General features: G+C 65.5%; 59 protein-coding genes (1 of these 59 cut by a window edge). 31 read left to right on the forward strand and 28 right to left on the reverse strand.

The window, feature by feature from the left end; all coding sequences use genetic code 11:
* Nucleotides 1-154 (reverse strand): FAD-dependent oxidoreductase (locus tag GL284_RS13105; RefSeq protein ID WP_155045088.1); only part of this gene is annotated, 154 nt, incomplete at its 3' end.
* 151 nt (nt 155-305) lie between these two features.
* Nucleotides 306-1,109, reverse strand: a complete 804-nt coding sequence (locus GL284_RS13110; protein ID WP_155045089.1) for a response regulator — start codon at nt 1,107-1,109, stop codon at nt 306-308.
* A gap of 92 nt (nt 1,110-1,201) precedes the next feature.
* On the opposite strand from GL284_RS13110, the gene GL284_RS13115 reads away from it, so the two are divergent.
* From GL284_RS13115 to GL284_RS13125, 3 genes are read left to right on the forward strand one after another with little or no spacing between them, the layout of a single operon-like run.
* Nucleotides 1,202-1,348 (forward strand): NepR family anti-sigma factor, encoded by a 147-nt coding sequence (locus GL284_RS13115; protein WP_155045090.1) that lies wholly within the window; start codon nt 1,202-1,204, stop codon nt 1,346-1,348.
* 5 nt (nt 1,349-1,353) lie between these two features.
* Nucleotides 1,354-1,944: an RNA polymerase sigma factor gene (locus GL284_RS13120; RefSeq protein WP_155045091.1), complete on the forward strand. Its 591-nt coding sequence runs from the start codon at nt 1,354-1,356 to the stop codon at nt 1,942-1,944.
* Between the two features lie 12 nt (nt 1,945-1,956).
* Nucleotides 1,957-3,741: a sensor histidine kinase gene (locus GL284_RS13125; protein ID WP_341870377.1), complete on the forward strand. Its 1,785-nt coding sequence runs from the start codon at nt 1,957-1,959 to the stop codon at nt 3,739-3,741.
* A gap of 17 nt (nt 3,742-3,758) precedes the next feature.
* On the opposite strand, the gene GL284_RS13130 is transcribed toward GL284_RS13125, so the two are convergent.
* The 7 genes from GL284_RS13130 to GL284_RS13160 form a co-directional block, all read right to left on the reverse strand.
* Nucleotides 3,759-4,679 carry an MBL fold metallo-hydrolase gene (locus GL284_RS13130; protein ID WP_155045092.1) on the reverse strand — a complete coding sequence of 307 codons (921 nt, stop codon included), beginning with the start codon at nt 4,677-4,679 and terminating at the stop codon, nt 3,759-3,761.
* Between the two features lie 73 nt (nt 4,680-4,752).
* The gene (locus GL284_RS13135; protein ID WP_155045093.1) at nt 4,753-5,400 is read right to left on the reverse strand and encodes an RluA family pseudouridine synthase; all 648 of its coding nucleotides are present in this window, start codon (nt 5,398-5,400) and stop codon (nt 4,753-4,755) included.
* A gap of 35 nt (nt 5,401-5,435) precedes the next feature.
* Nucleotides 5,436-5,831 carry a GFA family protein gene (locus GL284_RS13140; RefSeq protein WP_155045094.1) on the reverse strand — a complete coding sequence of 132 codons (396 nt, stop codon included), beginning with the start codon at nt 5,829-5,831 and terminating at the stop codon, nt 5,436-5,438.
* Complete coding sequence (locus GL284_RS13145) at nt 5,809-6,264, reverse strand: GAF domain-containing protein (protein WP_230383075.1); 456 nt, start codon at nt 6,262-6,264, stop codon at nt 5,809-5,811. Before GL284_RS13145 ends, GL284_RS13140 begins: the two co-directional genes overlap by 23 nt.
* 80 nt (nt 6,265-6,344) lie before the next feature.
* Nucleotides 6,345-7,172 (reverse strand): NAD-dependent epimerase/dehydratase family protein, encoded by an 828-nt coding sequence (locus tag GL284_RS13150; protein WP_155045096.1) that lies wholly within the window; start codon nt 7,170-7,172, stop codon nt 6,345-6,347.
* A complete protein-coding gene (locus GL284_RS13155) occupies nt 7,169-8,005 on the reverse strand; it encodes a glycosyltransferase (RefSeq protein ID WP_341870376.1) in 837 nt (278 codons plus the stop codon). Before GL284_RS13155 ends, GL284_RS13150 begins: the two co-directional genes overlap by 4 nt.
* The gene (locus GL284_RS13160; RefSeq protein WP_155045098.1) at nt 8,002-9,219 is read right to left on the reverse strand and encodes an NAD-dependent epimerase/dehydratase family protein; all 1,218 of its coding nucleotides are present in this window, start codon (nt 9,217-9,219) and stop codon (nt 8,002-8,004) included. Before GL284_RS13160 ends, GL284_RS13155 begins: the two co-directional genes overlap by 4 nt.
* A 149-nt stretch (nt 9,220-9,368) precedes the next feature.
* Here GL284_RS13160 and GL284_RS13165 point away from each other — a divergent pair, with 149 nt between their 5' ends.
* The 6 genes from GL284_RS13165 (at nt 9,369) to GL284_RS13190 (ending at nt 13,495) form a co-directional block, all read left to right on the forward strand.
* A complete protein-coding gene (locus tag GL284_RS13165; protein ID WP_155045099.1) occupies nt 9,369-9,815 on the forward strand; it encodes an RrF2 family transcriptional regulator in 447 nt (148 codons plus the stop codon).
* Between the two features lie 140 nt (nt 9,816-9,955).
* Nucleotides 9,956-10,807, forward strand: a complete 852-nt coding sequence (locus GL284_RS13170) for a shikimate dehydrogenase (protein WP_155045100.1) — start codon at nt 9,956-9,958, stop codon at nt 10,805-10,807.
* Nucleotides 10,804-11,400, forward strand: coding sequence for a dephospho-CoA kinase (coaE, locus tag GL284_RS13175; RefSeq protein ID WP_155045101.1), 597 nt, complete (start codon nt 10,804-10,806; stop codon nt 11,398-11,400). The genes GL284_RS13170 and coaE overlap by 4 nt, the downstream gene beginning before the upstream one ends.
* Nucleotides 11,393-12,109 (forward strand): DNA polymerase III subunit epsilon, encoded by a 717-nt coding sequence (gene dnaQ / locus GL284_RS13180; protein WP_155045102.1) that lies wholly within the window; start codon nt 11,393-11,395, stop codon nt 12,107-12,109. Before coaE ends, dnaQ begins: the two co-directional genes overlap by 8 nt.
* Nucleotides 12,110-12,210: 101 nt before the next feature.
* Nucleotides 12,211-13,059, forward strand: coding sequence for a YihY/virulence factor BrkB family protein (locus tag GL284_RS13185; protein ID WP_230383070.1), 849 nt, complete (start codon nt 12,211-12,213; stop codon nt 13,057-13,059).
* Between the two features lie 79 nt (nt 13,060-13,138).
* Nucleotides 13,139-13,495 (forward strand): VOC family protein, encoded by a 357-nt coding sequence (locus tag GL284_RS13190; RefSeq protein ID WP_155045103.1) that lies wholly within the window; start codon nt 13,139-13,141, stop codon nt 13,493-13,495.
* Nucleotides 13,496-13,508: 13 nt separating this feature from the next.
* Here GL284_RS13190 and truB read toward each other — a convergent pair whose 3' ends face one another.
* From truB to rbfA, 3 genes are read right to left on the reverse strand one after another with little or no spacing between them, the layout of a single operon-like run.
* Nucleotides 13,509-14,417: a tRNA pseudouridine(55) synthase TruB gene (truB, locus tag GL284_RS13195; protein ID WP_155045104.1), complete on the reverse strand. Its 909-nt coding sequence runs from the start codon at nt 14,415-14,417 to the stop codon at nt 13,509-13,511.
* A 4-nt stretch (nt 14,418-14,421) separates the two neighbouring features.
* Complete coding sequence (locus GL284_RS13200; protein WP_155045105.1) at nt 14,422-15,171, reverse strand: phosphodiester glycosidase family protein; 750 nt, start codon at nt 15,169-15,171, stop codon at nt 14,422-14,424.
* Complete coding sequence (gene rbfA, locus GL284_RS13205) at nt 15,161-15,589, reverse strand: 30S ribosome-binding factor RbfA (RefSeq protein WP_155045106.1); 429 nt, start codon at nt 15,587-15,589, stop codon at nt 15,161-15,163. The genes GL284_RS13200 and rbfA overlap by 11 nt, the downstream gene beginning before the upstream one ends.
* A gap of 69 nt (nt 15,590-15,658) precedes the next feature.
* Between rbfA and dapB the strand changes: the two genes are divergently transcribed.
* From dapB to trxA, 6 genes are read left to right on the forward strand one after another with little or no spacing between them, the layout of a single operon-like run.
* Complete coding sequence (dapB, locus tag GL284_RS13210; RefSeq protein WP_155045107.1) at nt 15,659-16,465, forward strand: 4-hydroxy-tetrahydrodipicolinate reductase; 807 nt, start codon at nt 15,659-15,661, stop codon at nt 16,463-16,465.
* Nucleotides 16,466-16,489: 24 nt separating this feature from the next.
* Nucleotides 16,490-17,908: a tRNA (adenosine(37)-N6)-threonylcarbamoyltransferase complex ATPase subunit type 1 TsaE gene (tsaE, locus tag GL284_RS13215; RefSeq protein WP_155045108.1), complete on the forward strand. Its 1,419-nt coding sequence runs from the start codon at nt 16,490-16,492 to the stop codon at nt 17,906-17,908.
* Complete coding sequence (locus GL284_RS13220; protein WP_155045109.1) at nt 17,905-18,582, forward strand: nucleotidyltransferase family protein; 678 nt, start codon at nt 17,905-17,907, stop codon at nt 18,580-18,582. Before tsaE ends, GL284_RS13220 begins: the two co-directional genes overlap by 4 nt.
* Complete coding sequence (gene addB, locus GL284_RS13225; RefSeq protein WP_155045110.1) at nt 18,575-21,517, forward strand: double-strand break repair protein AddB; 2,943 nt, start codon at nt 18,575-18,577, stop codon at nt 21,515-21,517. Before GL284_RS13220 ends, addB begins: the two co-directional genes overlap by 8 nt.
* Complete coding sequence (gene addA / locus GL284_RS13230; RefSeq protein WP_155045111.1) at nt 21,510-24,872, forward strand: double-strand break repair helicase AddA; 3,363 nt, start codon at nt 21,510-21,512, stop codon at nt 24,870-24,872. The genes addB and addA overlap by 8 nt, the downstream gene beginning before the upstream one ends.
* Before the next feature lie 59 nt (nt 24,873-24,931).
* Nucleotides 24,932-25,252, forward strand: a complete 321-nt coding sequence (gene trxA, locus GL284_RS13235) for a thioredoxin (protein WP_155045112.1) — start codon at nt 24,932-24,934, stop codon at nt 25,250-25,252.
* A gap of 18 nt (nt 25,253-25,270) precedes the next feature.
* Here the strand turns inward: trxA and GL284_RS13240 are convergent, their stop codons facing one another.
* Nucleotides 25,271-26,170 (reverse strand): hypothetical protein, encoded by a 900-nt coding sequence (locus tag GL284_RS13240; RefSeq protein WP_155045113.1) that lies wholly within the window; start codon nt 26,168-26,170, stop codon nt 25,271-25,273.
* 84 nt (nt 26,171-26,254) lie between these two features.
* Here GL284_RS13240 and hslV point away from each other — a divergent pair, with 84 nt between their 5' ends.
* From hslV to GL284_RS13255, 3 genes are all read left to right on the forward strand, one after another.
* Complete coding sequence (gene hslV / locus GL284_RS13245; RefSeq protein ID WP_155045114.1) at nt 26,255-26,809, forward strand: ATP-dependent protease subunit HslV; 555 nt, start codon at nt 26,255-26,257, stop codon at nt 26,807-26,809.
* 87 nt (nt 26,810-26,896) lie between these two features.
* Nucleotides 26,897-28,198: an ATP-dependent protease ATPase subunit HslU gene (gene hslU / locus GL284_RS13250; RefSeq protein WP_155045115.1), complete on the forward strand. Its 1,302-nt coding sequence runs from the start codon at nt 26,897-26,899 to the stop codon at nt 28,196-28,198.
* Nucleotides 28,199-28,254: 56 nt separating this feature from the next.
* The gene (locus GL284_RS13255; protein ID WP_155045116.1) at nt 28,255-28,431 is read left to right on the forward strand and encodes a PLD nuclease N-terminal domain-containing protein; all 177 of its coding nucleotides are present in this window, start codon (nt 28,255-28,257) and stop codon (nt 28,429-28,431) included.
* A 33-nt stretch (nt 28,432-28,464) separates the two neighbouring features.
* Here the strand turns inward: GL284_RS13255 and GL284_RS13260 are convergent, their stop codons facing one another.
* Together GL284_RS13260 and GL284_RS13265 are read right to left on the reverse strand one after the other, a co-directional pair.
* Entirely contained in the window at nt 28,465-29,061 is a 597-nt protein-coding gene (locus GL284_RS13260) for a Smr/MutS family protein (RefSeq protein ID WP_155045117.1), read from the reverse strand.
* A 1-nt stretch (nt 29,062) separates the two neighbouring features.
* The gene (locus GL284_RS13265; protein WP_155045118.1) at nt 29,063-29,719 is read right to left on the reverse strand and encodes a Tim44/TimA family putative adaptor protein; all 657 of its coding nucleotides are present in this window, start codon (nt 29,717-29,719) and stop codon (nt 29,063-29,065) included.
* Between the two features lie 106 nt (nt 29,720-29,825).
* On the opposite strand from GL284_RS13265, the gene GL284_RS13270 reads away from it, so the two are divergent.
* The 3 genes from GL284_RS13270 to GL284_RS13280 all read left to right on the forward strand — a co-directional run bounded on the left by GL284_RS13270 (nt 29,826) and on the right by GL284_RS13280 (nt 31,638).
* Complete coding sequence (locus GL284_RS13270) at nt 29,826-30,362, forward strand: FxsA family protein (protein WP_155045119.1); 537 nt, start codon at nt 29,826-29,828, stop codon at nt 30,360-30,362.
* Nucleotides 30,363-30,414: 52 nt separating this feature from the next.
* The gene (gene secB, locus GL284_RS13275; protein ID WP_155045120.1) at nt 30,415-30,930 is read left to right on the forward strand and encodes a protein-export chaperone SecB; all 516 of its coding nucleotides are present in this window, start codon (nt 30,415-30,417) and stop codon (nt 30,928-30,930) included.
* 102 nt (nt 30,931-31,032) lie between these two features.
* Nucleotides 31,033-31,638 carry a YfbR-like 5'-deoxynucleotidase gene (locus GL284_RS13280; protein WP_155045121.1) on the forward strand — a complete coding sequence of 202 codons (606 nt, stop codon included), beginning with the start codon at nt 31,033-31,035 and terminating at the stop codon, nt 31,636-31,638.
* A gap of 36 nt (nt 31,639-31,674) precedes the next feature.
* Here GL284_RS13280 and GL284_RS13285 read toward each other — a convergent pair whose 3' ends face one another.
* Both GL284_RS13285 and GL284_RS13290 read right to left on the reverse strand, forming a co-directional pair.
* On the reverse strand, nt 31,675-31,983 hold the full coding sequence (locus tag GL284_RS13285) for an H-NS histone family protein (protein WP_155045122.1): 309 nt from the start codon (nt 31,981-31,983) through the stop codon (nt 31,675-31,677).
* Between the two features lie 96 nt (nt 31,984-32,079).
* Complete coding sequence (locus GL284_RS13290) at nt 32,080-32,628, reverse strand: ActR/PrrA/RegA family redox response regulator transcription factor (RefSeq protein ID WP_155045123.1); 549 nt, start codon at nt 32,626-32,628, stop codon at nt 32,080-32,082.
* A 184-nt stretch (nt 32,629-32,812) separates the two neighbouring features.
* Here GL284_RS13290 and GL284_RS13295 point away from each other — a divergent pair, with 184 nt between their 5' ends.
* The 3 genes from GL284_RS13295 to GL284_RS13305 all read left to right on the forward strand — a co-directional run bounded on the left by GL284_RS13295 (nt 32,813) and on the right by GL284_RS13305 (nt 36,515).
* Nucleotides 32,813-34,153: an ActS/PrrB/RegB family redox-sensitive histidine kinase gene (locus GL284_RS13295; protein WP_155045124.1), complete on the forward strand. Its 1,341-nt coding sequence runs from the start codon at nt 32,813-32,815 to the stop codon at nt 34,151-34,153.
* A 72-nt stretch (nt 34,154-34,225) separates the two neighbouring features.
* Nucleotides 34,226-35,809, forward strand: a complete 1,584-nt coding sequence (locus GL284_RS13300; protein ID WP_155045125.1) for a PAS-domain containing protein — start codon at nt 34,226-34,228, stop codon at nt 35,807-35,809.
* A gap of 64 nt (nt 35,810-35,873) precedes the next feature.
* The gene (locus tag GL284_RS13305) at nt 35,874-36,515 is read left to right on the forward strand and encodes a 5'-methylthioadenosine/S-adenosylhomocysteine nucleosidase (protein WP_155045126.1); all 642 of its coding nucleotides are present in this window, start codon (nt 35,874-35,876) and stop codon (nt 36,513-36,515) included.
* Nucleotides 36,516-37,148: 633 nt separating this feature from the next.
* On the opposite strand, the gene GL284_RS13310 is transcribed toward GL284_RS13305, so the two are convergent.
* From GL284_RS13310 to GL284_RS13335, 6 genes are all read right to left on the reverse strand, one after another.
* Nucleotides 37,149-38,171 carry an aspartate-semialdehyde dehydrogenase gene (locus GL284_RS13310; RefSeq protein WP_155045127.1) on the reverse strand — a complete coding sequence of 341 codons (1,023 nt, stop codon included), beginning with the start codon at nt 38,169-38,171 and terminating at the stop codon, nt 37,149-37,151.
* Nucleotides 38,172-38,276: 105 nt separating this feature from the next.
* Nucleotides 38,277-38,891, reverse strand: coding sequence for a glycosyltransferase family 29 protein (locus tag GL284_RS13315; RefSeq protein ID WP_341870374.1), 615 nt, complete (start codon nt 38,889-38,891; stop codon nt 38,277-38,279).
* Complete coding sequence (locus tag GL284_RS13320; RefSeq protein WP_155045128.1) at nt 38,888-39,919, reverse strand: glycosyltransferase family 4 protein; 1,032 nt, start codon at nt 39,917-39,919, stop codon at nt 38,888-38,890. The genes GL284_RS13315 and GL284_RS13320 overlap by 4 nt, the downstream gene beginning before the upstream one ends.
* The gene (locus tag GL284_RS13325) at nt 39,912-41,105 is read right to left on the reverse strand and encodes an MFS transporter (RefSeq protein ID WP_155045129.1); all 1,194 of its coding nucleotides are present in this window, start codon (nt 41,103-41,105) and stop codon (nt 39,912-39,914) included. Before GL284_RS13325 ends, GL284_RS13320 begins: the two co-directional genes overlap by 8 nt.
* A gap of 66 nt (nt 41,106-41,171) precedes the next feature.
* Complete coding sequence (locus GL284_RS13330; protein ID WP_155045130.1) at nt 41,172-42,107, reverse strand: glycosyltransferase; 936 nt, start codon at nt 42,105-42,107, stop codon at nt 41,172-41,174.
* A 61-nt stretch (nt 42,108-42,168) separates the two neighbouring features.
* Nucleotides 42,169-43,416, reverse strand: a complete 1,248-nt coding sequence (locus GL284_RS13335) for an MFS transporter (protein WP_155045131.1) — start codon at nt 43,414-43,416, stop codon at nt 42,169-42,171.
* 122 nt (nt 43,417-43,538) lie between these two features.
* Between GL284_RS13335 and GL284_RS13340 the strand changes: the two genes are divergently transcribed.
* Complete coding sequence (locus GL284_RS13340) at nt 43,539-44,126, forward strand: glutathione S-transferase family protein (protein WP_155045132.1); 588 nt, start codon at nt 43,539-43,541, stop codon at nt 44,124-44,126.
* Here the strand turns inward: GL284_RS13340 and GL284_RS13345 are convergent.
* The 5 genes from GL284_RS13345 to GL284_RS13365 form a co-directional block, all read right to left on the reverse strand.
* Complete coding sequence (locus tag GL284_RS13345) at nt 44,102-45,289, reverse strand: TIGR03862 family flavoprotein (RefSeq protein ID WP_341870373.1); 1,188 nt, start codon at nt 45,287-45,289, stop codon at nt 44,102-44,104. The two genes, GL284_RS13340 and GL284_RS13345, sit on opposite strands and share 25 nt — an antisense overlap.
* The gene (gene holA / locus GL284_RS13350; protein ID WP_155045133.1) at nt 45,286-46,314 is read right to left on the reverse strand and encodes a DNA polymerase III subunit delta; all 1,029 of its coding nucleotides are present in this window, start codon (nt 46,312-46,314) and stop codon (nt 45,286-45,288) included. The genes GL284_RS13345 and holA overlap by 4 nt, the downstream gene beginning before the upstream one ends.
* Nucleotides 46,311-46,796 (reverse strand): LPS assembly lipoprotein LptE, encoded by a 486-nt coding sequence (gene lptE, locus GL284_RS13355; protein ID WP_155045134.1) that lies wholly within the window; start codon nt 46,794-46,796, stop codon nt 46,311-46,313. Before lptE ends, holA begins: the two co-directional genes overlap by 4 nt.
* Nucleotides 46,783-49,398 carry a leucine--tRNA ligase gene (gene leuS / locus GL284_RS13360; RefSeq protein WP_155045135.1) on the reverse strand — a complete coding sequence of 872 codons (2,616 nt, stop codon included), beginning with the start codon at nt 49,396-49,398 and terminating at the stop codon, nt 46,783-46,785. Before leuS ends, lptE begins: the two co-directional genes overlap by 14 nt.
* A 63-nt stretch (nt 49,399-49,461) precedes the next feature.
* On the reverse strand, nt 49,462-49,923 hold the full coding sequence (locus GL284_RS13365) for a DUF3576 domain-containing protein (protein ID WP_155045136.1): 462 nt from the start codon (nt 49,921-49,923) through the stop codon (nt 49,462-49,464).
* 445 nt (nt 49,924-50,368) lie between these two features.
* Here GL284_RS13365 and GL284_RS13370 point away from each other — a divergent pair, with 445 nt between their 5' ends.
* The 6 genes from GL284_RS13370 to mqo all read left to right on the forward strand — a co-directional run.
* Complete coding sequence (locus GL284_RS13370) at nt 50,369-51,343, forward strand: porin (protein ID WP_155045137.1); 975 nt, start codon at nt 50,369-50,371, stop codon at nt 51,341-51,343.
* A gap of 67 nt (nt 51,344-51,410) precedes the next feature.
* The gene (locus GL284_RS13375) at nt 51,411-52,064 is read left to right on the forward strand and encodes a YggS family pyridoxal phosphate-dependent enzyme (RefSeq protein ID WP_155045138.1); all 654 of its coding nucleotides are present in this window, start codon (nt 51,411-51,413) and stop codon (nt 52,062-52,064) included.
* On the forward strand, nt 52,064-52,576 hold the full coding sequence (locus GL284_RS13380; RefSeq protein ID WP_155045139.1) for a DUF1643 domain-containing protein: 513 nt from the start codon (nt 52,064-52,066) through the stop codon (nt 52,574-52,576). Before GL284_RS13375 ends, GL284_RS13380 begins: the two co-directional genes overlap by 1 nt.
* A gap of 83 nt (nt 52,577-52,659) precedes the next feature.
* Nucleotides 52,660-53,556, forward strand: a complete 897-nt coding sequence (locus GL284_RS21880) for a calcium-binding protein (RefSeq protein WP_155045140.1) — start codon at nt 52,660-52,662, stop codon at nt 53,554-53,556.
* Between the two features lie 138 nt (nt 53,557-53,694).
* A complete protein-coding gene (rpsO, locus tag GL284_RS13390) occupies nt 53,695-53,964 on the forward strand; it encodes a 30S ribosomal protein S15 (RefSeq protein WP_155045141.1) in 270 nt (89 codons plus the stop codon).
* Nucleotides 53,965-54,182: 218 nt separating this feature from the next.
* A protein-coding gene (gene mqo / locus GL284_RS13395; RefSeq protein WP_230383069.1) for a malate dehydrogenase (quinone) crosses the window boundary here: on the forward strand, nt 54,183-55,078 show its 5' portion. 802 nt of this gene lie beyond the right edge of the window; the window shows 896 of its 1,698 coding nt (coding positions 1-896); its start codon is at nt 54,183-54,185; the stop codon falls past the right edge of the window.

Consider the following 55,078-nt stretch of genomic DNA (forward strand, 5'->3'; position numbering starts at 1 on the left):
TGGTCGAGGCGCTGGAGGTCCCCTGCGCCAGATCGCCCTTCTCGGCCACGGTCACGGACAACCCCCGCCCCACCGCATCCCGCGCAATCCCGCAACCGTTGATCCCACCGCCAAGGATGAAGAGATCGCTGATCCGTTCATTTGCAGCCGCCATGATCCGCACCTTTCCGAGCATCCAGTATTTTCGCTAATGTTCGTTTATACGCAAAACGAATAGAAGTCTTGTGCGAAATCCTGATGACAGCCATGCGAAAAGGGCCGCCGGATCGCTCCGACGGCCCGTTTTATCCGACACGCGACGGCAGTTATGCCGCAGTCAGACCTTCGGTCGAGGCAAAGAACATCGCCTGACTGACGGCCGAGCGCACCTGTTCCTCGGAATAGGGCTTCGAGATCAGGAAGGCCGGTTCCGGCCGGTCGCCGGTCAGCAGACGTTCCGGGAAGGCGGTGATGAAGATCACGGGCACATCGGCCATGTCGGTCATCAATTCGTTCACCGCATCGATCCCGGACGAGCCGTCGGCCAGCTGGATATCGGCAAGGATCAGATCGGGGCGGCGGTCATGCGCCAGTTCCACGGCAGCCTTGTGGGTGCGGGCGATGCCGGTGACTTCGTGGCCCATCGATTGCACGATGCCCTTCAGGTCCATGGCGATGATCGTTTCATCCTCGATCACCATGACCTTGCCGGCCAGCGCCTGCGACATCTCGGCCAGCGCGATCTGGACCAGCTCCTCGGCCTCATCCTGATCGATCTGCATGATCTCGGCGATCTGGTCGTGGCGCAGTTCCTCGATGGTGCGCAGCAGCAGGGCTTCGCGCGAATTCGGGGTCAGGCTTTTCAGATGGGCCTGCGCGCGCGCTTCCTGCGTGCCCTGCCCGTCCTGCTCGACCGGCTGGCCCGAGCTTTGCCAGATGGCGTGGAAGGTGCGGAACAAGCCGATGCGGGTGTCGTCAGCCTGCACCAGACTGCGGTCGCTGAGGATCGCCTCCAGCGTTGCGGCTGCGTAATTGTCGCCTGCGGTTTGGCTGCCGGTCAGCGCACGGGCATAGCGGCGCAGAAAGGGCAGCTCCCGGCGAATGGATTGGGCCAGATCTGCTGCGGTCATCTTATCCTCAAAAATGCTTGTTCACGGGGAACTTGACTGGATAGGTAACTGTTAGGACGGGTGCGCACAAGAATTTCGGGAATAACTAAAAAATGAATACCAGACGCGAGGACCAGAAGCGGACAGCCATCGCGAGGCAAATCGACGAAAATCTGAAACGAGTCTACGAACAGGACACGACCGAGAAGATACCAGACAAGTTTCTGGAACTGCTCGATAAATTGCGCGAGCAGGAGTGATATTCATGACCAGGAACGTCAAACTGGCGACGAACGATTCGGCCCATGGCGACCCCCGGAATGAGCTTGTGGACCACCTGCCCGCGCTGCGCGCATTCGCGCTGTCGCTGACGCGGGAAAGTGCAGGCGCCGACGATCTGGTGCAGGACACCATCGTCAAGGCATGGACGCATATAGACAAATTCCAGCCCGGAACCAATCTGCGCGCATGGCTGTTCACGATTTTGCGCAACACATTCTATTCCGCACGCCGCAAGACCCGGCGCGAGGTCAGCGATACCGATGGCATTCATGCCGCAAGACAGGCCAGCCGTCCCGAACATGATGGCCGCCTTGCGCTGAACGACTTTCGCAACGCCTTCGAGAAGCTGCCCGATGAACAGCGCGAAGCACTGATCCTTGTCGGCGCGTCAGGCTTTTCCTATGAAGAAGCTGCCGAGATGACTCGCGTGGCCGTTGGCACCGTCAAGTCGCGGGCAAACCGGGGTCGGCGCAAGCTGGCCGAGTTGTTGCAGCTGGAAGATGGCGAAGAGCTTGAAATGACCGATCGTGCGACCCTTGCAGTCATGGCCCAGAACCACCCGGTGTCACGCTAGGTCGGCCGCCCCGTGCTGCGCCGCCTGCTTGACCGAGTGGATTTTACCAAGGGGCTGGGTTTCCGCCTTGGCGGGCTGTTGTCGCTTGCGATCCTGCCCATCGGGCTGATCTCGGTCATTCAGACGCTGCATCTGTCGCGGGAATACGAACGCTCATCGGAAATCGCGCTGCTGGGCCGCACCACGACCGCTGCCGCGGGCGAACGCGCCTTGCTGCAAAGCGCGCTTGGCACCGCAGATGCGCTGGGTCCGGCGATCCTTGAGACGATGAACCGGCCCGAGGCCTGTGCCGACATCATGCGCGGTTTCGTGCAGCGCACGGTGAATTTCGTCTATGCCGGTTTCACCGCTCTGGACGGCACCACGTTGTGTTCATCCTTGGCGGTGGGGCAGGACATGCGGCAGGATCCGGCATTCCAGCAGTTCATGGACAGCCCCGGCACGCTTGTCACCTCCAGCGCGGTGGGTGCTGCGGGCGGCGCGCAATCCATTGCCGTCATCCAGCCGCTGTATCGTGGCGCCGAGCTTCTGGGCTATATCTCGGTCGCCATGTCGGCGGACATGCTGCGCTCGACCCATGTGGCGGGGTTGGGGCAGGACAATACCCGCATCATCACCTTCAACAATCAGGGCCAGATCCTGTCGCTGGACCGCGACAGCGAAGGCATGGTCGAAGACCTGTTGCCGCGCGGAAAATCCCTGACCTCGCTGCTGTCGCGCAGCGAGACGACGTTTTCGGATTATGTGAATTCGGGCGAAAAGCGGGTGTTCAGCGTGGTGCCGGTCGTGCCGGGGCTGGTCTATGCGCTGGGGTCGTGGAACCGCTCGGAATCCGGGATCGCGGGGATCGACCTGACGCGGCGCACGGCGTTGCTTTTGCCATTGGTGCTGTGGGCGGTGTCGCTGGCCGTGGCCTATTTCGCCGTCTATCGCCTTGTCCTGCGCCATATCCGGGAATTGCGCGGCCAGATGCGTCGCTTTGCCATCGGCGACCGCACCGCACCGCCGCCGGTTCTGGCAGACGCCCCCGCCGAGATCGCGGATATGAGCCAGACCTTCCACAACATGGCCCGCATCCTGATCCGCGACGAAGAGGCGATGGAGGCCGCGGTCAACGAAAAGACCGTGCTGCTGAAAGAGGTTCACCACCGGGTCAAGAACAACCTGCAATTGATCGCCTCGATCATCAACATGCAGATCCGCATGATCGACCATGACGACGCGCGGCGCGTGTTGCGGTCGGTGCAGGACCGGGTGGCCTCGCTGGCGACGATCTATCGCAATCTGTATCAGGCCGAACATCTGGATTCGGTCGAAGCCGACCGGCTGATCAGCGACATCATCGCGCAAATGTCGAATGCATCGCTTGGGCCGGACATGGGCCTGCGGATCGAAACCCAGCTTGAGCCCCTGGTGCTGATGCCCGATCAGGCCGTGCCGCTGTCGCTGCTGGCCACCGAGGCATTCACCAATGCGCTGAAATATTCCGGGCGGCAGGCCGATGGCAGCCCGCCATGGGTGCGGGTGATCCTGCGCGCGGATGGCGACGATCATGCGGTGCTGGAAATCCAGAACTCGACCGGCGGGGCGACGGGGGCGGAAAGCACCGGCCTTGGCAGCCAGCTGATCGAGGCCTTCGCCATGCAGCTGGAAGGCGAAGCTGAAACAGAGCAGACCGATTGCCGCTTTATCCTGCGGCTGCGCTTTCAGGTCGATCCGCTGCTGAAACGCCCATGGGGCGTGTCGGCGGGCGAGGTGAACCTGACCTCGGCCGCCCGCCCCGGCTCGCGGCACTAAGGGCGGGCGGCGCGGGCTCAGGCGAACTGATAGGTCGCCGGGACGAAGCGGAAGGACGCCTCGCCATTCGGGGCGATGAAGCCAAGCGCCGGAAACGGCATGTGATAGCCGATGAAGGGGATCTTTTCTTCGGCCAGACGCGCCAGCACCTTCTGCCGGGTCGCCGCGCCTGCATCCTTGTCGATGTCAAAGCGCACATGCCATGCCGGGCGCTGCACCGAAAACACATAATGGTTGAAGCTGTCGCCGGTGATCAGCAGCCGCTGGCCGTCGCTTTCGACCAGATATGTCGTATGGCCGGGCGTATGGCCATGGGCAGCCTCGGCGGTGATGCCGGGAACGATCTCATCGCCATCGGCGATCTGGCGGGCATTGCCGATCAGCGGCGCGACATGGGTGGTATAGGCGTCATTGGCATTCGCCGCCCAATAGTCGTTTTCGGCCTTCGGCACGATCAGCTGGGCATTGGGAAAGCTGGGCGCGCCGCCCTGCGTCAGCCCGCTGACGTGATCGCCATGCATATGGGTCAGCACGACATGGGTGACATCTTCGGGCGCGATGCCCGCCAGCGCCATCGAGGCCGCGTTGTTTGCGGGAAACATGCCGGTGTCGAACAGCACCAGCGCGTCGGGCGTGCGCACCAGCGTCGGTGTGAACGACCCGCCGGTGCGGTCGGCGGGGATGAAATTCTCGGCGGCCAGCGCTTCAAACTGGGCGGGGTCTTCGCCAAGGGCAAAGGTCGCGATGGGGTTTTCGCTGACATTGGCGCCGCCAAGGATCGTGGTGATCTCGAAGGCGCCCAGCTTGATGGTATTGGCGCGTCCCATGGGTTTGTCCTGTTCCGGTGCGGATTGCGCGGCCACGGGCAGCGCCGTCAGGACCGGCAGGGCGGCCCCCATCAGCATGGCTGCGCGGCGGCTGAGGTCGAACTTGGTCATCGGGCATCCCTTTCCTTGTTTTTCCAAGCTTACGCAGGATCTGCGCGTCACGGGATGACAGGTTCGTGACGTGTCAGAACGGGATCGGCGCGGAATAGCTTTGCATGATCCCGGTTTCGGGGTGTTTGAAGCGCAGCGTCTCGGCATGCAGCATCAGGCGCGGGAAATCCGCAGCGGCCCCTTCGGCATAAAGCGGATCGCCCAGAATCGGATGGCCCAGCGACGCCATATGCACCCGCAACTGATGGCTGCGGCCCGTCACCGGCGACAGGCGCACGCGGGTTTCCACCGGGTCGCTGCGGATCACCCGCCAGTCGGTGCGGGCAGGTTTGCCGGTCTCGTGATCGACCTTCTGGCGCGGGCGGTTCGGCCAGTCGACGATCAGAGGCAGATCGACCGTGCCGGATTTCTGCGCCATCTGGCCCCAAAGCCGGGCGACATAGGTCTTTTTGGTGCGCCGTTCCTCGAACTGTTTGGACAGATGCCGCTGCGCATGGGGCGTCAGGCCAAAGACCATCACGCCCGAGGTATCCATATCCAGCCGATGCACCAGCAGAATGGTGGGAAACGCCCCGCGCAGCCGGTTGATCAGGCAATCGCTGCGGTCGTCGCCGCGCCCCGGCACCGACAGCAGCCCCGAGGGCTTGGCCACCACCAGCACCTCATGATCGGCATGGATGATCTGCGCCTGCTGGTCGGTGGGTTCATAGACAAAGCTCATGCCCCGCATATCGGGCGCGGGCGGCACGGCGTCAACTAGTCCTGCTGGTCCTGCGGCAGGCCATCGGCGATTTCATAGTAATCGCCCTTGTCGGCGACAAAGATATGGCCCTGCAAATGCAGCCCGGTCGGCGCATCGATCGCGCCCGCCGCCACGTCGATGATGTCCGAGCCATCCCTTTGCCAGAACAGCGAACTGCCGCAGGTCGCGCAGAACCCGCGCCGCGCGATGTCCGAGGCGCGATACCATTTCGGCTGGCCGGTGATATCCAGCGAGCGTGGCAGGATCGCCGCCCAGACATGGCCCGACCAGCGGCGGCACTGGCCGCAATGACAGGCCTTCAGCCCATTCTCGCCGTCATGGGTGCCACGAAAGCGGATCTCTCCGCACAGGCACTGGCCGGTGAATTCAGTCACGTCCGAATGTGTCATCCAGGATCCTTTGCAACTGGTCTGCATCGTCCTGTGTGAAAGCGTCGGGCTGGTTGCTGTCGATGTCAAGCACACCCAGAAGGCGGCCCGCGGGGCCAAAGACCGGGATCACCAGTTCCGACCGCGTGCTGCTGGCGCAGGCGATATGGCCGGGAAAGGCATCGACATCCGGGACAAGCTGGGTCTGGCCGGTGCGCGCCGCAGCGCCGCAGACGCCGCGCGCAAACGGGATGACCAGACAGCCATGCCCGCCCTGATAGGGGCCGATCTTCAGCACCTCGGGTTCGGTGACGCGGTAAAACCCGGTCCAGTCAAAGCGGTCGTCGGCATGGTGGATTTCGCAGGCCAGCGTGGCCATCAGCGCCACCTCGTCGGTTTCGCCATGGGTCAGGCTGCGGATGGCGCTGGCCAGCGCCGGATAATCCACATGCAGCGTGGCAGGCGCGATGACCAGTTCGGTCAGCTCTTCGGCACCCCAAAGCGATTTGCGGGACAGGTCTTCCAGCTTCTGATTCATGCGGCGTCCTTGGCATCCTGAATGATGGCGGGCAGGTCGGCGTGCAGGCGGGACAGCCCGTCCGGGCTCCAGCCAAGCGCCTCCAGCCTTGCACACAGCGCCACCCGCAGCAATCCGGCATCCGAGCGCATCGGCGGCTGCGCGGGGCTGCCCGTCAGCGCCGCCACGCCCGACAGCAGGTCGTGATTGTCCAGAACAAGGTCGCTGACATTATAGCTGCCCTGCATGTCGGGATCCATCAGCACCAGCATGGCGGCCCGGCCCAGATCGGCGCCGTGAACCTCGGTCGCGACGCGGGGCGGAACCGGGCGGCCAGCCAGAAAATCGCGGATCAGCCCGGCCCATTTCTGCGGTTGTCCGGGGCCGAAAACCCCGGTGGGGCGCAGGCTGGCGGTGCGGAAGCCGGGGCCGGCCATGCCGTGCAGCGCGGCCTCGGCATCCGCCTTGACCTTACCGTAAAGGCTGGTGGGCGCGGGTGGCAGATCGTCCGTCAGATCGGTCCCCGGCGCATGCCCGTCATGGACCGCGCGCGAGGACAGAAAGATCACCCGCCCGACGCCCTGCGCCTTGGCCGCGTCAAACAACGCCAGCGAGCCGGTCAGATTGGCGCGGGTGAACGCCGTGGGATCGTCGCCCTCGCCGCCGCGATATTTGCCGGGGATGTGCTGAAAGGCGCAGTGAATCAGCGCGTCGCAACCCGCCAGTTCCGGCAGATCGCCCAAGCGCCAGCCGGGCAGAGGGTCGATGTCATGGCCCGCCTCGACCGCCGCGCGGGCGATCCAGCGCCCGACAAGGCCCGAGGCTCCGGTCAGGGCGATCTTCATGCGGTCTCCGGGTTTTTCAGGTCGCGCAGGTCGGGCACGGGGCCGTCGCTGGCATGGGCTTTCCACAGCTCGATCAGCGGGCGAAGCTGGTCGGCCTTGGCGTGGTCCTGCCACGGCTTTTCATATTGGAAATGCAGGATGCGGATATCGGTCCAGCGCCACATCTGCGGCATGTTCAGCCAGACATATTGCAGCATGTTGTCGAACACCGGCAGCCCGTGCCAGTTCGGGAAATAGGTCTCAAGGAAGGTCTGGTCGGTGCGCCGCCAGAACGCCTCGGGCTGATCAAGACGGGCCAGCATCGCATCGAAGGTCGCCTGCGACGGGCGGGCGGTAAAGACGCCGGAATTCAGCCGGTGAAAATCGGCCAGCGATTCATAGACATTCGGCGCGGCCGAAAATTCCGGGTAATCGAACAGCCGGTCGACGTTTTGCAGCACGATGGCATCGGCGTCGATAAACACCACGCGGTCATAGTCCAGCTGCCACAGCCGCAGCTTGGCGAAATTGTCCAGAGGCGTGTGGAAGGGCGGCTTTTCGCCCTTGGTAAAGGGCGCCGCTCCGTGCAGGCGGTCGCGCGCGTGCAGGGCGTTGAACCCGGCCGAGGTCGGCAGCAGATCGACCTGCACCGCCCGCACGCCCAGATCGGACAGCATCTGCACCAGATCCGGCGGCAGATCGGTGTAAAGCGCCACCAGATCGGCGGTGGTGCCGGTGCGTTTCAGCGACCGAAACAGCGCCGCAGCCCCCATCGCGTAATCGGGGTTGGTCGCCAATGTGACGAAGGCGCGGTCCGACCGCGCCTTGCCTTCAGGATGGATGCCAGATGTCACGAGACCGAACGCAGCCTTTTGCCTTCGGGATCGTGTTCGACACGCTGGGCGATGTCCTTGGTCCATGCCGAAACGGCCGGAACGCGCGAGCGGTCGATGCGGTGGGCGTATTTCTTGGCCACATCCACCACCTCGGACAGCAGGCCCTCGGCCAGCGTGATCGGTTGCAGACCCAGCGCGATGAACTGGTCGTTGTTCACGATCAGGTCGTTTTCCGCCGCCTCTTTGCGCGGGTTGGGCAGGTTGGCGATGTCCGAGCCGGTCAGTTTGGCGATCATCTCGGCCAGATCGCGGACGCGGTGGGTTTCGGTCATCTGGTTGAAGATGCGCACCCGCTCGCCCGCTTGCGGCGCGTCTTTCAGCGCCAGCTCGATGCAGCGGACCGAGTCCTGAATGTGGATGAACGCCCGCGTCTGGCCGCCGGTGCCATGCACGGTCAGCGGATAACCGATGGCGGCCTGGATCAGGAAGCGGTTCAGCACCGTGCCATAATCGCCGTCATAATCGAAGCGGTTGATCAGCTGTTCATGGCGGCGGGTCTGGTCGGTATGCGTGCCCCAGACGATGCCCTGATGCAGATCGGTGATGCGCAGCCCGTCATTCTGGGCATAGAACTGGAACAGGATCTGATCCAGCGATTTGGTCATGTGATAGACCGAGCCGGGGCGCGTCGGATACAGGATCTGCTGGGATTTCTTGCCGGTGGGCGTGTCGATATCCACGTCCAGATAGCCCTCCGGGATCGGCGCGCCGACGCTGGAATAGCCATAGACCCCCATCGTGCCCAGATGGACCAGATGCGCGTCGATTCCAGTTTCCACCAGTGCGGCCAGCAGGTTATGCGTCGCATTGGTGTTGTTGTTGACGGTATAGACCTTGTGGCGGTCGGTTTTCATCGAATAGGGCGCGGCGCGCTGTTCGGCGAAATGGATCACCGCATCGGGGCGCTCTTCGGCCAGCCAGACCTTCAGCCGTTCGTATTCGGTGGCAAGGTTCAGCAGGTGGAAATGGATCCTGCGCCCGGTTTCCTGATGCCAGATGCGGCAACGCTCCTGGATCGAATCCATCGGCGTCAGGGATTGCACCCCCAGTTCCGTGTCGATCCACCGGCGCGACAGGTTGTCCACGATGTGAACATCATGCCCAAGGTTCGACAGGTGCAGGGCGGTGGGCCAGCCGACGAAACCGTCACCACCAAGAACTGCAATACGCATCTTCATCTCCTTTTGCTGGGTCGCAGCAATGCGCCGACAATGTGTCAGAAAGATAACGCTTTGACGATAGTCCTATGTTCCATGACACAGCCGCCCTTTATTTGCCGGACATGATTGCAAGAGCCGGTTGTCGAGATTATTGATTTTCCATGATCTCGCAGAAAACCAAATATGCCATCAAGGCGCTGATGGCGCTGGCCGATGAAGTCGCCGCAGGCGGAAATGCGCTGACGATCGAAGAGATCGCGACGCGGTCCGGCGCGCCGAAGCGTTTTCTGGAACATATCATGCTGGAATTGCGCAATGTGGGCTATGTCGGCTCGCGGCGCGGACGGGCTGGCGGCTATGTCCTGATCAAGATGCCGAAAGAGATCTCGATCTCGGAGCTGCTGCGGCAGGTGGACGGGCCGATTGCGCCGCTGCCCTGCCTGTCGCGCCGGTCCTATCAGCGCTGCGAGGATTGCACGGACGAAGCCTCGTGCCGCCTGCGCAAGATGTTCGGGCAGGTGTTCTGGTCCTATCTGCTGCTGATCGAAAGCCTGACCCTTGCCGATCTGGTCGAAGAGGGCGGTCTGCCCGAAATGGGCGCCGCATAAGGGTGGCCTTTCTGCCAGCCTGCGCCCATGGCGGCGCGCGCGCGACTTGACCCGGCCCGCCACGATCTGCACTGCTGCGTGAAATGTCAGTTTTCCGGTGCGCGTCCTTTGCGTTCCGGCCCTAGAGCGTCAGACCGATCATGCAGGACAGCCAGCCCCCAAGCCCCCGCCACGTTCCGATTGCCGGTGTCCTTGGCTGGCCGATCGCGCATTCGCGCTCGCCCATGCTGCATGGCCACTGGCTGAAGCGTTACGGCATCGCCGGGCATTACATCCCCGTGGCCGTCGCCCCCGAAGATCTGGCCGAGGTGCTGCGCGCCATGCCGCGCATGGGCTTTGTCGGTGCGAATGTCACCATCCCGCACAAGGAAAGCGTGCTGGCTTTGGCCGATGTCGTCACCGACCGCGCGGCGCTGATCGGGGCGGCGAATACGCTGATCTTTCGCCCCGATGGCAAGATCCATGCCGACAACACCGATGGCTATGGCTTCATCGCCAATCTGCGCCAGCACGCGCCGGACTGGGTGCCCGACCGCGGCCCGGCTGCGGTGATCGGCGCGGGCGGCGCGGCGCGGGCCGTCGTCGCCTCGCTGCTGGAATCCGGCGTGACCGAGCTGCGCATCGCCAACCGCACCCGCATCCGCGCCGAACAGATCCGCAGCGAATTCGGCGCCAAGGTCGTGGTCTATGACTGGGCCGAGGCGGGCAATATGCTGGACGGGGCGCTGACCGTGGTGAACGCGACCTCGATGGGGATGGATGGCAAGCCCGCGCTGCGCGTGCCGCTGGACGCGCTGGCTTCGGGGGCTTTGGCCACCGATCTGGTCTATACGCCGCTGATGACGCCCTTCCTTGAAGAAGCGCAGGCGCGCGGCTGCCAGATCGTCGATGGTCTGGGCATGTTGCTGCATCAGGGCGCGCCGGGCTTCGAGCGCTGGTTCGGCCAGCGCCCCGAGGTGGACGACGCCCTGCGCCGGGCCGTTCTGGCATGAGCTTTCGTCTGGGATTGACCGGCGGCATCGGCATGGGAAAATCCACCGCAGCCGGGATATTCCGCGAATTGGGCCATCCGGTCTGGGATGCCGACGCCGCCGTGCATCGGCTGTATGCGGCGGGCGGGGCTGCGGTGCAGCCGGTGGGCGCGGCCTTTCCCGGCACGGTCAAGGGTCATGCCGTGGACCGGGCCGCGCTGAAGGTGGCGCTGGCCAGCGATCCCAACGGCTTTGCCCGGCTCGAGGCGATCGTGCATCCGCTGGTCGCGCGTGACCGCGCCGATTTCATCGCGACGCACCCGCTTGCGCCCATCGTGGTGCTGGATATCCCCCTGCTGTTCGAGGGCGGCCTGCAGGCGCAGCTGGACGGCGTGGCCGTGGTGTCCGTGCCGCCCGATGTGCAGCGCCAGCGCGTCATGGCGCGGCCCGGCATGACCGAGCAGACCTTCCAGATGATCCTGTCGCGCCAGATGCCCGATGCGCAGAAACGCGCGCTGGCCGATTGGGTGATCCCGTCCTTGACGTTGCAGGACGCGCGCGCCGCCATCGTGGACATTTGCGATCAGCTCATGCGACAAGCCCCCCATGCGTGAGCTTGTCCTTGATACCGAAACCACGGGCTTCGACCCCGATACCGGCGACCGCATCGTCGAAATCGGCGCGGTCGAGCTGATGAACCACCTGCCCACGGGGAGGACCTTCCACGTCTATATCAATCCCGAACGCGCCATGCCCCAAGAGGCGTTCGAGGTGCACGGGCTGGGCGACGACTTTCTGCGCGACAAACCGAAATTCGCCGAGGTCGCCGCCGATTTCGTGGCCTTCGCCGGCGAGGACGCCAAGCTGGTGATCCACAATGCCGCCTTTGACATGAAATTCCTGAACTGGGAACTGAAACGCGCGGGCTATCCGGTGATGCCGTGGTCGCGCGCCATCGACACGCTGGAACTGGCGCGGTCGCGCTTTCCCGGTGCGCAGAATTCGCTGGATGCGCTGTGTCGCAGGTTCCGCATCGACAACTCGAACCGGACGCTGCACGGCGCGCTTCTGGACAGCGAATTGCTTGCCGAGGTCTATCTGGCGCTGCGCGGCGGCAGGCAGCCGGGGCTGGTGCTTGAGGCCGCGGGCGGACCCGGCGACGGCACGGGGGACGGGCCCAGCGGCGCCGCGCCGCGCGGGCCAAGGCCGCGCCCGCTTGCGCCCCGCATCTCCGAGGCCGAGGCCGAGGCTCATGCCGCTTTTGTCGCGAAACTGGGCGAACATGCGGTGTGGCTTCGCTACACGTCGCGGCAAAACCATTAGGCGGTTGCGGAACCTTTCTGGCCTGCGGGACAGTTTGACTGCAATCTGACAACAGCGAAACGGGGGCAGACAGCGTGATCAGGGATATGTGGCAGTTCCTCATGGCTCTGTTCGAGCGGATGGACAAGATCCACATGAGCCTGATTGCCGCAGGCGTGTCCTTCTATGCGATGTTCGCGACCTTTCCCGGACTGGCGGCGCTGTTTGCGCTGTGGGGCCTGTGGTATGACCCGCATCTGATCGAGCAATACATCCACACGACCGATGAATTCATCCCTTCGGGTGCGGCAGACATCATCTATGGGCAGGTTAATTCGCTGATCGCGGCGGGGCGCACGCAACTGGGCTGGACCACGGCGATTTCCTTTCTGATCGCCACGATTTCGGCCCGCGCGGGTGTGGATGCGCTGATCCGCGGGCTGAACGCGGCCTATGGGGTGCGGTCGCATTCGACGGTGATGGGGTTCCTGCTGGCCTATGCGCTGACGCTGGTCATCGTGGGCGTGGTCATTCTGGGGCTGGCGGTCATCATCGTCGTGCCCATCGCCTTCAACTTCCTGCCCGATGTGCCGCTGCGCAACTGGCTGCTGAGTTCGGTGCCGTGGCTTGCGATCTTTCTGATCGTGATGATCGTCATCGGCATTCTGTACAAATACGGCCCGAATGTGAAAACGCCCCGCACCTCGGTCTTTACCTGGGGCGCGCTGTTTGCGGCGCTGGCCTGGGCGGGGGCGTCCTATGGCTTTTCGGTCTATCTGAACAATTTCAACAGCTATAACCGGATCTATGGCTCTATCGGCGCGGTGATCGCGCTGTTGATGTGGTTCTACCTGGGCGGGTTTTCCGTCATGCTGGGCGCGCTGATCAACCTTGAGATGTCGCGCCGCCGCCGCGTCCTTGCCGCCCGCAAGCTGCGTCTGGCCGCCAAGGAAAGCGCGCCGAAAAGCTGATCGGCGCCGGGCGGTCCGCGCATTGCGAAACCTGCGGCCCGCCAGATCGTTTCCCCCGGCAACAGTCCGGAGAATTTCGATGAGACTGCAAAAGCTTTATACCGCTCTGTCGGTCGGCGATCTTGCCCGCGCGCAGGACTGGTACACCCGATTGCTGGGCCGCGGCCCCGTCCGCCCCATGCCCAGCCTGATCCAGTGGGAAACCAGCCCCGGAGGCGGTTTGCAACTGACCAGCGACGGATCGCCTGTCGGGCAAGGCGGCATGTCGCTGGTCGTCGATGATGTCAAGGCCGAGCGCGCGCGCCTTGCGGCTGTGGGCATCGCGCTGGGCGACAGCTTTCAGGGCAGCTATTCGACCTTGGCGCAGGTCAGGGATCCCGATGGCAACCTGATCGTGCTGGCGACGCCGCCGGACCCGGCCTATCCGAAGGCCTGACCGGCATCGGCGGTCAGCCTGTGGCCTGCCCCAGATTGAAGACGCGGCTGGGCTGCACCTCGGCCCCCATATAGCGGCCGATGCACAGCGGCTGGCCATTGCGGCTGACCCAGACCTCGGCGCCGAATTCGGCATGGCCCAGCACCTGACCGGGATTGCCGTTCAGGATGCGCACCGCGCCCATCTCGGTCGCCTGCATCTGCGGCAGATCGGCCAGCGCCGATTGCAGCGGCAGCAGCGCGGCCTCGATCTCGGCCTGATTGGCGCGGTCGATGCGGTCGAAGGCGATGCCGTCCGCGGCCTCGTACGGGCCGGACCAGATGCGGCGCAGATGGTCGACATGGCCAAGACAGCCAAGCGCGCGCCCCAGATCGCGGGCGATGGCGCGGACATAGCCGCCCTTGCCGCAGACCATGCGCAGATCGGCACTGTCGCGGCCCGCCGTCAACAACTCCAGCGATTCCACCCAAAGCGGGCGCGCGGCCAGTTCCAGCACCTCGCCGTCGCGGGCAAGGTCATAGGCGCGTTCGCCATCGACCTTCACCGCCGAGACATTCGGCGGAACCTGCATGATGTCGCCCACGAACGCCCCCAGCGCGGCGCGGATCTGATCCGCATCGGGGCGGCTGTCTGCGGTGTCGATCACCTGCCCCGACGCATCGTCGGTCGAGGTCTGCGCCCCCCAGTTCACCCGGAAATCATAGGCTTTCAGCGCATCCGTCAGGATCGGCACGGTCTTTGTGGCTTCGCCCAAGGCAATCGCCAAGACGCCCGTGGCGTCGGGGTCCAGCGTGCCCGCATGTCCGGCCTTTTTCGCGTCCAGCGCCCAGCGGACGCGCCCGACCACATCGGTCGAGCCCACGCCTGCGGGTTTGTCCACGATCAGCCAACCGTGGATCTCGCGCCCTTTTTTCCGTCCCATGGTGTTATTCCGTATATCCGATGATCGGCCCAAGCCGCCGACCGAAATCGGCGCGGTTCAGCGCGGGCGCATAAAGCCTGCTGATCGAGCCGTCAAAATAAAGCGCATCCCGCGCACCCAGCCCGTCGCGGAACAGGCGTCCGAATTCGTGAAACGTCACCGCGCGGTCGCTGATCGCGAACCACGCCGTCTGGCCGTCCGGCGACACGCCGACGCCGTTCCTGACATAGCGGCTGTCGCTGTCTTCCAGAAAACGCGGATGCAGCGCGCCGTCGATGACCAGCATCGGCCCCGATTGCGTGGCGATGCGGCATTGCGGATCGGCGGCCTTGAAGGCGCGGCTTTCGATCACCTGATAGGGGCGCGCGCCCCCGGCGCAGAACACGCCGTTCGGCAGCATCCCGAAATTGCCGCCGCCGCCCGCCGTCACCAGATCATGCGCCTTTTCGCCATCGCTGACATAAAGCCCCACGGGGCTGTAATCGGCGTGATACATGCCCGCATTCATCGCGAAGGCCAGCGTCTGATCGGGCCCAAGCTGGCGCCGCACGCTGGTGAAATCGCCCAGCACGCGCCCGTCCGGGCCGTTCAGCCACAGCTTCAGCCCCGGCTCTTGCTGGGCCGCAAGCGTGCAGACAACATAGCCCTGCCCGTCGAAATCGCGCTTTTCGCAGATCCCGGCCACGGCGGGCAGGGTCATTGCGATCAGCGCGCCCACGGCCAGACCCAGCTTGCGCTTCAGATCAATCCTCATCGTCTTGACCGTCGCTGTCCGGGTCGCCCTCCACATCGCGACGCACGCGTGCGTCGCCCAGCATCCGGCGGGTGTCGTCCATGCGGTCAAAGGTCTCGTCCAGCACGAAGCGCAATTGCGGCGCGTATTTCAGCGTCATGGCCTTGGCGACCAGATGGCGCAGCTCGGCCTGATTGCGGCGCAGGGCGGCCAGCGCCTCATCGGCGCCGTGCCCGCCCAGGGGCAGCACATAGGCCGTCGCGACCTTCAGGTCGGGGGATGTGCGCACCTCGCCCACCGTGATCGAGTGGCGGTTCAGGTCGGGGTCGTGAACGTCGCCGCGCAGCAGGACGTCGGACAAGGTGCGGCGGATCAGTTCCCCCACGCGAAGCTGACGCTGCGAGGGGCCGGTGCCGGAATGAAAGCGGTTCTGTGCCATGGCCGCAGATGTAGGGGGTCGCGGCGCGGGCCGCAACGGTTTAGAACGACCGCAAACGGGGGTTTGAGCATGGAATTACCGGGTATCGTCGTCACGGGTGTGTCGGGACGCATGGGGCAGATGCTGGCGCGGGTCGTCTTGTCCTCGGACAAGGTGCGGCTGGTGGGGGGGACGGTGCGTCCGGGCAACCCATGGGCAGGCCGCGATCTGGGCGAGGCGATGGGCGGTCCGGCCATCGGTCTGGCCGTGTCCGATGACCCGGTGCAGACCATCGCCCGGGCGCAGGCGGTGATCGACTTCACCACGCCCGAAACCAGCGTCGCCATGGCCGAACTGACGGCGCAGGCGCGTGCGGTGCATGTCATCGGCACCACCGGCTTTGCCCCTGCCGATCTGGCCAGGCTGACCGCCGCCGCCCGCCATGCCCCGATCATCCGCGCCGGCAACATGAGCCTTGGGGTCAACCTGCTGATGGGCCTGACCCGCAAGGTCGCCGCCGCGCTGGGGGAGGATTGGGACATCGAGGTGGTCGAGGCGCATCACAACCGCAAGGTCGACGCGCCCTCGGGCACCGCGCTGATGCTGGGACAGGCCGCCGCCGAAGGCCGGGGCCATCCGCTGGAGGATCTGCGCACCCCCGCCCGCGAAGGCATCACCGGCGCGCGCGAACGCGGCACCATCGGCTTTTCGGCCATCCGCGGCGGCGATGTCGTGGGGGAACATGACGTGATCTTTGCCGGGGCGGGTGAACGCGTGGTGCTGCGGCATCTGGCGACCGACCGGGCGATCTTTGCGCGCGGCGCGCTGCAGGCCGCGATCTGGGGGCAGGACAAGGGGCCGGGCGAATACGATATGGCCGATGTGCTTGGCCTTTAGTCTCCGCACCCCTAGGTTCAGCCCATGACCCTGCTTGCCGCCCTTGATCCCGCCGATGCCGATCTGACCGCCTGCCTTGCGCGGGTGATGGCGGCTGTTCTGAAACCCGGCGATGTGGTCGCGCTGGAAGGCCCGGTCGGCGCGGGCAAGACGCATTTCGCCCGCGCCTTCATCCGCGCCCGGCAGGGCGATCTGGCCGAGGACGTGCCCAGCCCGACCTTCACGCTGGTCCAGACCTATGCCGATCCCGCCGGAACCGAGATCTGGCACGCCGACCTGTATCGCCTGACCCACCCCGATGAGATGGCCGAACTGGGGCTGGATCAGGCCATGACCGACAGCATCGTGCTGATCGAATGGCCCGATCACGGCGGGGATCTGCCCGATCCGCTGACCGTCCGCCTTGAGAACGTGCCGGACTTCCCCGACCTGCGCCGCATCACCCTGTCCGGATCCGAGCCGCATTGGGGCCTGATGACCCGCCTGCCCGCCATTGCGCGGCTGATCCACCGCGCCGGCTGGGCCGATGCCCGTGTCGTGCCGCTGGCGGGCGATGCCTCGTCCCGGCGCTATTTCCGGCTTCTGGACGGCCAGCGCAGCGCGGTGCTGATGGATGCGGCGCCGGGCACGACCGGCCCCTATGTCGCGATGACGCAATGGCTGCGCGGCCGCGACCTGCATGCGCCGCAGATTCTGGCCACCGATCAGGTCGAGGGCCTGCTGCTGCTGGAGGATCTGGGTGACGATCTGATCGCCCGCGTGCTTGAGGACCAGCCCGGACTTGCCCCGCGCATCTATGACCGCATGACCGATCTGCTGATCGAACTGCACGGCCACGCCGCACCCGATTTCGTGCTGCGGCTGAACGGGGCGGAACTGGCGCGGCAGGCCGGGCTGTTTGCCGATTACTATCCCGTCGCTGCCGGTGCGCGCGGCAAGGGCGCGGGCGTCGCCGATGCGATCCGTGCGCTGCATCGCGAACTGGCCGAAGACATGCCCCCGGTGCTTGGCCTGCGCGATTTTCACGCCGAGAACCTGATCTGGCGCGGCGACCGGCCCCTGGGCATTCTGGACTTTCAGGACGCGGTTGCGGTGCATCCGGCCTATGATCTGGTCTCGGGGCTGCAAGACGCCCGGCGCGATGTGGACCCAGAGATCGAGGCCGCACAGATTGACCGCTATATCGCCGCGACCGGGGTCGATGCCGACCGCTTCCGTGCCGCCTATGCGCTGCTGGGCGCGCAGCGCAATCTGCGCATCATGGGCATTTTCACCCGTCTGGCCCGGCTTGAGGGCAAACGCCGCTATCTGGCCTTCATGCCGCGCGTCTGGGCCCTGATCCAGCGCGACATCGCGCATCCGGCGCTGGCCCCGCTGGCCGCGGCGCTTGAGGGTGTGCCCGCCCCCACGCCGCAGATCATCGAAAGGATCGCATCCGCATGACCGCCCGCCTGCCCCTGATGATCTTTGCGGCAGGCAAGGGCACGCGCATGGCGCCGCTGACCGACGTGACGCCGAAGCCCTTGATCCGGGTCGGCGGTCAGACGCTGCTGGACCGCGCGCTGGATCTGGGCCGCAGCGCGGGCGTCGGGCGCGTGGTGGTGAACACGCATCACCTTGGCGGACAGATCGTGATGCATCTGGCGGGGTCGGGGGTCGCGATCTCGGATGAAGGCGATGCGCTGCTGGAAACCGGAGGGGGGCTGCGCAAGGCGCTGCCTTTGCTGGGGCCGGGGCCGGTCATCACGATGAACCCGGATGTGGTCTGGACCGGGGCCAATCCCGTCGCGGCGCTGATCTCGGCATGGCGCGACGACATGGACGCGTTGCTGATGCTGGTGCCTTTGGCGCAGACGCATGGGCGGCAGGGCGGCGGGGATTTCAGCCTTGATCCCTCGGGCCGCCTGATCCGCAAGGGCGGTCTGGTCTATGGCGGGGCGCAGATCATCCGGCCCGACCGGCTGGACCGGATTGCCGAGGATGCGTTTTCCCTGAACCGGCTGTGGGATCTGATGATCGCGGATGGCCGCGCCTTCGGCATCCTGCATCCCGGCCAATGGTGCGATGTGGGCCGCCCCGACTGCATCCCCCTGGCCGAAAGGCTGCTGAATGGCTGAGGACTGGCGCAATGGCGTCTTTGCCCTGCCCTGCGGCGCCGATTTCCCCGGCGCCTTTGCCGACGGCCTGATTGCCCGGATGCGCCACCGCCCGCCGCAGGACATGGCGCGGGTGACGGTCTTTGCCAATTCCGGCCAATCCCTGCTGGCGCTGCGCGATGCGCTGATCTGGCGCGGCCCGCTGCTCCTGCCGCAATTGCGGCTGCTGGCCGATCTGGGCGGCGGCGGCGCGACGGCACCCTTGGCGCGGCGGCTGGAACTGGGCCGCCTGATCGACGCCGCGCTGCGCGCGCAGCCGGATCTGGCGCAGGGGCAATCGGTGCCGGAACTGGCGACCTCGCTGGCCGGGCTGATGGCCGAGATGCAGCTTGAAGGGCTGGACGCCGCCGCGCTGGAGCGCATCGACGCGGGCGATCACGCCCAGCATTGGGGCCGCGCGCTGGCATTCCTGAAAATCGCCGCCGGATATTACCTGACCGACCCGCCGCAGGACCGCGAAGCCCGCCAGCGGGCCGAGGCCGAACGGCTGGCCGCCGCATGGGCGCGGGGCGAGGGCTTGCCGCAGGATCCGGTGATCGTTGCGGGCTCGACCGGCTCGCATGGGGCGACGCGCGATTTCATGCAGGCGGTGGCGCGCCTGCCGCTGGGGGCGGTGGTGCTGCCGGGCTATGATCCCGATCTGCCCGCCGCCGTCTGGCAGGGGCTTGAGACGACCGAGGATCACCCGCAGGCCCGCCACGCGCCCTTTGTGCGCGATTTCGGCCCGCTGCCCGAATGGGTGCATGGCACCGCGCCCGATCCGGCAAGGAACCGCCTGATCTCGCTGGCGCTGCGGCCCGCGCCGGTCACCGATCAATGGATCGACGAAGGCCCGCATCTGGGCGATCTGATCCCCGCCACCCAGCACCTGACCCTGCTTGAGGCCGAACAGCCCGGCGAGGAAGCCGAGGCCATCGCCCTTGTCATCCGCGAGGCGGTGCAGCGCAGCCAGCCCGTCACCCTGATCGCCGCCGACCGGATGCTGACGCGGCGGGTGCAATCGGCGCTGGACCGCTGGACCATCATTCCCGACGACTCGGCGGGGCAGCCCCTGCCGCTGACCGCGCCGGGGCTGTTTCTGCGCCATGTCGCGGATCTGTACGGCGCCGAGCTGATGATAGACGGCCTGCTGGTGCTGCTGAAACATCCGGTGACCGCGACCGGACTGGGCGCGGAATACCGCCGCCAGCACAACCGCCACACCCGCGATCTGGAATTGCGGCTGCGCAAGCGCGGCCCGGCCTTCCCGGATGGCGATGCGCTGCGCGACTGGGCCAGCCGTGGCGACGAACACAGCAAGCCATGGGGCCTTTGGCTGGCCGGGCTGCTGGACCGCATCGTGCCCTTGGCGGCGGATAAGGGCCCGCGCCCGCTGGCGGCGCGTCTGGCCGATCTGCGCGCGCTGGCGCAGGATCTGGCGGCGGGTCCGACGGGCGATGCCGAGGCGTCCGAGCTGTGGGCCAAGGCCTCGGGCGATCAGGCCCGCGCCACGCTGGATCATCTGCAAAGCCATGCGTCCTTGGGACATGACCTGCGCGCGGGCGAGTTCCGCGACCTGCTGTATACGCAATTGCAGGGCGGCGCGGTGCGGCAGGATGTGGCCTCGCACGCGCTGGTGCGGTTCCGTGGCCCGCGCGAGGCCCGGACCGAGGCCGTGGGTGCGGCGGCCGGTCTTGTCATCCTTGCCGGTTTGAACGAAGGCGGATGGCCGCAGGCGCTGCCGCCCGATCCATGGCTGTCGCGGCCCATGCGCAGTGCCGCCGGTCTGACTCTGCCCGAACGGCAGGTGGGGCTGGCCGCGCATGACTTTCAGCAGGCGGTGGGGGCCGGGCAGGTGATCCTGTCGCGCGCGCATCGCGATGCCGATGCCGAAACCATCCCCTCGCGCTGGCTGAACCGGCTGGTGAACCTGCTGGGCGGCCTGCCCGATCAGAACGGCAGACAGGCGCTGGCCCAGATGCGGGCGCGCGGGCAGGTCTGGCTGGATCTGGCCGCAGCGCAAGCCAGGCCGCGTCACGCGCTGGCCCCGGCGCGCCGCCCCTCGCCCATTCCGCCCTCGCCCGCGCTGGCGCAGATGTCGGTGACCGAGGTCAGAACGCTGATCCGCGACCCCTATGCCGTCTATGCCCGCCGCGTGCTGGGCCTGAATGCGCTGGACCCGCTGCGGCCCGAACCCGATGCCGCCGACCGGGGCAATGCGCTGCATGACATCATGGACCAGTTCCTGACCACCCTGCCCAACGACCCGGAAACGCCGCAGGCGATGCAGGCGCGGCTGCTGGCGATCACCGACGCGGTGCTGGCGCGCGATGTGCCATGGCCCTCGGCCCGGCTGTTCTGGCGCGCACGCATCGCAGCGGTCGCAGACCGGCTGATGACGGACGAGGCCGCGCGCCTGACCCAAGGCCGTCCCGTGGTGGTCGAGGAACGCGGCAAGCTGCCGGTCCCCGGCTTTCAGTTCGCCCTGACCGCCAAGCCCGACCGGCTGGACCTGCTGGGCGACGGGCGGGTGCAGGTCTATGACTACAAGTCCGGCAAGCCTCCGACCGACAAGCAGATCGCCCATTTCGACAAGCAGTTGCCGCTGGAGGCCGCGATGGTCGAACAGGGTGCGTTCGGCCGCATCGGCCCGGTCCCCGTGGCGGGCATCAGCTATATCCAGCTGGGCGGCGAAGGAAAAACCGAGGCGCGCGATTTCGGCCCCGGTTACGCGCAAGAGACATGGGCAGGCTTCGTCGACCTGATCCGCCGCTATCTGCTGGGCGAGCGCGGCTTTACCGCCCGGCTGGCGATGGAGCGCAGCGATCATGCCAGCGATTACGACCACCTGTCGCGGCATGGCGAATGGGATACGACCGAACCCGCCACCCCCGAAAGGTTCCCCGAAGATGGATGAGGCGACACTGGCACAGGTCCGGGCCGCCGATCCGGTGCGCTCGACATGGCTGACGGCCAATGCGGGCTCGGGCAAGACGCGGGTGCTGACCGATCGCGTGGCGCGGCTGCTTTTGGCCGGAACCGCGCCGGAAAAGATCCTGTGCCTGACCTATACCAAGGCGGCGGCGACCGAGATGCAGAACCGGCTGCTGCAACGGCTGGGCAAATGGGCGATGCTGCCCGAACCCGATCTGCGCGACGAACTGGCGCGTCTGGGCGAAGGCTCCGCGCCCGATCTGCCCGCCGCGCGGCGGCTGTTTGCCCGCGCGATCGAGGCGCCGGGCGGGCTGAAGGTCCAGACCATCCACAGCTTCTGCGCCGGTGTCCTGCGCCGCTTTCCCATCGAGGCGGGCGTGCCGCATGGCTTTACCGAACTGGACGACCGCCGCGCCGCCCTGATCCGCGCGCAGATCATCGAGGATATGGCCAGGGACGATCACCCGGCCCTGCAAGACCTGCTGACGCTGCATTCGGGCGAAAACCTTGACGCGTTCCTTGCCGGTCTGCGGGGGTTCGATGCCCCGGCAGACCGGGACGCCGTTCTGGCGATCTGCGGGCTGCATCCGGGCGAAACACTGCCGGATCTGCTGGCGCGGACCTTTGCCGAAGGTCTGGCGGTGATCCCGGCGATGATCCCGCATCTGCTGAAAAGCGGCACGAACGATCAGAAGGCGGCGGCGAAGCTGGCGACAGGCAACTGGACCGCCCCCGGCGTGGCGGAGCTGGCGATCCTTGAAGGCGTGTTGCTGACCGGCGCGGGGGCGAAAGACCCCTTCACCGCCAAATATGACAGCTTCCCGGCCAAGGCCCTGCGCACCGGCCCCTGCGCCGAGATGCTGGAGGATCTGGCGGCGCTGATGGCCGCCGTGGAAAGCGCCCGCCCGCGCCGCATCGCGCTGGCCCATGCCGACCGCACCCTGGCGCTGCATCGGTTCGGCCATGCGTTCCTTGGCCTTTACCGCGCGCAGAAATCGGCGGGCGGCTTTCTGGATTTCGACGATCTGATCGACCGCACCGCGCGGCTTTTGTCGGAAAACAGCATGGCGCAATGGGTGCTGTTCCGGCTGGATGGCGGCATCGACCATATCCTCGTCGACGAGGCGCAGGATACCAGCCCGGCGCAATGGCAGGTGATCCAGCGGCTGACGGATGAATTCACCTCGGGGGATGGCGCGCGGGGCGGGCGCAGCCTGTTCGTGGTGGGCGATCCGAAACAGTCGATCTATTCCTTTCAGGGCGCCGATATCGCCGTTTTCGAGGAACGCCGCGCGGGCTTTGCCGCCGCCTTCGATGCGGTGCAGAACCCGATGCAGGTGCTGGAACTGCGCCACAGCTTCCGGTCCTCGACCGCGATCCTGTCTCTGGTCGATCAGGTCTTTGCAGGCGACGCGGCACAGGGTCTGGGCGATCCGCCGCAGCACCGCGCCTTTCGCACCACGATGCCGGGGCGCGTCGATCTGTGGCCGGTGGTGCCCAAGCCCGACAAGCCCGAACCCGGCGACTGGACCGATCCGATCGACCAGCCTGCGGAAAATTCGGAAACCACGCAGCTGGCCCGCGCCATTGCGCGCGGCATCCGCGACATGCTGGGCACGCCGATATTCGACGCCAAGCGCGGGGCGGTGCGGCGGGTGCGGGCGGGGGATGTGCTGATCCTCGTGCAGCGCCGCTCGGACCTGTTTGCGGAAATCATCGCGGCGCTGAAGGCGGACAATCTGCCTGTCGCCGGGGCCGACCGTCTGAAGCTGGCGGGCGAACTGGCCGTGCGCGACATCCGCGCCGTCCTGTCGGTGCTGGCCACGCCCGAGGACGATCTGTCGCTGGCCGCAGCCCTGCGCTCGCCGCTGTTCGGGCTGACCGAGGCGCAGCTTTACCGTCTGGCCTCGGGGCGGACCGGAGAATATCTGTGGCGGCGGCTGCGGGAATCCGGCTATCGCCACGCGGTCGAACTGCTGTCCGATCTGATGGGCCAGACCGGCTTCATGCGTCCCTATGACCTGATCCAGCGGCTGCTGATCCGCCATAACGGCCGCGAAAACCTGCTGGCGCGGCTGGGGCCGGAAGCGGTGGATGGCATCGACGAATTGCTGTCGCAGGCGCTCAGCTATGAATCGGGCGAAACCCCCAGCCTGACCGGCTTTCTGGTCTGGCTGGCGGGCGATGATGTCGAGGTGCGCCGCCAGCCCGGCACGGCCACGGATGAGGGCGAGGGGCTGATCCGCGTCATGACGGTGCATGGCTCGAAGGGTCTGGAAAGCCCCATCGTCATCATGCCCGACGCCGCCAAGCGCCGCCCGCCCCGCGAAGGCGCGGTGCTGGCCGGCCCCGACGGCGTGGCGCTGTGGCGCGGGCGCAAGGGCGAACGCCCCGATCTGGTCGAGGATCTGGCCGCCTATCAGACCCAGCGCCAGTTGCAGGAACGCAAGCGGCTGCTTTATGTCGGGCTGACGCGCGCGGAAAGCTGGCTGATCGTGGCCGCGGCGGGCGAAACGGACCCCGACAGCTGGCACGGCATGGTCGAGGCGGGCTTTGGCCGCAGCGATCTGGTCGAAACCCGCCTGCCCGCAAGCGGGGGAGGCGAGATCCGGCGGCTGGATTTCGGCGACTGGCCAGCCGATGCGCCGCAGGCTTTGGTCATGAAACCCAAGGCGGTCGACATGCCCGACTGGATCCACCATCCGCCGCCGCCCGCGCCGGAAAAGCGCCGTCCGGTGGCAGCGACGGGGCTGGGCGGCGCCAAGGTCATGGCCGGTGCGGGCGAGGGCGATGCGCAGGCCGCCATGCTGTTCGGCACTCGGCTGCATCTGCTGATGGAGCATCTGCCGGGCCGCGACCCGGACCAGTGGCCGGATATCGCCCGCGACGTTCTGTCGGGGGCCGAAGGTGGCCTGCCCGAGGCCGCGGCACTGGCGGGCCTGCTGGACGAGGCGCGCCAGATCCTGACCGCTCCGGCGCTGGCCGAGGTCTTTGATCTGCCAGACGGCGCGCAGGTGATGCAGGAAATTGCCCTGACCGCGCCCATTCCCGGTGTGGGGATGCTGTGGGGCAAGATCGACCGGCTGGTCATTCAGGGCGACCGCGTCCTGGCCGTCGATTACAAGTCGAACCGCGACGTGCCCGATGCCCCGCAGGCCACGCCCTTGGGCGTGCTGCGGCAGATGGCCGCCTATCGCGCGGCCCTTGCGCAGATCTTTCCCGGCCACAGGATAGAGGCCGCGATCCTGTGGACCGCAACCCGCAGCCTGATGCCTTTGCCCGCCGCGCTGATGGATGACACGATGGCGGGTCTTGACCCCACCGGGCCTCGTGCCTAGCTGTTTCATGACAATCCTGCCGGTTTTACTTGTCCCGGCGCATCGCAGGAGTTTCCCTTATGGCAACCCAACCCGTTACTGACGCCCAGTTCGACGCCGAAGTCCGCCAGTCCGCCACCCCCGTCGTGGTCGATTTCTGGGCCGAATGGTGCGGTCCCTGCCGCCAGATCGGTCCGGCTTTGGAAGAACTGGCCGCCGAATATGGCGACAAGGTGAAGATCGTCAAAGTCAACGTGGACGAAAATCCCGAAAGCCCGGCCGCCCTTGGCGTGCGCGGCATCCCGGCGCTGTTCCTGTTTAAGGATGGCGAGGTCGTGTCCAACAAGATCGGCGCCGCGCCCAAGGCCGCGCTGAAGGCATGGATCGATTCCGAGATCTGACGTTATTGGGGCGGCCGGTCAGAGCGGCCAGCCGCCCCGGCGCATCGCTGACAGGATGCGCGTGCCCGCATCGGGCAATGTGGCGTTGATCGCCTTTTCCTGCAAAAACCAGAACAGGTAGCGGTCGAAATCCGGGCGATGGGTGTCGGCCATCTGCAAGGCTTTTTCCCCCAGATCGGCGATGTTCAGCGCGATGTGGTGAAAGTCGATCTGCGCAAACAGCACCGCAGGCTTGCCCAGCAGGAAGCCGTCGAAGGCGACGGCGCTGTTTTGGGTGACGACGAAGGCGCAGTCGCGCAGCAGCGCCATGGTGTCGCCGCCGATCCGCAGGTTCGGATAGCGTTCGGCGATGCTCTGCAGTGCGGCCAGATCCTGCGCATCATAAACCTCATTCGGATGCAGCGTCGCGACTGTCGGCCGGCCAAGCGCCGCGACCTGCTCAACCATCTTGACCGGGCTTGCGGTCTGGAAGGACCGGCAGCGGCGGATATGGCCTTGCAGCGGGATCAGGACGGCTTTGTCGTGGCGCGGAGGCGGCCCCGGCAATACGCGGGCGCGCAGCCGTGCGGCGAAGGCGCGGGCGTTTTCTGCGTCGATCTGGTCAGGGTCGAAGCTGCTGCGCGCCACGTCGAAGCGCCAGCGCTGCGGCTGCGTCTGGATCTGCCAGAAGGGATAGTGATAGGCGCGGCGGAAGGTCAGCGCGCGGTCATGGGTCGGGGCCTCGGCATGAAACAGCGCATAGCCGTCCCGCTGCGGGGCGTCTGCGCGGGCGGCGGGGCCGGTCTGGAGCCACTCGACCCGCCAGCCCTGCGCCTGCACGGCGGCTTGCAGCACGGCCATGAAGGGAAAGCTGCCGTCGCGCGCCGTGCGCAGCATACTGCCTTCCAGATAGACGCGCAGGGTGGGAGCATTCGACATGCCAGCAGGCTAGCCGGGCAAGCCGGGTTGCGAAACCCCTGTGCCAGCCATATCTGACCCCTCAAGACAGAAGCGGAGGGCAGCATGTCCGATGAGAAATTTCCCGGCTGGCACGGCACGACCATTCTGGCCGTGCGGCGCGCGGGCAAGGTGGTCGTCGCAGGCGACGGTCAGGTCAGCGTTGGCCAGACGGTGATGAAGGGCACGGCGCGCAAGGTGCGCCGCCTGTCGCCCGGCGGCAGCGATGTGGTGGTGGGCTTTGCCGGATCGACCGCCGATGCCTTTACCCTGCTGGAACGGCTGGAGCGGAAGCTGGAATCGGCGCCGGGCCAATTGGCGCGGGCCTGTGTCGATCTGGCCAAGGACTGGCGCATGGACAAATACCTGCGCAACCTTGAGGCCATGCTGATCGTCACCGACGGCAAGGATATTTTCGTGGTGACCGGCGCGGGCGACGTGCTGGAGCCGGAACATGACGTGGCGGCCATCGGCTCGGGCGGGAATTACGCGCTGGCTGCGGCGCGGGGGTTGATGTCGGCGGATCTGGATGCCGAGGGCGTGGCCCGTCAGGCCATGGCGATCGCTGCCGATATCTGTGTCTATACCAATGGAAACCTGACGGTCGAGGTTCTGGGTTAAGGGGGCTTTGCCCCCGTCCTGCGGACTCCCCCAAGGGTATTTGGGAAACAAGGAAACGGTTTCCCGGCAAGAAGAAAGGTTCTGAGCATGAGTGATTTGACGCCGCGCGAGATCGTGTCCGAGCTGGATCGCTTTATCATCGGCCAGAAGGACGCCAAGCGCGCCGTGGCCGTGGCGCTGCGCAACCGCTGGCGGCGGCGGCAGCTGGGCGATGATCTGCGCGATGAGGTCTATCCCAAGAATATCCTGATGATCGGGCCGACCGGCGTCGGCAAGACCGAGATCAGCCGCCGTCTGGCCAAGCTGGCCCGCGCGCCTTTCCTGAAGGTCGAGGCGACGAAGTTCACCGAAGTCGGTTATGTCGGCCGCGATGTCGAGCAGATCATCCGCGATCTGGCCGATGCTGCGATCATCGAGACGCGCGAGCGGATGCGCGAGGAGGTCAAGGCCCGCGCCCATAAGCAGGCCGAGGATCGCGTCGTGGCCGCCCTTGCCGGCGACAATGCCCGTGAGCAGACCCAGCAGATGTTTCGCGACAAGCTGAAGCGGGGCGAGTTGGACGACACGGTGATCGACTTGGAGGTGCAGGACAATTCCAGCCCCTTTGGCATGATGGAAGTGCCCGGCCAGCCCGGCGCGATGGGCGGCATGGATCTGTCGGGGCTGATGAAGGCCTTTGGCGGGCGGCGCGTCCGGCGCAAGGTGACTGTCGCGGAAAGCTATGAGCTGTTGATCGCCGAAGAGGCCGACAAGCTGCTGGACGACGAGGTGGTGAAGGCGGCGGCCCTGGAAAGCGTACAGGAAAACGGCATCGTCTTCATCGACGAGATCGACAAGGTGGCTGCGCGGACCGATGCGCGGGGTGGCGACATCTCGCGCGAGGGGGTGCAGCGTGATCTGCTGCCGCTGATCGAGGGCACCACGGTGTCGACGAAATATGGCCCGGTGAAGACCGATCACATCCTGTTTATCGCCAGCGGTGCGTTCCATATCGCCAAGCCCAGCGATCTGCTGCCCGAATTGCAGGGTCGTCTGCCGATCCGGGTCGAGCTGCGCGCGCTGACCGAGGAGGATTTCATCCGCATCCTGACCGAGACGGACAATGCCCTGACCCGGCAATACACCGCCTTGATGCAGACCGAGGGCGTCGTCGTCACCTTCACCGAGACCGGCATCCGGGCGCTGGCCCGCATCGCTGCCGAGGTCAATGGCTCGGTCGAGAATATCGGTGCGCGGCGGCTTTACACCGTCATCGAGCGGGTCTTCGAGGAGCTGTCCTTCAGCGCGCCCGACCGTTCGGGTGAGACGGTCACGGTCGATGAGGCGTTTGTGGAAAAATATCTGGGCGATCTGGCAAGATCCACGGATCTGTCGCGTTACGTTCTTTGATGGAACCCTAAGCTGCTGCTATCGTTCATGGGTAGCAGTAGCTTAGGGACTTGTTCATGGGATATATCCTCAGCGCCATCATCTTTGCGCTTGATGTCTGGGCCATCGCCTCGATCATCAATACCAATGTGGCGACTTCGACGAAGATCATCTGGATCCTTCTTGTCGCCATCCTGCCGGTGGTCGGGTTGATCATCTGGTGGTTTGCCGGTCCCAAGGCGAACATGCGCTGAAAGATCAGGGGCGGCCGCAATGGCCGCCCGTTTTCATTTCCGCAGATAGACGTAATAGGCACCCTCGCCGCCATGGCGTCGGTGGGCGGGTCTGACCTGCAGCACCATGCGGTTCAAGGGCGGCATCTGCAGCCAATGCGGCACGTTGTGGCGCAGGGCGCCGGGCCGCACCGGCAGCGGCGCGAATTCATCGCCCGCCTTGCCCTTGCCGGTGATGACCAGCACCAGCCTGTGACCCTGCGCATGGGCGCCTGCGACAAAGCGGATCAGCACCGGCTGCGCGATGTTCAGCGTCATGCCATGCAGGTCCAGCCGCGCGTCGGGGGCCAGCTTGCCCTGGCTCATCCTGCGGTGGGTCTTGTGGTCCATGCGGACCGGCGCATCGCGCAGGGACTGGCCGGGATGCGGCGACAGGTCGATGCGCGAGGTGGTGTTCAGCGCCTTGGCCCCGATGCGGAAATCCGGCAGCGGGGTGGCTGCCGGATCGGGGATGCGGGGCGCGGGCTTGGGCTTTGGGTCAAGTGACGGCGCGGGATCGGGTTTTCGGCCCGGATGCATGGGCACTGCCGTTGCCGCGATGCGGGACCATAGGGCCTTTTCATCGGCCGAAAGGCCCCGGCGCCGTCCCATGTCAGGCGGTGGCGACCAGTTGCCAGTTCGGGTCGTCCGACCCCATCTGACGGGCAAAGGTCCATGTGTCGCGCTGTTTGCGGGCCGATTTCGGGTCGCCATCCACGACATTGCCATCTGCATCGCGGGTGGCCACGATCATTTCACCGACAAAGCGCACCGAGAGTTCCGCCAGCCTGGTCGTGGGGTTGAACTCTGCGACGGCCAGCGCGGTTTCGCGGGTGCCAAGGAACTGCGCCTCGGTCACGAGGCCGCGAGACTTGCGGTCGGCGATGACGCTTTCAAAGGCCTCGGCCACGGGCGGGGCCAGAAAGCCGCGCACTTCGGACAGATCGCCCCGCTCGAACGCCATCAGGATCATCTCATAGGCGGATTTCGCGCCGCCAAGGAAGGGGCCGACGGCAAAGCCGGGCTCGACCTCTTTCATCGCGGTCAGGGCCTTGGCGCTGACGCTGCCCGGTTCGGCATGGTCGTTGATGTCATTGTCCACCTGATCGGCGGTGCCGTCGATCACGTCGAAGCGGCGCTGTGCCTGCGGCTCTTCGGGGGTGCGCGGGGCTTCGAAGCCGTCGCGCGTGCCAAGAACCCCACGCAAGCGCAGGATCAGGAAGATTGCGATCGCGGCAAGAACAAGAAGTTGCAGCATGGGGTTCGACATCAGGACCTTACGAAGCTTACTAACGGGGCATCGCATACCTATGTAGGGTGCAGGGCCGTGCAAGTCCAGTTTCGCGCCCGTAGAATGCAAGGAATGAGAGGTTTCCATGTGGCTGCTGCTGCCATTCGTCCTTCTGCCGATCATCGAGATCGCGCTGTTCATCCAGGTGGGTGGGGTGATCGGTGTGCTGCCGACGATCCTTCTGGTTCTGCTGTCGGCCGTTCTGGGCGTCGCCGTCATGCGCCGGCAGGGCGCGCTGGCCATGCTGGACATGCAGCGGGCAATGCAGGAATTCCGCGACCCCACGCGCCCCATGGCGCATGGTGCGCTGATCATGCTTGCGGGCGGGCTGATGGTGGTGCCGGGCCTGTTCACCAGCGCGCTTGGCCTGTTGCTGCTGATCCCGCCGCTGCGTGATCTGGTGCTGCGCCAGATGGGCAAGCGGGTGCGCGTGGCGGGCGCGGCGTATCGCGGGCGCGAGGGGGATTTCATGTCCGATGTGCCGCCCGGCTATGGCCGCCGCCGCGGTGACGGGGTGATCGACGGCGAATATTCCGTGCAGGACGACACGCCCGCCCCGATCCGCGAAGGGCTGACCGATCAGGCGCAGAAGCCGGGAAATTCCGGCTGGACCCGGCATTGAGGCCTTTGCGCAGGGGTGCTAGAACGCCATGAACCCCCCAAGGGAGAGCTTGATGAGCGACGAGACCACCAACGGCACCCCGGCCCAGCCGAACTCCGCGCAGCCGGCCGTGCGGTTGCAGATCCTGACCCAGTATATCCGCGATCTGTCCTTTGAAAACGCGGTGGCGCAAAAGGGCCTGCCCTCGGGCGATGTGCAGCCGGAAATCGGCGTGCAGGTCAGCCTTGATGCCCGCAAGCGTCAGGTCGACAACCAGTATGAGGTCATCAGCAAGTTCCGCGTGCAGTCCGTCAATTCCAAGGACAAATCGCCGATCTTCCTGTGCGAGCTGGATTACGGCGGCATCTTCCACATCGAGGGCGTGCCCGAGGATCAGCTGCATCCCTTCCTGATGATCGAATGCCCGCGCATGATGTTCCCGTTCGTGCGCCGCATCATCTCGGACATGACGCGGGACGGGGGCTTTCCGCCCTTCAACATGGACCCGGTGGATTTCGTGGCGCTGTATCGTCAGGAAATCTCGCGCCGTGCGCAGGCCGAGCGTCCCAGCGACCAGCCGCTGTCCTGATCCGGACCGATCCTTCCGGCCCGCGCTTCCCGGCGCGGGCTTTTTCATGCGCCGGTCCCGGCTTTTCGTTGCGACCGGCCTTGCATCGGGCATAAGTGACATATGGCAAAAGCAGCACGACGCGCGTGGCAACGGATGCTTTCGGGGCGAAGGCTGGATCTTCTGGACCCCACGCCCATCGATATCGAGATCAGCGACATCGCGCACGGCCTGTCCTTCGTGGCGCGCTGGAATGGCCAGACGCATGGCGACTGGGCCTATTCCGTGGCCGAGCATTCGCTGCTGGTCGAGGAAATTTACCGCCGCACCCAGCCCGATTGCCCGCCGAAATGGCATCTGGCCGCGCTTTTGCACGATGCCCCGGAATATGTCATCGGGGATATGATCTCTCCGGTAAAGGCGGCTTTGGGCAGCGAATACGGGCAAATGGATGCCCGGCTTTCCGCCGCCATTCACCAGCGTTTCGGATTGCCCGCCGAATTGCCAAAACAGATCAAGGCCGCCATCAAACGCGCTGACCGGATTTCGGCTTGGCTGGAAGCGGTTCAGATTGCCGGATTTTCTCAGGCCGAGGCTGACAGGCTGTTTCCCGTGCCCCGGCCTGAATTGTTGCCGGGGCTGGTAATCCTGCTGCGGCCCCCGGTCGAAACCCGGACCGCCTATCTGGCACGGTTCGAGGAATTGCTTTTGCAAATCGACCGGGGCTGAATGCGAAAACTTCGCCCAAGGGCGAAGTTTCAAATCTCAGATCTCAAGCTGTTCCAGCGTCTTTCCGGAATCCAGCGCCTCTTGCACCCAGCGCGGCTTGCGGCCACGGCCAGTCCATGTGGCGTCGGGATCTTCCGGATTGACGTATTTCGCCGCGACCTTGCTGCGGCCCGGTTTGGCGGTGGCCAATTCGGCCAGACTGAAGCCGAATTCACGCGCGGCGCTTTCGACGGCGACCAGTGCCTCGCGCTTGCGGCGGCCTTCATAGGTCGAGATCGCCTTTTCGATCTTATTGCGCAAATCGCGCAGATCGCGCAGCGACATTTTTTCCAGATCGATATCCATGATGTCCTTATTCCCCCGGCTATTATTCTAATTGCCTTGCCGCCGACACTATTTTGATCGGCGGGTCATTTGCAACTGCCAGCACAGAGATTTGTTTCAACGCGGGCTGCGTTTAGCCAATATCCGCTGAAGCGTCCGGCGATGCATATGCAGACGCCGGGCGGTTTCGCTGACATTGCGTTCGCATTGTTCATAGACGCGCTGAATATGTTCCCAGCGCACGCGATCAGCGGACATGGGCGTATCCGGCGGCGGCGGCAGGCTTTCGGCATTTGAAAGCAGGGCGCGCGTGACCTCATCGGCATCGGCGGGTTTCGACAGATAATCCGAGGCCCCCATTTTCACCGCAGCGACGGCGGTGGCGATGGCGCCATATCCGGTCAGCACGATGATGCGGGCATCCTCGCGCGCTTCGCGCAGGGCGTCGACCACATCCAGACCGTTGCCGTCTTCCAGCCGCAGATCGACCACCGCAAAAGCCGGAGGTTTGGCCGCCACGATATCGCGTGCCTCGGCCACGGTCGCCGCGCGCGAGACCTGAAAGCCGCGCTTTTCCATGGCGCGTGCCAGACGGTTCAGAAAGATGTCGTCGTCATCGACCAGCAAAAGGCTGGGATCGGGTCCGATAATCGGGATGTCAGTCATGTCATTCACCCGCAAGATTAGCGCCTGACCTCTAAGCCTATTCCGGGCTTTGGTCAAATTTCTGCGTCGCAAGGGGGCAAAGATGCCCGGATACCGCCCGGCAGGCGACGTGATGCCGCATTGATCCGGGCGGCCTGCGCGCCGTATCAATGCCCTCACCGATCCAGAAAAGCGGAGCACCCGGATGTTCATCGGCTTCGTCTCGCGTCGTTTCGATCTGTTGCCCGGCCAGCCGGGCCCCGAGCCGATCCGGCTGCGCACCCTGATCCTGTTGCGCTGGGTGGCCATTGCCGGGCAATCCGCCGCCGTGGCCGCCGCGCTGATGATCGGCGCGCATCTGCGGCTTGGCCCGATTGTCTTGGTGATCGGCCTGGCCGTGGTGCTGAACGTGGTGCTGATGCTGTCGCCCGCGCGCCGCATCTCGGCCATCGAATCCGCGTGGCAGCTTGGCTTCGATCTGGCGCAGATCGCGGCGCTTCTGTCGCTGACCGGCGGGCTGACCAACCCGTTCGCGCTGCTGCTTCTGGCGCCGGTGACGGTGGCGGCGACCGCCTTGCCGGACCGGCAACTGGCGGCATTGGGGGCTGCGACCTTCATCATGGTCTCGATGGCGGCCTATTTCGCGCGACCACTGACGTTTTCCGCGGGTCCGATCGCCACGCTGAATGAGCCGGTCCTGGTCGGAAGCTGGTTCGCCATCATCATCGGCGCGCTGTTTTTCGCCTTCTATGCCCGCACCGTCGCGGCCGAGATCACGGCGACCTCGGATGCGCTGTTCGCGGCGCGGATGGCGTTGGAGCGGGAACAGAAGCTGCAACATCTGGGCGGCGTCGTCGCGGCGGCGGCGCATGAATTGGGCACGCCATTGGCCACGATCAAGCTGGTCAGCTCGGAACTGGCCTCCGAGGTCGCGACGACGCTGCCCGACCGCAAGGATCTGGCCGAGGATCTGGCGCTGCTGCGCCAATCCGCCGAACGCTGCGGCAATATCCTGAAATCCATGGGCAGCGCGGGCCGCGACGATCTGCTGATCCGCTCGGCCCCGCTGGGTCAGGTGGTCGAGGAAGCGGCGCTGCCGCATCGCAATCGCGGCATCCGCATCCGTGTCGAGATGCCGCCCGGCGCGCCCAGCATCCAGCGCGACGCCGCGCTGATCCACGGCTTTCGCAACCTGATCCAGAACGCCGTCGATTTCGCCGCCGAAGAGGTGCTGATCGAAGCCAGCTTCGACAAGCGCGAAATCCGCCTGCGCGTCGCCGATGACGGCCCGGGCTTTCCTGCGGCGCTGCTGCCCAAGATCGGCGATCCCTTCCTGACCACGCGACCCCGGGCCGAGGATGGCCGCAGCTATGAAGGTCTGGGGCTGGGGCTGTTCATCGCCAAGGCGCTGCTGGAACGGTCGGGCGCGCGGATGAAATTCGGCAATCGCCAGCGCGGTGCGCAGGTCAGCGTGATCTGGCCGCGCCAGATGATCGAGGCGAACGAACGCGGCGCATTGGGCAAAAATCCCGAAATCACCGCTTGAAGGCTTGTGTTAACCAAATGTTATCATTTCTTGTTTTAGGTGAGTTTTTAAGAAAGTTTCAGGCAGGCGATAATGGTGGGACAGTTTCTGACGGCCTTTCTGGCGTCCTTGGTCGCGGTGGTGCTGGCCATCATCGGCCTGCGGCTGGTCGACCGGCGTAGATCGGAAGCCGGCCGCGCCCCCCTGGACCGGACGCTTGAGCCGATCGTTTTCCTGTTCCGTGGCCGCCAGCTTGTCGATGCCACCGGCCCCGCCCGCACCTTGCTGCATGCCCTGCCCGGCGATGGCGACTGGCAGCGGCTGGCGGGCTGGCTGGCGATGCGGCTGCCGGATGCGGGGGCGGCACTTCTGGACATTCAGGCCGGTGCGCGGCTGGAGCTGACCTCGGGCGATGAAAGCGGCGCGCGGCTTCGGCTTTTGGCCGAGGATCTTGGGGATGGTCTTTTGCGCGTGACGCTGGCCGATCCCTCGGCCGAAAACGCGGGCATCGTGGTCGATTCGCTGTCGCTGGGCGCGATGGAGAACGAGCTTGAGATCCTGCGGTCGACCATGGACCATTCGCCGATGCTGGCATGGCGTCAGGATGCGCTGGGGCAGGTGACATGGGCAAACTCGGCCTATCTGCATCTGACGGATGCGGTGTCGGACGGCCAGACGGTCTGGCCCTTGCCGCAACTGATCGACCTTGCCGCCCGTCCCGCACCGGGCAACACGCTGACAGGCTCGCGCCGGGTGCAGATCCAGCATGACGGGCAAAGCCGCTGGTATGATTGCCACACGCATGAGGTGGCCGAACAGATCGTGGCCATCGCGCTGCCCGCCGATGCCGCCGTGCGGGCCGAGCGCAGCCTGCGCGAATTCGTCCAGACCCTGACCAAGACCTTTGCCGATCTGCCGATCGGGCTTGCGATCTTTGACCGCGACCGGAACCTGCAACTGTTCAACCCCGCATTGATCGACCTGACCGGCCTTGCCACCGGCTTTCTGACCGCCCGCCCGACGCTTTACGCCTTTCTGGACCGGCTGCGCGAAGCGCGCATGGTCCCGGAGCCCAAGGATTATCGCAGCTGGCGCAACCAGATGAACTCGCTTGAGGCGGCGGCGTCATCGGGGCATCACGTCGAGATGTGGTCGCTGCCCGGTGGGCAGACCTATCGCGTCACCGGGCGTCCGCATCCCGATGGCGCGGTGGCGTTCCTGTTTGAAGACATCACCTCGGAAATCTCGCTGACCCGCAAATTCCGCGCCGATCTCTCGCTGAGCGCCGAGATGCTGGACGCGCTTGAGGATGCGGTTGCGGTCTTTGCCGCGAATGGCGAACTTCTGGTCTCGAACCGGCAATACGGCTTGCTGTGGGGCAGTTCCAGCCGCGCGACGCTGGATGACCATGTGGCGCGCTGGGTGGATTGTTCGGGCGAAAGCCCGGGGCTGGCCAATCTGCGCGACGCGCTGCATCTGCCCTTGCCCGAGGACGCGCTGCGTGGCGCCATGGCGGGACCGCAGGGGGGCTTGCTGTCATGGCGGCTGCGCGCCCTGTCGGGGGGCCGCGTGTTGCTGAGCTTCCAGTCACCCGTGCCTGCAGGGTCCTCGGATGCCGCGCGGTTGCCCGCTGTCACGCCCAGCGGGGCCACGAACAGCAAGGCGCTGACAGGCTAGCGGCTTGCGCATGGCGCGTGCTTCGGGTTCGCTGCGCGCATTGGACCAAACGCAGGAAGATCACATGCAGGAATTGCCGCAGATTGCGCGGATCGCAGGGCGGGGCGTGCTGTTCGTCATGGCGGTCGATGCCGAATACGGCCCCCAGCTGCGCCAGCGCATCGCCCCCCTGATGACCGGGATCGGCCCGGTCGAGGCGGCCGTCGTGCTGACGGCGGCCCTTGCCGGGCTGCAAGCGGCAGGGCGGCTGCCGGATCTGGTGGTGTCGCTTGGCTCGGCCGGGTCGCGGCTTCTGGAACAGGCGCAGGTCTATCAGGTCAGCACGGTGGAATATCGCGACATGGATGCCTCGGCCCTTGGTTTTCCAAAGGGGCAGACGCCGCTGCTGGATCTGCCGATCAAGTCCCGTCTGACGCAGATCCCCGGCCTTGCCGCCGCCAGTCTGGCGACCGGGGCCAGCATCGTCAGCGGCGCGGGCTATGACGCCATCGACGCCGAGATGGTCGATATGGAGACCTATGCCATCCTGCGCGCCTGCCAGAAATTCGGCCTGCCGCTGGTCGGTTTGCGCGGCATCTCGGACGGCGCTGCCGAACTGGCGCATCTGGATGACTGGACGCAATATCTGCACATCGTCGACGAACGTCTGGCCGAGTCGGTGGACCAGCTGCAGGACGCACTTGCCGACGGACTGGCGACCGGCTGAGCAGATTCTGCATTGGAAAATGCGGATAAGGCGGCAGCAGGCGCGGCCCCCACAGCAGGGTGCACTATCGGGCGGGGATTGCAAGGCTGCGGACCATCCGCAGCCGCGCCGGTCGACGGGCTGATGACCGCCCCGGCAGATGAAAACGACGCCCGCAAGGGCGCCATCATTCTCAGGCTGCAATGGCAGGACCGGCGTTTTTGGACAGGGACTAAGCGGCGGACAATCAGCAGCCGCGCTGATGGGCGGGTTCACGACTGCCCACCCGGCGTATGAAAACGACGCCCGCCGCAAGAGCGCCGTCATTCGCAGGCCACAATGGCGGGATCGGCGTTTTTGAGCATGGATAACGAAACTGCTGACCATACGCACCCTCGCTGATCGACGGGCTGATGAATGCCCACCCGGCAAATGAGAATGCCCCTCGTAGCAAGGGTGTCATCATGCGCGGGCCGAATGGCGGGGCCTGCGTTTTCACGCCGGGATGACACAGCGTCGGATCATCCGCATCCGCGCCCGCAGGCAGCGCAATGAAAAATGCAGCACCCGCAGAGAGCGCAACGAAAAATACAACGCAACGAAAAATGACGCCCGCGAGGGGGCGTCATCATGCGCGCATTGCAGAGGGCGGGATCAGCCCTTTTTCAGGCAGCGATTGCCCAGCAGTTCGGCGATCTGCACCGCGTTCAGGGCTGCGCCCTTGCGCAGGTTGTCCGACACGATCCACATGTTCAGGCCGTTTTCGGTCGTCACGTCCTGACGGATGCGCGACACGAAGGTGGCGAAATCGCCGACGCATTCCACCGGCGTCGAATAGCCACCGGGTTCGCGCTTGTCGATGACAAGGATGCCCGGGGCCTCGCGCAGGATGTCGCGGGCCTCGTCTTCGTCCAGAAAATCCTCGAACTCGACGTTGACGGCTTCGGAATGGCCGACAAAGACCGGCACGCGGACGCAGGTCGCGGTGACCTTGATGGACGGGTCGATGATCTTCTTCGTCTCGGCCGTCATCTTCCATTCTTCCTTGGTGTCGCCACTATCAAGGAACACGTCGATCTGCGGGATGACGTTGAAGGCGATCTGCTTCTGGAATTTCTTGGGCTCGACCTCCTGACCGGGGACATACATGCCCTTGGTCTGGTTCCACAGCTCATCCATGCCGTCCTTGCCGGCGCCCGACACCGACTGATAGGTCGAGACGACGACGCGCTTGATCCGGGCGCGGTCATGCAGCGGCTTCAGCGCCACCACCATCTGCGCGGTCGAGCAGTTGGGGTTGGCGATGATCATCTTGTTGCGGTAATCCTCGACCGCGTCCGGGTTCACCTCGGGGACGACCAGCGGAATCTCCGGGTCATAGCGATAGAGCGAGCTGTTATCGATCACGACGCAGCCCTGCGACGCCGCGATGGGCGCAAAGGTCTTGGTCGCGTCCGAGCCGATGGCGAACAGCGCAATATCATAGCCGGTGAAGTCGAAGCCCTCGATGTCCTTGCACTTCAAAGTCTTGTCGCCAAAGCTGACCTCAGTGCCAATGCTCCGGCGCGAAGCCAGAGCAACAACCTCATCGGCAGGGAACTGGCGCTCGGCCAGAATGTTCAGCATTTCGCGGCCCACGTTCCCCGTGGCGCCGGCGACAACGACCTTGTAGCCCATCTGGGGGTCTCCTCATCATAAAGACGCCCGCGATATAGGGGGTTTCTGCGGGAAAGGGAAAGCAAGATTCCGGCGATTTGTCAGGTGATACGGCGAAATTCCGACTTAATGACGAACAATTCGGCGATCTGACGATTCCATCGCGGCGACCCAGGCGGATTCGCTGCCGAAATCATGCGGCACCTGCTCAGCCGTCCTGCGGCCCGACAGCGACAGCGAGGCGAAGAAGTCAAAGCCGAACAGGTCCAGACGCCGCGCGCGGGATCGCAGGATCAGGTCGATCAGCATGGCTCCGGTTGTCGGCTGCGCGCCAAGCCGGGCTTTCAGCGCCTGATAATCCGCCAGCGGATGCAGATAGAAGCCGGGGCTTGTCGCCGTCTGCCAGTCCAGCCGCTTGCGTTTATGCGACATCCACAGCATCCGGCCCGGCGCGATACGGGCGCGGTCGGCATCGTCAAGCCGGGTCGCCAGCGCCAGCCAGTCGGTGCGCGTGCCATGGCTGCGCGGCGCGGGCATGGGCGCACGGTTGATGCGGATCACCAGATCGGCGGCGTCGATCTGCGCGCCGTGGTCGGTCTGGGCCAGCGCGCGGGCATTGCCGACCAGCGCCACCTGTTTATCCGCAAGATCGTCCAGAAGCGCGGATTGAGCGACCGAAAGCCGCCCCAGCGCAGCTTCATCGCGCAGGGTCCGGGCGATCAGGAACCCCAGCCGCGTCACGCCAGCAGCTTTCGATAGACCCCGACGATGGCGCGGGCCTCGGCCTCGATGGCGTGGTGTGTCGCGACATGGGCGCGGGCGGCCTGACCTGCGGCGGTCCGTGCCGCGTCGTCATCCAGCCAATGCGCCAGCGCCGTGGTCAAGGCATCGACATCCTCGCGCGCGACCAGACTGCCGGTTTCGCCGTCGCGGATCAGCGCCTCATAGGCTCCGACGCGGGCGGCAACGGTCGGCACGCCGCAGGCGGCAGCCTCCAGCGGGGTCAGGCCGAAGCCCTCCCACCGGGCGGGGGCGGCGAACAGGTCCAGCGCCTGATAGTTCTGCACCACCTGTTCCCACGGCACCTCGCCCAGAAAGCGGATGCGGTCCGAAAGCCCTGCGGCGGCGATCCGGGCCTTCAGATCGTCGGTAAAGGCCTGATTATCCGGCGTGACCCGTCCCGAAAAGATCAGCCGCGCGCGGGGGCGGTCCGGAAACAGCCGCAGCGCGGCCTGCACCAGCAGATCGACGCCTTTCTGCGCGCGCACCCGGCCAAAGCAGCCGATGACGATATCCTCGGGCGCGAAGCCCAGCCGGTCGCGCAGGGCCGCACGGTCGGGCGCGGGGTGGAACACGTCCAGATCGACGCCATGCAGAATGACGGTCGCCGGGCGTTCCAGATAGCTGGCCGCCTGCGGCGATGTCGCGATCAGCGCGTCCTGACGGCGCACCAGCCAACGCGTGAAGCCGGTATGCCTGCGCTGCGCGGCCGAGGTGAACAGCAGCCGATACCGCCGCCGCAGCACGTGGCGCAGGATCAGCCCCAGCGCCATTTCCGTATTACGGCGCGCGTGCCAGACGCGCCAACGGTCGCGGGGCAGGCTGGCCGCGCGCGACAGCGGGATATGCGGCAGTTCGGGCGGCAATCCCGGCCCGGTCGCCACGATGCCGATCATGCGCGCCTGCACCGGGATCAGGCGCACCACGGTCGCGGTGACGCCCGACAGGCGGCGCTTCAGGTTCGGGGCAACGACCTCGATCTCAGACATGGCGGTCCTCGGGACTGAACAGATAAAGCACCAGACCGATCAGCAGCGGCACCAGAAACAGCAGGAAGATATAGCTATAGGCCCCCGCCGGGGCATGGCGCGCCGATGCCATCTGATAGACCGGGCGCGAGATGAACTGCATCACCCCCACCCCCGCGATCGAGGTCATGTTCAGCAGCGTAATGCCCCGCCCGACCAGATGCGGCGGCAGGAAGGCGCGGCCATGCGACATCATCAGCGAATAGGAACTGTCCGAAATGCAGATCATCACCAGCAGCACCGCCGACAACCCAAGGCTCAGCCCCGGTGCCAGCCACAGCGTCGCAAGCACCGCGCAAAGCAGCGTGTTATTGGCAATCGAGGTGCGCCGGTCCGACCCGAAGAACCGCACCGCGCGCCCCGCCAGCAGGTTGGCGCTGACCATGGCAAGGCCCATGCCCAGTGTCACCCAGCCGATCAGCTGATCGCTGGCACCAAAGACCTGCGACAGATATGGCCCGGCCCACAGCCCCCGGATACAGGCCGACCCGGCATAGGTGATGGCCAGCAGCGGCAGGATGAACCGCAGCTCGCGCACCTTCCACAGTTCGGCCAGCGAGGGTTTGGGGTGGTTGCCCTCGGGCAGGGCGGGGTTCTTGACCACGGCAAGGATCAGCAGCGCCACCGCCAGCGTCACCAGCGACAGCCCGGTCAGCGTCATGCGCCAGCCAAGCTGTCCCACCACCCAGACCAGGGGCGAGGCGCCAAGGATATTGCCCAGTGACCCAAGGCCGACCACGGTGCCGCCCGCCGCGCTCATCATGCCGGGGGGCAGGGTGCGGGCAAAGATGAAGAAACTGCCGATCATCACCGGCGCGCAGCCGATGCCCAGCAGCGCCATGGCGACATGGATATGCCAAGGCGCCTGCGCCATGGCAAAGATCGCCGCCCCGCCCGCGCCGCCGATGGCCAGCAGCAGCGACACGGTATGGCGCGGCCCGAACCTATCCAGCGCCCAGCCGATCGGCAGCTGCATGGCGGCAAAGGCCACGAACCACAGGCCAGAGCTGATGGCCAGATCGTCCGGTCCCGCGCCCAGTTCCTGATGCAGAACCGGCGTCAGCACGGCCAGAAAGGCGCGATAGAACTGGCTGAGCATATAGGCAAGGATCAGGCTGGCGATCCCGCCCGACATCATAAGGCGCATGGCTGAACTCGGGGCTTCGTTTTGGCAGAGCCTTGTCGATCTTGCCGACCGACGCAAGCCTTGGCCCTAACTGCGTCGCAACAGGACCGCAAGCCAAAGCGCCGCCTGCGACACGCGCCCCTGCCGGTGAAACCCGCCCTGCCGAAAGGCCTGCATCCGCTGAAGAAAGCTGCCCTGCAACCTGCCGAATTCCGCCAGAATGGCGCGGTTTTCCGGCGTCAACCGATGGGCCGAGCCGGTCAGCGCGGCATGGTTCATCCGGCTCCAGCCGCGATAGGTGCCGGCCAGCATTCGCCGCAGCCCGCCAAGGCGTCCGATGATGCCGTGGTTCGCGCCCACGACATTCGCGTCGTGCTGGCGATACAGAACCGAGGGCAGCGGATCATAGATCACCTGCCCGCCCGCGCCCGTCACCAGCTGATAGATCCACCAGTCATGCATCACGACCGGCCCGGCTTCCGGATTGGCCGCCCGCACCAGTTCAAAAGCCGCGCGGTTCATCATCAGCGTGTTGCCCTGCACCATGTTCTGCATCAGCGCATGGCGGAAGCTGGGCTCCAGCCGGGGCAGCGGCGACAGCGACAGGGGCTGCATCGTGGTGTCGCAGGCCACCACGCGGCTGCACCAGATCGCCGGGGTATCGGCGGTCAGCGCGGCAAGGCTGCGGCTGATCTTTTCGGGATCCCACGCGTCGTCCTGATCGCTGAAGGCGACATGGGTGGCGTCCTTCGGGACATGATCCAGCAGCGCGCGGAAATTCGCGGCGGCCCCCGCGCGCGGCCCCGGCACGATGCGCACACGGCCCGGTTGAAGCTCGGCCGCGAAATCCTGCAGGATGCGCAGGCTGCGATCGGTCGAGCCGTCATCGCCGACAATCAGATCCCAGCGTTGGTCATGCTGCTCGATCAGGCTGCGCAACTGCACGGGCAGGTAATCCTGCCCCTGATAGACCGCCATCAGAATGGCGACGCGCTGCGCTGGATTGCCTGCCGACTGGCTCATGTTTCCCCCGGGCCAACCGGCCCCGTTTAGCGCCGCAGGGCCGTGCTGGAAAGCCCGCAGCTTATGCGGCAACCGCGCGGGGTGCGGCGGGGGCCTCGCGCACGGGCAGGTGGATCAGCGCGCTGAACGCGCCCACGCCCACGCCGACCCACCAGACCAGCGTGTAATCCCCGTATGCATCATACATCTTGCCGCCCAGCCAGACCCCCAGAAACGAGCCAAGCTGATGGCTGAGAAACACGAAGCCGTAAAGCGTGCCCATATAGCGCAGCCCATACATATAGGCCACCAGCCCCGAGGTCAGCGGCACCGTCGCCAGCCACAGCGCCCCCATCACCAGCGAAAACACGACGACACTGGCGGGCGTGATCGGCATCAGGATGAACACCGCCCCGGCAATGGTGCGCAGCGTATAGATCCCCGCCAGCAGGTATTTCTTGGTATAGCGCTTGCCCAGCCATCCCGCGAAGATCGCGCCGCCGATATTGGCCAGCCCGATCAGCGAAATCGCCGCCGCCCCCAGCGCCGAGGTCGTGGTGATGCCCAGCCCCGCCAGCATGCCGCCCGGCGCGATGGGGCCGCACATCTCGGTAATCATCGCCGGGAAATGCGCGGTGATGAAGGCCAGCTGATAGCCGCAGGAAAAGAAGCCCGCAAAGATCATCAGATAGGACGGGTCGGTAAAGGCGCGGCGCAGGACGCTGCCAAGGCTTTCCTCGATCTCGGACTTGCTGGCGGGTTTGCCACCGCCCAGCAGCGGCAGAAAGAACAGGCAGGCCAGCACCATGACGCCGAAGATGACAAAGACCGACTGCCACGAATACCAAATCAGCAGCATCTCGGCCAAGGGCGCGCCAAAGACCTGACCCGCCGATCCGGCGGCCGTGGCGATCCCCAGCGCCAGACTGCGGTTCTCGTCGCTGGCGGCGCGGCCGATCACTGCCAGAATGACGCCAAACCCGGTGCCCGCGATACCAAAGCCCACCATCACCTCAAGCAACTGCATGGTGGCCGGGTCGGTGGCATAGGCCGTCAGGATCAGCCCCGCCGAATACAGAAACGCGCCGATGATGATCGACCAGCGATCCCCCCAGCGTTCCCCCAGCGCGCCAAAGATCGGCTGGCCTATGCCCCAGGCAAGGTTCTGGATGGCGATGGCCAGACTGAATTCGGCGCGCGGCCAGCCGAATTCCTGCCCGATCGGGATCTGAAAGACGCCGAAACTGGCGCGCAGCGCGAAATTGATCAGAAGGATCATCGAACCGCCGATCAGAACCGGCGTGAAGATCGAGGCGCGGGTCGCGGTCATGGCGGTTTCTCCGGGCGGAATGCGCAATTCCTGCGCCTTGTATGGCACGGCGTCAATCCCCGCCGCACGCGCATTGCCTGTCCGCTGGCCCGGCGCTAGCCTGCAGGGCAGGAGGATCCCCCATGTATCAGGTCATCGGCCGCGCCCAAAGCCGCGCCTTCCGCGTCATCTGGATGCTCGAAGAGCTTGGACTGCCCTATGAGCATATGCCGCTTGAGCCGCATTCGCAGGGCGTCACCTCGTTCAATCCGGCGGGCAAGGTGCCGGTGCTGATCGCGGATGGCACGCCGATCACCGATTCCACGGCGATCCTGACCTATCTGGCGGACCGGCATGGCGGGCTGACCCACACGCCCGGCACGCTGGACCGCGCCCGGCAGGACAGCCTGACGCAGTTCATACTGGACGAATTCGACGCCGCGCTGTGGCTGGCCGCGCGCCACAGCTTCGTTCTGCCCGAGGAGATGCGTCTTTCCGCCATCAAGAACACCCTGCGCTGGGAATTTGAACGCAGCCAGCGCACGCTGGTCCATCGCATGTCCGACGGGCATTTCCTGATGGGTGACCAGCCGACGGTCCCCGACCTGATCCTGGCGCATTGCCTGACATGGGCGCTCAGCGCGCGCTTCCCGATCACCGAACACCGGCTGACGCAGTTTCTGGACCTGATGCGTGCCCGCCCGGCCTATCTGCGCGCCGCCGCCAGATAAGCCGCAGCGGCAAGCCCCGCCGCACGTCCCTGCGCCAGACAGCCGGTCAGCAGATAGCCCCCGGTCAGCGCCTCCCAGTCCAGCATCTCGCCCGCGACGAAAGTGCCGGGCAGGGCGCGCAGTTGCAGATCCGCCGTGACGCTGTCGGCCATGATGCCCCCGGCGGATGAAATCGCCCGCTCCAGTCCCATTGGGCCCTGATGGATCAGCCGCAGCGCCTTGGCGCGCAGGGCCAGCCGCTCGGGTTCGGCGGGCAGGGGTTGGCCCCATTCCATCAGCAGCGCCGCGCGCAAGGGATCGCCCAGAACGCGCCGCAGCCGGTTGCCGACCGACAGCTTGGCCGACACAGCGGAAAACCGCCGCGCCAGTTCGGCCGCGCTCAGATCCGGGGCCAGATCCACCATTGCCTCGGCCCCGTCGCGCAGGGCCGAGGCGATCTCGTAGACGCCGCCGCCCTCGATGCCTTGCGCGCCGATGACCCATTCGCCGCGGCTGACCAGATCGCCCGCGCTCAGGCAGACGCCCTTGACCGCCTGCCCGAAATGCCGCGCCATCTGTGCCGACCACGCTATGCGAAAGCCCATATTCGCCGGGCGAAACGGCGCAATCCCCACGCCTTGCCCCGCCAGCCAGGGCACCCATTGCGCATCCGATCCCAGCCGCGGCCAGCTTGCCCCGCCAAGCGCCAGAACCACGGCCTCGGGCCGCAGGATCTGCGTCCCCTCGGGCGTCGAAAACCGCCAGCCTTCGCCCTGAAACCCGGTCCAGCGCCAGCGGGTGCGCAGCTCGACCCCCTGCCCGGCCAGCCGCGCCAGCCAGGCCCGCAACAAGGGCGAGCCCTTCATGCCGACAGGAAACACCCGCCCGGTCGAACCGGTAAACAGATCGATCCCCAACCCGCGCGCCCAGTCCATGACCGCGCCGGGACCCATTTCTCTGTTCCCGAAATACTCCGGGGTCCGGGGCAGAGCCCCGGAAAACCGCGCCGAAAACACCGCCTCGGGTTCGTCCTTGGTCAGGTTCAGCCCGGACTTTCCGGCCATCAGAAACTTGCGCGCGGGCGTGGGCATCGCCTCGGCCACGATGACGCGCGCGCCCTGCCCGGCCAGGGTCTCGGCGGCCATCAGCCCGGCGGGACCGGCGCCGATGACCAGCACCGTCACCGCCCGCCCCTTGGCATCATGCACAGCCGCAAAAGCATCCGCTCCATCACCGCCATGGCGGGTGCTTTCGACGATGACCGCAGGGTCAGGTCGGTGTCGATCAACTGATGAATGGCATCCTCCAGCGCCACCATGCCCCAGCCCTGCGCCTGCCGCATCATGCGGTCGCGGCGCGGGCCAAAGATAGGCGGGCGCAGCTTGCCAAGCCCCGCGCCCGGCCCGCCCGGATCCGAGGACGCCGCGTGCAGCGCCCGGAAATGGCGCAGCGCCGCGATGCAGATGGTGGTCGGCGTGATGCCCTGCCCTTCGATCCGCCGCATCAGCGCACCGAACTGCCGCGCCTGCCCGTCGGCCACGCAATCGATCAGATCGTCCACCTCGGCCTCGATCGTCGCGGGGGCCAGCGCGGCGATTTCGCCGGGCGTCAGGGGCGCTGGATCGCCATGCTTGTAAAGCCCGATCTTTTCGACCGTCTGGCGAAAATCGCCGGGGTCCAGCGCGCGGGACAGCGACATCAGATCGCGCATCGCATCGCGGGGAATTTCGCGCAGCCCGGCATCGTGCAGCCAGCGCCCGATTTCTTCCTCGCCCGGCGGATCGTCATAGATGGGCGCGGTCACGGCGGTCGGATGCGGCTCGAACAGCTTGCGCAGCGCCGAGGATTTCGGCAGCCCGCCCGCCGCAACGACGATCACCGCATCGCCCGAACGCCAGTCCGCAATGGCCGAGGCGATGGCCGGGGCCGCCGCATCCGGCGCATCATCGACCAGCACCACGCGCTGTCCGGGAAAGAAGCCGACCGCTTTCACGCCGTCCAGCAGCGCCGCCGGATCCTTGCGCAGATCTGCGCCGGCCATGCGGCTCAGGCGCATTTCCTCTTCGGCGCCGTCACCGACCAGCGCCTTGACCGCTTCGGCCCGCTTCAGCGCCACGCGCATCGCATCCTGACCATAGATCAGCAGCGCGGGCCGCGTCGGATCGGGGCGCGCCAGATAGCGGGCGATTTCCGCGCCCTTCAGGATCATGGGATCGCGGCGGGGTCGATGGCCAGCAGCCGCGTCACCACCTGATCGGCCAGCAGCCGCGCCAGCCGCTCATGCGCGTCCTGTTCGGCGGCCATGGTCGCGATGGTCGTGCCGGTCGTGGAATACGAGGTAAAGCTGCTGACCTGCCCGCGCGCCACCGCCCGCTGCGTCGCCATCTCGGTCAGGATGTAATCGGCGCTGCCGTTCAGGGCATATCGCGTGGTGATCTCATCGGGCGTGATGGCCTGGGGCACCACGGCAATGCGCAATTGCCATGTCAGCTCATAGATGGCGGCGCTGTCGGGACCAAGCTGTTCGTCGATCCGTCCGGCAAAGGCGAAATCGTCGGGGGTCTTGGGATCGGCGGTCCGCACCTTGCCCTGCAACCGCGTGCCCGTACCCCCCGGCCCATAGACCGGGGAAAAGCCGCAGGCGGCGACGGCGGCGACGGCCAGCAGGAAGGCGCGTCTAGACCACGACATTGACGATCCGTCCCGGCACCACGATCAGCTTTTTCACCGCAGCGCCCTCCATGAAGCGCAGGACCGTTTCATCGGCCAGAACCATCGCCTCGATCTGTTCCTTGGGCATGTCCTTGGGCACCTCAATCTCGGCGCGGCGCTTGCCGTTGATCTGGATGGGCAGGATCACACTGTCCGAGACCAGCAGCGCCGGGTCCGCCTTGGGCCATGCCGCATCCACGACCATGCCCTGCCCGCCCGCATTCTGCCAGACCTCTTCGGCCAGATGCGGCACCATCGGTGCCAGAAGCTGCGCCAGAATCCGCAGCACCTCGCGGCGCTGCTGACCGCCTGCTTTGGATTTGCCGATGGCATTGGCCAGTTCGTAAAGCTTGGCCACGGCCTTGTTGAAGGCAAAGCCCTCGATCGCCTTGGTCACATCGGCAATGGCGCGATGGGCGGCGCGCAGCAACTCGGCATCCTCGCCCGTCTCGGGGATCTCATCGGCCAGACGCCAGACGCGGCCAAGGAACTTGCTGGCGGCCTCGGCCCCGGCGGCGGTCCATTCCACGTCGCGTTCGGGCGGGCTGTCGGACAGCATGAACCAGCGCGCGGTATCGGCCCCGAAGCTTTCGACGATATTCACCGGATCCACGACGTTCTTCTTGGACTTGGACATCTTGGCCGAGGGGATGATCTCCACGACATCCTCATGATCCTGTGCATAGGCGAGGAATTCTTCGTCGGACATCTCATCGAAGTTCTCGGGCTTTAGGATTGCAACGTCCTTCCCGAACAGATGCATCGAATGAACGGATTCAGGCAGGTGATAGACCGCGCGGCCACGGTCGTCGGTGGTCTTGTAGATCTCATGCGTGACCATGCCCTGCGTGAACAGCGCATCGAAGGGCTCGCGCGATTTTTCCGGCAGATGCCCGGTCTTGACCATCGCGCGGGCAAAAAACCGCGAATACAGCAGATGCAGGATCGCGTGTTCGATGCCGCCGATATACTGGTCGACATTCATCCAGTAATCCGCCTCCTCGGGCACGGTCGGCGTGGCCGCGTGGGGCGAGGTGAAGCGCGAATAATACCACGAGGAATCGACGAACGTGTCCATCGTGTCGGTTTCGCGCCGCGCAGCCTTGCCGCAGACCGGGCAGGCGACATTGCGCCATGTCGGGTGGCGGTCCAGCGGGTTGCCCGGCACGTCGAAGGTCACGTCCTGCGGCAGGATCACCGGCAGGTTCTCTTTGCGCTCGGGGACGGTGCCGCAGCTGTCGCAATGCACGACCGGGATCGGGCAACCCCAATAGCGTTGGCGCGAAATGCCCCAGTCGCGCAGCCGGAACTTGGTCACGCCCTGACCATAGCCCGCGGCCTCGGCATGGGCGATGGCGGCGGCGACGGCGTCCTCGCCGGTCTGGTCGGCTTTACCGGCAAAGCCGCGCACATAGGTCACGGTTTCCGATTTCAGCGGCACGAAGGGCGCATCGGCCACCAGCGCATCGGCCTGCGCCTGATCCATGCCTTTTTCGCCGAAGGTCGCGCGGATCGGCAGGCCGTATTTGATGGCAAATTCATGGTCGCGCTCATCATGCGCGGGGCTGCCGAAAATCGCGCCGGTGCCGTAATCCATCAGCACGAAATTCGCGATCCAGATCGGTAATTCCCAAGTCGGATCAAGCGGGTGGCGCACCTTCAGGCCGGTGTCGAAGCCCAGCTTCTCGGCGGTTTCGATGGCTTCCTCGGTCGTGCCGATGCGGCGGCATTCCTCGCAGAAGGCGGCGATTTCGGGGCGGGTCTGGGCCAGCGTCTTGATCAGCGGATGATCGGGCGACAGCGCGGCAAAGGACGCGCCCATCAGCGTGTCGGGGCGCGTGGTATAGACCTCGATGGCGTCAAAGCCCGCGGGCGCGTCCACGGTGGCAAAGCTGAATTGCAGCCCGCGCGATTTGCCGATCCAGTTGGCCTGCATCAGCCGCACCTTTTCGGGCCAGCCCGACAGGCCGTCCAGCGCCGTCAGCAATTCGTCCGAGTAATCCGAGATGCGGAAGAACCATTGCGTCAGTTCGCGCCGTTCCACCAGCGCGCCCGACCGCCAGCCGCGCCCGTCCTCGACCTGTTCATTGGCGAGCACCGTCATGTCGACGGGATCCCAGTTCACCATCGCCGATTTGCGATAGATCAGCCCGGCCTCCAGCATGTCCAGAAACATCGACTGCTGCTGATGCACATAGTTGTCGTCGCAGGTGGCGAATTCGCGGCTCCAGTCGATGGACAGGCCCAGCGGTTTCAGCTGCTCGCGCATGGTGGCGATATTGGCATAGGTCCAGTCGCGGGGATGGCCGCCCTGCTCCATCGCGGCGTTTTCGGCGGGCATGCCAAAGGCGTCCCAGCCCATCGGATGCAGCACGCTGAAGCCCTGCGCGCGTTTGAACCGCGCCACCACATCGCCCATCGTGTAGTTGCGCACATGGCCCATATGGATGCGCCCCGAAGGATAGGGGAACATCTCGAGCACATAATATTTGGGGCGTTCGTCCCGCACCGCCTTGAAGGTATCGGCAGCGTCCCACGCGGTTTGCCAGCGCGTTTCACTGTGTGCGGGATCATAGGGCATGGAAACCTCCGGGCGTCAGATTGCCCGCAGGGTATTATCCGCTGCGCGTGCGCAGGTCCAGCGTCACAGATTGCGGTCTTGCGCGCGCAGCTGCCGGGCGCGGGTCAGGATCGCATCTTCCACGGCGCGCACCGTGTCGGGCGCGACCGAGGCGCCGCCCGCACCTTGCAGCGACACTTTCAGCCCGCGCGCGTCCAGCGCCGGATCGGTGATCTGCACCGTCGCGCGATAGGACCGGCCACCGCCCGGAGGCGTGCCGTATCCGGTGACGATCACGCCGGTGAACGGGTCGATGGTCTGCACCGGCAGAAAGTTCAGGATCTCAAGGCTGGCGTTCCACAGATACTTGTTCACCGCCACCGTGTCGTTCGAGTTGCGGCGATTCGAGAACAGATCCCAGAAGGTGGACTGCTGCTGCGGCTGGGCCGAGGCCTGCTGCTGGTTGCCCGATCCGCTGCCGGAACATGCGGCAAGGCCGGTTGCAAGAAGCAAAGCGGTGGTCAGCCGTGCGGCGCGTCTGGTCATGTCATATCCCCCGGATCGTCCTTGGCACTGCCATAGCGCAATTCATGCCCAAGCGACAAGAGAGCCGCTGCCCGCAGCCGTCGCCCGCCATCCCCGGGCGATTCCCTGTCCCGCCGGGATCGGGCGGCGGCCTGCGAAATCCGACCGGCAGGCCACCCCGCGGGCTGTCGCGACGCCGCTTTGACACGCGTGCACACGCATGCGCGAATCCACTCCATGCGGGAAAATGGCAAGTATTTTTCAATCCGAAGAATGGGTTGGCCGGGCGCGCGCGGCCTTTCACAACCCAGCACGCTATGGTGTGGCCCTTGTGCATCACAGCAGTTGCGAAACGGGAAGGGCGGGTCTGAATTCGTTGCAATGGTCCGGCGAAAGCGCGACACAACGTGACATACCCCAAGCCGGTTTCCGGGTGGGGCATACGAGAGAGACAAGAGGGAAAACCATGAAAAAGGTTCTTTTCGCCACCAGCGCGCTGGTGATGTCGGCTGGCTTCGCCTCCGCTGAAGTCGCCGTTTCGGGCGACGGCCGTATGGGCGTGATCTACGACGGCAATGACGCTCAATTCTCGAGCCGCGCCCGCGTGAAATTCACCCTGACCGGTGAATCGGACGCTGGCCTGTCGTTCGGTGGTGCGTTCCGCGTCGACCAAGAAGACTACAACAGCGACTACCGTTCGGCTGCCAAAGGCACCCGCGGCGTCGTCTGGATTTCGGGCACCTATGGCAAGCTGTCGATGGGCGACCCCGTTGGCGCTGCTGAAGCCGCGATCGGCGACCTGTACGAAGTCGGCTACACCGAAGGTGAATTCGGTGGCGACATCGAAGAAATCGGCTTCCTCGTCGGCGACGGTAACAACCGCGACCAGGGCCCGACCGCTCTGTATGAATACACCATCAACAACATCTCGCTGTACGCGTCGATGACTGATGGCGTGAACACCTTCGGCAACGCCATCTTCGGCTCGGGCACGACCGTCATTGATCCGGAAACCGGCCTGGAAGTTGTGACCAACACCGACAGCGCCGATCTGGCCTACTCGGTTGCAGCGAAATACGAAGGCTCGAACTTCTGGGCATCGCTGTCGTACTCGAAAAACGGCGACGCGAAAGAAATCGGTCTGGGTGCTGAAGCTACGTTCAACAACTTCGCCTTCAAAGGCGTGTACATGGACTACGAAGACATCGCTCTGCAGTACACCGCTGGCCTGGCTGCCTCGTACCAGATGGATGCCATCCTGGTGAAAGGCTTCTGGCGTCAAGACAAGTGGGAAGAAGTCACTGGCGACGAGAAGTATGACTCGTTCGGCATCGGCGCTGACTACGACCTGGGCGGCGGCGCTGTCCTGGCCGGCGGCATCATCGACACCGACTACCTGGACGACACCGTCGTCGACTTCGGTGTGAAGTTCTCGTTCTGATCTGTCAGAACCGGACGATGAAAGAGCGGGCCTTGTGCCCGCTCTTTTCTTTTGGGAATTTGCGGTCATGGAACTTGAAAGCATCACCCGCCGCATTACCGCAGCAGAAACCGCAGCCGGGCGTCCGCACGGATCGGTGCGCCTGATCGCCGTCAGCAAGGTGCAACCCGCCGCGCGGGTCGAAGCCGTGCTGCAAGCCGGTCAGCGCGTTTTCGGTGAGAATTATGTGCAAGAGGCCGCCGGGAAATGGCCGGAATGGCGGGCGGCCTATCCGGGCGTCGAGCTGCACATGATCGGGCCGCTGCAAACCAACAAGCTGAAACTCGCACTGGATCTTTTCGATGCGATTCATACGCTTGACCGTCCGTCACTGGCCGAAAAATTGGCGCGGCAGGTTCAGGCACGCGGGGCGTCGCCGCAGCTCTTCGTGCAGGTGAATACCGGAGACGAGCCGCAAAAGGCTGGAATTCCCCCCGATCAGGCCGATGCGTTCATCGCCGATTGCCGCGCGCTGGATCTGCCGCTGACCGGGTTGATGTGTATTCCGCCCGACGATCAGGATCCCGTGCCGCATTTTCGCCTGCTGCGGCAGATCGCCGGACGCAATGACCTGACCGGGCTGTCCATGGGGATGAGTTCGGATTTCGAAACCGCCATCGCCGAGGGCGCGACCCATGTGCGGGTCGGCAGCGCGATTTTCGGGGCGCGTGATTACGGCTGATGTCGGACACCGTTGCGCGGCGACATCAGGACGGGGATCGGCGCTCGACGGCGATCTTCTCGCGCTGTGGGCAGTATCGGTTCAGCCTGACGCGCCGCTGGGGCGAGGGGCCGCGGGTGACCTTCGTCATGCTGAACCCCTCGACCGCCGATCATCGCCGCAATGATCCGACCATTGCGCGCTGCGAAGGGCGCGCGCGCAGGCTGGGGGCAGGGGCGGTGCGGATCGTGAACCTGTTCGCATGGCGCGCCACCTATCCGCAGGAACTGCGGATTGCTGCGGACCCGGTGGGGCCCGGCAATGATCGCGCGATCCGTCAGGCGGCGTTGTGGGCGGATCATATCATCTGCGCATGGGGCGTGCATGGCGCGATGCTGTCGCGGGCGGCGCAGGTGCAGCGCCTGCTGCAGGGGACTGGCCAGCCGCTGTGGCATCTGGGCCTGACCAAGGCTGGACACCCGCGCCATCCCTTGTATGTGCCAAACAGCTTTAAGTTGTGCGTCTGGGATTAACTGTTTATTAGCAAAGAGGATGCAAGGCGGCGTCATGCGTCGTATTCTTTGGCTTAGCCTTATCGATTCTCACGAGTATTGCCATGTTTATTCTGGGCAGCATCATCGGTCTTCTGGTCATGGGTCTTGCAGTTGATACAACTGCCGGAAGATCGGTCGACGAAGACGACGACACTCTCGACCATGAAAACCCGGATTCGCCGGATGATCCCGATGATCCCGAGGGGCGGGTCGAGATCGGCACCGAAGGGTCCGACTGGCTGGCCGGAGGTGATGGCGACGACCGGCTGGAAGGCGGCGATGGCAATGACGACCTGCATGGCGGGTTGGGCAATGACACGCTGCTGGCCGGTGCGGGCGACGACTGGGTGTATGGCGACGACGATTACGGCGAACAGGGCGATGACCTGATCGACGGCGGCGCCGGTCACGATTTTCTGGCGGGGCAGGGCGGTGACGACACCGTCCGGGGCGGCGCGGGCAATGACAGCATCTATGGCGGCGATGGCGATGACCTGCTGCAGGGCGGCGACGGGGATGACTGGATCTCGGGCAATGCCGGCAATGACACGCTGATCGCCGGTCGGGGCACCGACGATCTGGACGGCGGCGACGGCGATGACGTGCTGTATGGCTCGGCCGCCGGGGACAATGCCTGGCTGCATGGCGGGGCGGGCAATGACACGCTGTATGTCGGCTCGGGCGATTTCGGAGAAGGCGGGGCGGGGAATGATCGCTTCGTTCTGGATGAGCCGGGCGATACCGTGCCGATCATCGGCGATTACAACCGGGCCGAAGATGTGATCGAGCTGCGCTTCCGCGCCGATGAGGATGAGCCTGACCCCTTCGTGACGCTGGAGCGCGGCGATGATGGCTCGACGCTGATTCGGCTGGATGGCGCAGCGGTCGCGCGGGTGCTGGGCCAGACCGGGCTGCGGGCCGAGGACATCATCCTGACCCGGCTGCAACCGCGCGGCTGAGATCAGCCTTCCAATTCTGTCGTATTTCTTTTATACGCGCGCATCTGCCGGGGCGATCCCGGCGGATCTCTCCACGGGCCTGTGCTGGACGACATCCCGGCCTGAGCCATAACCCTTTGTTTCTGAAAGGAGACCCCGATGTCGATCACTGTTGAAGAAAAGAATCGCGTCATGACCGAATTCGCGACCAAGAAAGGCGATACCGGTTCGCCGGAAGTTCAGGTCGCCATCCTGTCGTCGCGCATCTCGACCCTGACCGAGCACTTCAAGACCCACAAGAAAGACAACCATTCGCGTCGTGGTCTGCTGAAGCTGGTCGCACAGCGCCGCAAGCTGCTGGACTATCTGAAGCGCAAAGACGAAGCCCGTTACACCGACCTGATCGGCAAACTGGGCCTGCGCCGCTGAATTCAGCGCAGCCGCACAATCCGCGCCCGTGGCGAAAGCTGCGGGCGTTTTCTTTTGCGGCAACAGGGGGATGCATTCTGGCGACGGATGGCGACGTTCCGACGCATGGCTGAACAGCCATATTTATGCAGTTGCAGAAATATTGGGGCCGCTTGCCAATCGCGGGCGGCCCATATATCGGGCGCCGCAGGGAGACAATGCGACAGAAAGGCATTCTCTTGCAGCCATCCTCTGATAAAAATCTCCGCCCCAAGTTTGCCCTGACCCGGCGTCAACTTCTGGGCTCGGCCATCGCCGCAGCCGCGCTCAGCGCGCTGCCCGCAGCCAGCGGACGCGCCCAGACCGCCACGCGCACCGTCGATGTGCTGCTGGTCGGTGGCGGCATCATGAGCGCGACCCTGGGCGTGCTGTTGCACCAGCTGGAACCCGGCTGGAGCATGGAAATGTTCGAGCGGCTGGATGCCGTGGCCGAAGAAAGCTCGAACGGCTGGAACAACGCGGGCACCGGCCACTCGGCCCTGTGCGAGCTGAACTATACGCCCGAGGACTCGGACGGGAACGTCCAGATCGCCCGCGCCATCGACATCAACGAACAATTCCAGGTCACCCGTCAGTTCCTGAGCCATCAGGTCGAGGTGGGCGTGCTGAAGAACCCGCGCAGCTTCATCAACTCGACCCCGCACATGAATCTGGTCTGGGGCGACGAAAACGTCGAATACCTGCGCAAGCGCGTCGAGGCGCTGAAGGCCAGCCCGCTGTTCGCCGGGATGGAATACACCACCGACGCGGCGCAGATCGCCGACTGGGTCCCGGTGATGATGGAAGGCCGCGATCCGGCGCAGAAAGTCGCGGCGGCGCGCTCGGTTCTGGGCACGGATGTGAACTTTGGCGAGATCACCCGCCAATATGTCGGCTTCCTGCAGACGCAGGAAAACTTCACGCTGCGCACGGGCCATGAAGTCCGCGCCATCTTCCGCAACGAAGACGGCAGCTGGCGCGTGACGGCGCAGAAGCTGGCCGACGGGACCGAGGAAGTCATCAACGCCAAGTTCGTCTTTCTGGGCGGCGGCGGCGGTGCGCTGCCCCTGCTGCAACTGTCGGGCATCGCCGAAGG

Origin of the sequence: Paracoccus shanxieyensis, from assembly GCF_009711265.1 — a bacterium.
GTDB classification, from domain to species: Bacteria; Pseudomonadota; Alphaproteobacteria; order Rhodobacterales; family Rhodobacteraceae; genus Paracoccus; species Paracoccus shanxieyensis.

Bases quoted from the DNA above. Each gene is read 5' to 3' on its own strand.
- GL284_RS13325 (WP_155045129.1), bottom strand. From the start codon at position 41,105: ATGCGCCTTATGATGTCGGGCGGGATCGCCAGCCTGATCCTTGCCTAT.
- rbfA (WP_155045106.1), bottom strand. From the start codon at position 15,589: ATGGCACAGAACCGCTTTCATTCCGGCACCGGCCCCTCGCAGCGTCAG.
- trxA (WP_155045112.1), top strand. From the start codon at position 24,932: ATGGCAACCCAACCCGTTACTGACGCCCAGTTCGACGCCGAAGTCCGC.
- leuS (WP_155045135.1), bottom strand. From the start codon at position 49,398: ATGCCCTATGATCCCGCACACAGTGAAACGCGCTGGCAAACCGCGTGG.
- GL284_RS13335 (WP_155045131.1), bottom strand. From the start codon at position 43,416: ATGACCGCGACCCGCGCCTCGATCTTCACGCCGGTTCTGATCGGCGGT.
- GL284_RS13200 (WP_155045105.1), bottom strand. From the start codon at position 15,171: ATGAGGATTGATCTGAAGCGCAAGCTGGGTCTGGCCGTGGGCGCGCTG.
- GL284_RS13115 (WP_155045090.1), top strand. From the start codon at position 1,202: ATGAATACCAGACGCGAGGACCAGAAGCGGACAGCCATCGCGAGGCAA.
- rpsO (WP_155045141.1), top strand. From the start codon at position 53,695: ATGTCGATCACTGTTGAAGAAAAGAATCGCGTCATGACCGAATTCGCG.
- GL284_RS13300 (WP_155045125.1), top strand. From the start codon at position 34,226: ATGGTGGGACAGTTTCTGACGGCCTTTCTGGCGTCCTTGGTCGCGGTG.
- GL284_RS13295 (WP_155045124.1), top strand. From the start codon at position 32,813: ATGTTCATCGGCTTCGTCTCGCGTCGTTTCGATCTGTTGCCCGGCCAG.
- GL284_RS13305 (WP_155045126.1), top strand. From the start codon at position 35,874: ATGCAGGAATTGCCGCAGATTGCGCGGATCGCAGGGCGGGGCGTGCTG.
- coaE (WP_155045101.1), top strand. From the start codon at position 10,804: ATGAGCTTTCGTCTGGGATTGACCGGCGGCATCGGCATGGGAAAATCC.
- GL284_RS13285 (WP_155045122.1), bottom strand. From the start codon at position 31,983: ATGGATATCGATCTGGAAAAAATGTCGCTGCGCGATCTGCGCGATTTG.
- addB (WP_155045110.1), top strand. From the start codon at position 18,575: ATGGCTGAGGACTGGCGCAATGGCGTCTTTGCCCTGCCCTGCGGCGCC.
- GL284_RS13280 (WP_155045121.1), top strand. From the start codon at position 31,033: ATGGCAAAAGCAGCACGACGCGCGTGGCAACGGATGCTTTCGGGGCGA.
- GL284_RS13170 (WP_155045100.1), top strand. From the start codon at position 9,956: ATGCAGGACAGCCAGCCCCCAAGCCCCCGCCACGTTCCGATTGCCGGT.
- GL284_RS13185 (WP_230383070.1), top strand. From the start codon at position 12,211: ATGGCTCTGTTCGAGCGGATGGACAAGATCCACATGAGCCTGATTGCC.
- hslU (WP_155045115.1), top strand. From the start codon at position 26,897: ATGAGTGATTTGACGCCGCGCGAGATCGTGTCCGAGCTGGATCGCTTT.
- GL284_RS13110 (WP_155045089.1), bottom strand. From the start codon at position 1,109: ATGACCGCAGCAGATCTGGCCCAATCCATTCGCCGGGAGCTGCCCTTT.
- truB (WP_155045104.1), bottom strand. From the start codon at position 14,417: ATGGGACGGAAAAAAGGGCGCGAGATCCACGGTTGGCTGATCGTGGAC.
- dapB (WP_155045107.1), top strand. From the start codon at position 15,659: ATGGAATTACCGGGTATCGTCGTCACGGGTGTGTCGGGACGCATGGGG.
- GL284_RS13140 (WP_155045094.1), bottom strand. From the start codon at position 5,831: ATGACACATTCGGACGTGACTGAATTCACCGGCCAGTGCCTGTGCGGA.
- GL284_RS13265 (WP_155045118.1), bottom strand. From the start codon at position 29,719: ATGTCGAACCCCATGCTGCAACTTCTTGTTCTTGCCGCGATCGCAATC.
- GL284_RS13370 (WP_155045137.1), top strand. From the start codon at position 50,369: ATGAAAAAGGTTCTTTTCGCCACCAGCGCGCTGGTGATGTCGGCTGGC.
- lptE (WP_155045134.1), bottom strand. From the start codon at position 46,796: ATGTCGTGGTCTAGACGCGCCTTCCTGCTGGCCGTCGCCGCCGTCGCC.
- GL284_RS13320 (WP_155045128.1), bottom strand. From the start codon at position 39,919: ATGTCTGAGATCGAGGTCGTTGCCCCGAACCTGAAGCGCCGCCTGTCG.
- GL284_RS13380 (WP_155045139.1), top strand. From the start codon at position 52,064: ATGTCGGACACCGTTGCGCGGCGACATCAGGACGGGGATCGGCGCTCG.
- GL284_RS13375 (WP_155045138.1), top strand. From the start codon at position 51,411: ATGGAACTTGAAAGCATCACCCGCCGCATTACCGCAGCAGAAACCGCA.
- GL284_RS13160 (WP_155045098.1), bottom strand. From the start codon at position 9,219: ATGCGTATTGCAGTTCTTGGTGGTGACGGTTTCGTCGGCTGGCCCACC.
- GL284_RS13120 (WP_155045091.1), top strand. From the start codon at position 1,354: ATGACCAGGAACGTCAAACTGGCGACGAACGATTCGGCCCATGGCGAC.
- GL284_RS13260 (WP_155045117.1), bottom strand. From the start codon at position 29,061: ATGGGACGGCGCCGGGGCCTTTCGGCCGATGAAAAGGCCCTATGGTCC.
- GL284_RS13130 (WP_155045092.1), bottom strand. From the start codon at position 4,679: ATGACCAAGTTCGACCTCAGCCGCCGCGCAGCCATGCTGATGGGGGCC.
- addA (WP_155045111.1), top strand. From the start codon at position 21,510: ATGGATGAGGCGACACTGGCACAGGTCCGGGCCGCCGATCCGGTGCGC.
- GL284_RS13240 (WP_155045113.1), bottom strand. From the start codon at position 26,170: ATGTCGAATGCTCCCACCCTGCGCGTCTATCTGGAAGGCAGTATGCTG.
- GL284_RS13340 (WP_155045132.1), top strand. From the start codon at position 43,539: ATGTATCAGGTCATCGGCCGCGCCCAAAGCCGCGCCTTCCGCGTCATC.
- GL284_RS13290 (WP_155045123.1), bottom strand. From the start codon at position 32,628: ATGACTGACATCCCGATTATCGGACCCGATCCCAGCCTTTTGCTGGTC.
- GL284_RS13220 (WP_155045109.1), top strand. From the start codon at position 17,905: ATGACCGCCCGCCTGCCCCTGATGATCTTTGCGGCAGGCAAGGGCACG.
- dnaQ (WP_155045102.1), top strand. From the start codon at position 11,393: ATGCGTGAGCTTGTCCTTGATACCGAAACCACGGGCTTCGACCCCGAT.
- GL284_RS13150 (WP_155045096.1), bottom strand. From the start codon at position 7,172: ATGAAGATCGCCCTGACCGGAGCCTCGGGCCTTGTCGGGCGCTGGATC.
- GL284_RS13310 (WP_155045127.1), bottom strand. From the start codon at position 38,171: ATGGGCTACAAGGTCGTTGTCGCCGGCGCCACGGGGAACGTGGGCCGC.
- GL284_RS13365 (WP_155045136.1), bottom strand. From the start codon at position 49,923: ATGACCAGACGCGCCGCACGGCTGACCACCGCTTTGCTTCTTGCAACC.
- hslV (WP_155045114.1), top strand. From the start codon at position 26,255: ATGTCCGATGAGAAATTTCCCGGCTGGCACGGCACGACCATTCTGGCC.
- GL284_RS13255 (WP_155045116.1), top strand. From the start codon at position 28,255: ATGGGATATATCCTCAGCGCCATCATCTTTGCGCTTGATGTCTGGGCC.
- secB (WP_155045120.1), top strand. From the start codon at position 30,415: ATGAGCGACGAGACCACCAACGGCACCCCGGCCCAGCCGAACTCCGCG.
- tsaE (WP_155045108.1), top strand. From the start codon at position 16,490: ATGACCCTGCTTGCCGCCCTTGATCCCGCCGATGCCGATCTGACCGCC.
- GL284_RS13165 (WP_155045099.1), top strand. From the start codon at position 9,369: ATGATCTCGCAGAAAACCAAATATGCCATCAAGGCGCTGATGGCGCTG.
- GL284_RS13190 (WP_155045103.1), top strand. From the start codon at position 13,139: ATGAGACTGCAAAAGCTTTATACCGCTCTGTCGGTCGGCGATCTTGCC.
- GL284_RS13330 (WP_155045130.1), bottom strand. From the start codon at position 42,107: ATGAGCCAGTCGGCAGGCAATCCAGCGCAGCGCGTCGCCATTCTGATG.
- GL284_RS13270 (WP_155045119.1), top strand. From the start codon at position 29,826: ATGTGGCTGCTGCTGCCATTCGTCCTTCTGCCGATCATCGAGATCGCG.
- GL284_RS21880 (WP_155045140.1), top strand. From the start codon at position 52,660: ATGTTTATTCTGGGCAGCATCATCGGTCTTCTGGTCATGGGTCTTGCA.
- GL284_RS13135 (WP_155045093.1), bottom strand. From the start codon at position 5,400: ATGAGCTTTGTCTATGAACCCACCGACCAGCAGGCGCAGATCATCCAT.
- holA (WP_155045133.1), bottom strand. From the start codon at position 46,314: ATGATCCTGAAGGGCGCGGAAATCGCCCGCTATCTGGCGCGCCCCGAT.